Origin of the sequence: Tahibacter harae, assembly GCF_024437735.1 — a bacterium.
In the GTDB taxonomy this organism is placed as follows: Bacteria; Pseudomonadota; Gammaproteobacteria; order Xanthomonadales; family Rhodanobacteraceae; genus Tahibacter; species Tahibacter harae.
The window spans coordinates 1-57,413 of the sequence record NZ_JANFQO010000016.1 but is presented as its reverse complement, the minus strand read 5'-3'; the positions used below and the strand labels follow the sequence as shown (position 1 = coordinate 57,413).

Below are 57,413 nucleotides of genomic sequence, written 5' to 3'. Positions count from 1 at the left end.
ATACGGCAGTGCCGGCCAGAGACACGGCCGGTTCAGCAAGCCCGGCCGCAACGCCAGCCGGCGGCCGAATTCGGGCTGGCGCAAGTCGCGCATCACAGTGCGCTGCTCCGCTGCCGTCCCGCGGCGCGCTGGCAGGAACCGCTATTCAGGGCCGACTTTCGCGCGCAGCGATGCCAGCGGATCGGCGAGCCAGCTGATAAGCCGCCGGCGCTCGCCGATGATATCGGCCTGCAGCAGCATTCCCGGCGTGAGCGGCTCCGCCTGGCCGTGCACGTCGATGGATTGCCGCGCCAGCGCCACGCTGACGCGGTAGCGCTGCTCTCCCGCTGCCGGGATTCCGCTCAGCGCCGCCTGCTCGTTCGCGCCCAGGGCACTGCGGCTCACCGCACGGACCTTGCCCGTTGCATAACCGAATTGCTGGTACGGATATGCGTCGTAGCGCAGCAGCACCTCCGCTCCGGGCTTGATCGGTCCGATTGCGCGGCTGGGAACCAGCAGCTGCGCTTCCAGCGCGCCATCGCCCGGCACGACGGTAAACAGCACCTGCCCAGGCTGGACCGCCTGGCCCAGCTTGGCCAGTTGCGTGGCGACAACGCCGGCGACCGGCGTGGTGATGACCAGCTCGCGCTGAATCCGGGCCTGCAGGCGTTCCTGTTCCAGTGCCGCGAGATTGCCCTCCAGCGTCGCGTCGGCCATCAGGCCCTGCCCGCGCGCCTCTTCCAGGGATTGCTCCAGCTGCGCGATCGTGCGGCGCGTCGCCGTCGCATCCCGCTCCAGCACCTGTACTTCGGCCACTTTCTCCAGGGCAAGGTCCTCCTGCTGCCTGACCTGCAGATCGCTGACGTGCTTCTCGCGCTGGAGCTGGCGCCAGCGCGCCAGCGTTTCACGCGCCAGTCGCACCTGTTCGGCGCGGGTCGCGCTCAAGCGCTCGATTTCCGACAGCTCTTTCTTCGCAATCGCCAGCTGCCGCGCCGTCCCCTCGGCCTTGGCCTGCAGCGTTGCGCGCTCCGCCTGCCGCGCGGAACGCAGCCCGGCCGCGCGCTCGGCGAGCCGGCCTTCCAGTGCGCTGCCGGTGTCCTCGCTCAGCAGCGTCGCGCCCGGAGCGGCGACGACAGCCAGCACCGTGCCCGAGCCTACGCCGGCGCCTTCCTGCACATCGACGCGGGTCAGCACGCCCGCGATGGGCGCGGACACCGCGACCAGTCCGTTCACCGGCACCAGTTGTCCTTCCACGCGCCAGCGCCGCGTGTACGTACCGAAGACCAGCAGCAGCACGATCGCCGCCGCGGCCAGGATGGCTGCGATGGACAGCAGCGCCGGCCGCAGCGGCTGGGTGAGCGCAATTTCGCCGAGACTGCTCCCACGCTGCGCATCCAGCGCTTCCCTGCGGAACAATTCCTGCGCCGTCGTCCTGTCTGACACTGTCTGTCCTCCCCTCGTCCGACACCTTGGCCGCGCCGGCATGCGATGCCTGCGGCGTCCCGCCTGCCCCGCATCCCGCGACAGCCGCGCTAGATCAGCCGCGCTGCCTGCACGCCCAACAGTTCGCGCACAAGCTGCGCTTCCAGGCGCCCGTGCTTGCTCAATCCGCGCGCCGCCGCAGTGGGCACGCCGGGTTCTAGCTGCCGGGCCGCGCGGTCGACGTACTTCAGGCTGAGCTGGATGCGGATGCCGGCATCGTGAAAACCGCGGTGGATATCCGCCTGCCTGAACACCGCCGCGTCGCCGACCGTCGGGTTTTCCATGCGCCGCAGCACCAGGTCGTCCCAGGACAGGAACAGCGCCTGCGGCGAGCCGCGGCGAATCAGGATCAGATCGGTCCGGGCGTCCGCGCCGAGTTGGGCGAAAAGATCCGGCGCGCCGGCACGCACAAGGATATCCAGCGGCAGCCGCGGATCGCCCAGGCACTGGTACAGCTCGGCATTGTCCGCTGCAGCCACGACTTCCACGCCGGTCCCGGCCGCGCTGCTGTACAAGGGCAGCCACAGGTTGTAGCAGTCACCGTCGACCTGGCTGCAGGCGCTGTCCACATGCCAGCCCCGGCCCGGATTGCTGCTGACCGTCTCCAGCGTGGTGTCCGCCACCAGGAACAGGAACGCCGCGAAGAAGCCCAGCGGCCGGCCGACGATCGTTTCCAGCTGTGCGCCGAGTTGCGCCACGACGGGACTCTGCCCCAGGTCGAGCGCGTTGCGCGGCGGATCGTAGGCGGCCAGGACATCGGCGATGAGCGATCGCATCGTTGCCGGCGGAACGAAGTCTTTCAGTATGTGCACCGTCGCGCTCCTGCCGTTGTCCTGTGTCTACTGCGTCCTGACGGTTCAGGCGCCGCGCCCGGCAGCCAGACGTGCGGCGGCCGGCTTTTCCGGCACGATGGAACCCTGTTCCAGCACGACGACCCGCCCGGCGCTCGCAATGGTTTCCGGGCGATGGGCGACGATGACCTTGGTCAGGCTGAGGCCGCGCACCGCCTCGTTGACGCAGCGTTCGCCGGCGAGATCGAGATGGCTGGTAGCCTCGTCGAGGAACAGCAGCGAAGGTTCGCGATACAGCGCCCGGGCCAGGATGACGCGCTGCTTCTGCCCGCCCGAGAGCGCGCTGCCCATGTCGCCGATGAGGCTCTGGTAGCTCATGGGCATCGCGGCGATCTCCGCGTGAATGGCCGCCTTGCGAGCGGCGGCCTCGACCCGGGCCATGTCCACGTCGGGATCGAACAGGCTGATGTTGTCGGCGATATTGCCCGCGAACAGCTGATCCTCCTGCATCACGGCACCGATCCGCGTTCTCACGCTGCGCGCAGCGGGGCCATGCACATCCAGTCCGCCCAGGGTTATCGAACCTTCCTGGGGGCGCAGCAGGCCCAGCATGAGCTTGACCAGCGTGGTCTTGCCGCAGCCGGATGCGCCGGTGAGCGCGACCGACTCGCCGGGCTCGATCACCAGATTGCAGTGGCGCAGTATCCACGGCTCGCCATCGGAGTAGCGGAACGAGACATTGTTCAGCACGATGCGCGTGTCTCCCGGCCCGACATCGGCGGCGGCCCCGGTGTGTTCGGGTTCGGCCAGGACGATGTCTGCCAGGCGTTCCGCATGTACGCGCAGCATGCGGAACTCCACCGCCTTGTCGATCAGCGAACCGACCCGTGCGGTGAACTGCTCCTTGTACGACAGGTACGCAATCAGCATTCCCACGGAAAAGACGTTGTCGAGCGCGAGCGCCGCGCCGAGCCAGATGACGGCGATGCGCTCGGCGCCGAACACGAGCTGGCCCGCATTGCCGAACAGCAGGGACAGCCTGGCCAGGCGCGCATCCTGGTTGGCCACTTCGACGCTGAGATTGCGGAATGCCGCAGCGCGCAGCGGCTCCAGTCCCGCGATCTTGAGGCTCTGCACGCCGCGCAGCGATTCCAGCAGATGCGTCTGCTGCCGGGCGCCCGCCGCGAGCTGGCGTTCGACCCGCTGCCGCATTTGCTGCGAGCCCACCAGGCGTATCGCCAGATAGCAGGCCGCGGCAATGATGGTGACCAGCGCCAGCGTCCGGCTGTAGACCAGCATCAGCGCCAGGGTCAGCAGCGCCATCAACCCATCGATGACTGCCTCGACAAAGCTGGTCGTCAGCGTCTTCTGTATGACCTGCACCGAACCGAGGCGGGAATTGATATCGCCCAGGTGCCGCTTCTCGAAGAAATCCAGCGGCAGGCGCAGCAAATGGGCAAACACGTTCGAGATCCATTGCACGCCAAGCTGGGCGGACAGATGGATCACCGACCATCCACGCAGCACGGACACGCCGGTCTGGAGCAGCAGCAGCAGGCCGAAGCCCATGCCCAGTACGACGAGCAGATCCCGCTCGGCCGATACCAGCACCTGGTCGACCACCAGTTGCAGGTAGAACGGCGCCAGCGTGACGAAACACTGCAGGGCGAGCGAGGCGAGCAGGATCTGCGCGACAGCCTGCCCCCAGCGCCGCACCGGCCCGATCAACTGCCGCAGGCTGATGCCCGGCGCAGCGCGGCGCGGCGCGAATTCCGCGCCGGGCGACAATTCCACGGCGATGCCGGTGAAATGGCGCGACAGCTCGCTCCAGCCCAGCCTGCGCTCGCCCACGGCCGGATCCTGGATCACGCAGCACTTCGCACCGGCGCGCTCCAGCACCACGAAGTGATTCAGGTCCCAATGCAGGATGCAGGGCAGCCGCAGCTGGCGCAGGCCATCCAGCTCCACGCGGACCGGACGCGATTCCAGGCCGATCTGGTGGGCGATATGGATGACCTGGTTCAGGCGCGCGCCGCGCAGCGAAAGCGGGAAACGCTGGCGCAGCTCGGCAAGGCCGATATGCTGGCCGTGCGCCGCCGCCACGATGGCGATGCAGGCCAGCCCGCACTCGGCGGCTTCCGCCTGGATGCGGCTCATTGCAGCGGCTCCGGTGCTGTCCCTGCGGTTGCGGCGGCGTCGAAGACCGCCCGCATCTGCTCGTCCGACAGCAGGCAGCGGCGGCCGGCGGCCGGTGCGGTCAGTACCTGATGAGGCGTCACAGGGAACGGCGTCCATTCCGGTGCATACAGCGCAATGCGCGAGCACAGGGCTGCGCTGGGCGGCAGGCTTCCGGCCAGTTCCTTGTGGACGAGCGCGGCCATCAGCACGCTGGCCGCAAGGCCGGGATGGCTGCCATCGGCGTGCAGCCAGGGCAATGCGGGCTGCTGTCCGCGCGCCGCGCGCAGGCGCTCGCTGAGCGGGATGTGGCGCGCGCCCATGCGGTACGCCAGCTCACGCTCGGCATTCACCAGCGCCTGCGACGCTTCCGGCACGAACTGATAGGTGCCCAGATACAGCACACGGACATTGTGCGCGCGCGCTGCCTCGGCCAGACGGACATGACTTGCGATCAGCCGCTGGCAGGCCGCGGACGCGCGCTCCTGCGTATCCAGCACGCACAGGTCGCTGCCGCCTTTCTCCTGGAGAACCAGCGCGGAATAGGTGCCGCTTGCCAGCTGTCGCGCAATGTCTTCTTCGAGTTCGGACAAGGTCGCGCCGCCGCGCGCAATCAGGTCGGCCCGGCAGGCGCCGCCGCCATCCTGCGCTGCGGCGAGTTCCACGAAGATCGCGGGAAGGTTGTTGGTATAGATCACGCTGTTGCCGGCGAACAGCACCTGCCCGCAGGCGGCGTGTGCCGGCCGCGGCGCGCCGTGCGCACAGGCGGCCAGCACAGCGGCGAACAGCGCTGCGGAAATGCCGCGAACCCGCGCGCGCAGGCGCACAGCCGCGGCCGGGCGCGTCCGCGCACGCACGCTCATGCGGAACGGCCGACGCCGATCAGGTGGTCGACACTGTGCAGCCGTACGAAGCCGCAGCGGCCGCACACCAGGGCCGCCAGCGCCACCGAGATTCCGCCCGCGAGACGCCGCAGCGCAAACTCCATGACGCGCTGGTTTTCGAGGTTTTCGGGTTCCTCGATGAACAGGTTCCAGGAGGTGGTGCCGCAGCAGGGACAGTCCAGCCGTGCGCCAAGCGCCTCCAGCCGGTCCAGCAATTCGTGCTTTTCGAGACGCATGGGATTTCCCGCCCGGGCGAAACAGAACAAGACAGCTGCCCGGTATTGACCGGGCAGCTGCAGCGGAACGCATCAGGGCGCGGAAGGACCCGTGGAGTCCTGATAGTCGCCGCACTGATCGAGGTCGCAGGAGCTGTTGTCCGACGCCGAGCAGGTCGACTTGGTGCAGGATCCGCCGCCCGAAACCAGCGCGAGTTCATCGGCGGTGAGTTCGCGCGCCAGCGAGCGGGCGAGGATGCGGGTGTTGCCGTTGTTCGTTTCCATGAAACTCTCCTTTGCGTAATGGAGGCGTGAGGTGCCTCCTTCCCCGATGCCGGCCCTGCGGGGCCGGCAATTCACAATTTCATTCGGTGAGTTCGAAGGGACTTGTCAGGTCGGCGCCGGCCATATGCGCGTCGTAGCGCCGGTGGAAATCGGCTGCGTCGGCGGAGTTCTCGAAATCCGCCAGCTTCAGGCCGGTCGGGAATTCGTAGCGGAAGGCGGCATCGCCGCTGGAGAGGAACTGGCAGAAGGCATCGAGCATCGGCAGCTCCGGCGCCTCGTTTTCCAGGAAGAGGAACTGGCCGGCCTCATTGGCTTCGAGGAATACGTAATCGCCCTGGACGGTCTTGACGATATCGAAAGCCGCATAGCTCAGTCGCATGCGGGCCATGTATTCGCGGCACAGCGCCCGGACCGGAGCCTCCAGTACGGCGGCCTGCTTGCGCGCCGGTTCGTAGCGGATATCGACAAAGCCGCTGGCGGCCGGCGCTGCGGTACGAATCTGCTCCAGCGCGAAATCGCTATGGCCGAAGGCGATGACGCGCAGCTCGCTTTCTACGTCAAGCATTTCCTGGTACAGCATGGGGCAGGCGCTCAGCGCCTCATCGCTGGAAAGATGTTCCTCGGCCAGCGCCGACGTGCCCGTGACCAGCAGCTTGCCCGCCTGGGTACGCCAGGCGAAGGGTATGTGGTGCTTGGCGACCACGCGCCCGCCGCGCTGCGCGAAGAACTGGCGTATGGCCTGGGGATCGTTGGACAGCAAGGTGTCGGGAACCCTGAATCCCGCGGCGCGCGCGACGTTCAGCTGGTGCAGCTTGGTATTGGCAGCCTTGGCGGCGTCGAAGGCATTGACGATCAGCGCGTGCGGATTGGCGTCGGCGAGCACGCTGGCCAGTCCCGCCAGGCAATACGTCGATTCGTTGCGCGCGACCACGCGGTCGGTCCTTTCCAGCGCGGCGCTCACTTGCGGTACCTGGCCGCGCCGGTTCCAGATCGTGCGATAGCGGCCGGGCGAGGCGCTGACCGATGCGGAGGACACCTGCAGGCGGACACGCTCGTTGGAAACCCAGGCGGCAATCTGCTGGTCGCGGGGAAATTCGGTGCGGTCCCACCACTCCAGCGGGATGCCCTGCTGGCGCAGGGCCCAGCGCACCGCAACACCGTGGTAGTCCAGCTGCTCCGAAAGAATGAGTATGGGTCGGATATGGTCCATGGCTTGGCCGGCAATAACGTTCAGGGAAAGGCAGGCAGCGGCAACCCGCCGCCTGCCGTCAATCGCGCGTCGAGGTACGGTCAACGGCGGGATGCCGCGTGGGCGTGGCCGCAGCGGACTGGCGGACGTGGTCGCGGAGCCCAGTGCGGGAAGCGGCGGTGTTCATGCCGTCCACCCGGATCGCCTGCGGCGCTGGAAAGACCGGCGGAAGCGGCGGCAACGGGGACATTGCCAGTGGCCGTGGACGCAGCGGGTGGACACGCCGCCGCAGGCTGCATGCCGAAGGCATGGCGCAACTTCCACCTGTGGATCTTGCGACGAAACAGCCGGCGGACTTGCGCCGTGCGGCGCCGGACTTCCGTGTACCGGATTGCATTCCATGCGATATCGCTCCTGTCCTCGACGAAACCAGACCCGCGGTTTCAGTCTAGGACGCCCGCGGCGCAGCGCAGCCGCCCCTGGGACGAATGACTCGTTTGGAGCTATGAACAGCTCAGATCAGCGTAGTGGCGTCGGGACGACCGCAAAGACGCAACGCGAAAGGCATCGTGCGCGCGCGAGGCGCTTTTTACTGCTTTTTAACTGCGCCGGCGAAAGCGGCCGCAGCCGTTCCGCGCGGCGGACAGGAATGCCGCTGACAAGCGCCTGCCAATAAATACTTACAAAGTGGAAAATAGCTATTTCGTGAATAATGGCAATGACTGCAGGCCCGCAGCTCAAAGCCCCGCCGTTGTCCGCGCACAATGCCGCGGACCAGGCCGCGAGGAAGTCCCCGGCCGGCTCACCGCCCCAGCCACCACACCATCGCCTGCTCCAGCACGGCCTCGGGCAGTTCGTGCCCGCCATCGAAGGTGTCGAAGGTGACGTCGAATCCCGTCGCACTCAGCGACGGCGCAAGCCAGTCGCGCGCGGTGGCGATCGGCAGCACGCTGTCCTTTTTCCCGTGCGCAAAGAACACGCGGCCGGGCGGACCGCTCCAGTCCGGCACCATGCCGCCGGCGGAAAAGGCCAGCGTTGCCGGAAACAGGGCCGTGTTGCGCGAACCCAGCGACAGCGCCATGGTGGCGCCGTCGGAGAATCCCGCCACCGCGGCGCGCTGCGGATCGGCCCGCACACGCGCGAAGGCTTCGGTGAGTACCGCATCGATGCGCCGCACATCCCTGCCGAAGCTGGGCGATGCATGGCGGTTCGCCATTATCGCCAGCACCACGTCCCAGGTGCGCTCGGCCGAATCGGGCGCAAGCAGGATGATGCCGCGCGCATCGGCCTGGGCCTTGAAGCGGCGGATCATGTCGTCGCCGCGGCCGCCGGCGCCGTGGAGCAGCAACAGGAACGGTGCGGCTGTCCCGGGCGGGATCGTTTCCGGCACATAGAGTATTCCCGCCCTGAGTCTATGCCGGCCCGCAACCGGCTGGACGTCCGCCGCAACCGCGGGCCGCGCCGACAGCAGGCCGCCGGTCTGCTTTGCCGCCGGCGCATCGGCGTACGTGGCCGCGACGATCACGAATGCCGCCAGCAAGGAGCGCAGCGGGCTCATGGCGCAGCAGCGCCGCGATTCGTCGCATCGGCAGTAGCTGTCATCTCGTCTTTCCAGTACGGCACCAAACGGCATCAGATTTGCGGCCGTGCCAGGCCCGGCTCCGCGGCTTCAACTGGCCGCATCGGGCCTGACCGGACGCCGGCCCCAGGCACCGCACGATAGTGCGTGCCGCGGCACGCACTGCGCCAGGCACCGATGGTGCACTAATGCGGAATTCGCCTTGGTGCAGGCGATCCAGTGCCGCACTGGAGCGGCTGCGCGCATCGCCGTGAGATACAGGGAGGCCGCCGCCGATCGCGCCTCAGGCCGCCTCGGCCGGCGGCACCGCGGTCTTGCGCGTCTTGATCCAGGAGACCACCACGCCGCCAGCGATAAGGCCGATGGTCACGCTCAGCGACACCCAGGCCGGGAACTTGCCAACGATATTGACCAGGAAAATCTTGGAGCCGATGAAGACCAGCACCAGCGCCAGCGCGTACTTGAGGTAGTGGAAGCGGTCGATCATCGCCGACAGGGCGAAATACAGCGCGCGCAGGCCGAGCACGGCGAAGATATTGGAGGTGTAGACGATGAAGGGATCCTGCGTGATGACGAAGATCGCCGGCACCGAATCGACCGCGAAGATCAGGTCCGCCGTCTCTATCATCACCAGGGCCAGGAACAGCGGCGTCGCATAGCGGCGCAGCTGGCCGGCGGAATCCGCCTGCTTTGCGAAGAAGCGGTCGCCGTGCAGTCCGTCGGTTACGCGCAGGCGGCGGCGCAGCCACTGCAACAGGCGGTTGGAGGACAGGTCGGCCGGCTCGGACGAAGTGAACAGCATCTTCACGCCGGTGAGCAGCAGGAAGGCGCCGAACAGATACAGCACCCAGCTGAACTGGCTGACCAGGGCGGCGCCCACACCGATCATGATGGCGCGCATCACAATCACACCGAGGATGCCCCAGAACAGCACGCGGTGCTGGTAGGCACGCGGAATGGCCAGGTAGGAAAAGATCATCGCGATGACGAAGACGTTGTCCATCGACAGCGATTTCTCCACCAGATAGCCGGTGAAATAGTCCGCGGCCGGATCGGCGCCGAGGTGGCGCCATATCCACACGCCATAGGCCAGCCCCATCGCGATGTAGCCCGCCGACAGCAGCAGGCTTTCGGAAACCGGGATCTCGCGCTGCTTGCGGTGCAGCACGCCCAGGTCGAACGCGAGCAGGGCCGCGACCAGGGCGAGGAAGCTCAGCCACAGCCAGGCCGGCTGGCCGAGGAAAGGAGCGTTGAACAGCGTCGAAAAATCCATGGATTCGTGCCTGGGCAGAAGTGTTCTGGAATCGCGGGCAAGGCTGGGCCGCGGTGGATGGCAAGCGGCTGGTCGGCCTGTGCGCATACGCTGCCGCACGCGCCGGGCCGCGGCGGAACAGGAACGGCGACCAGGGTGCGGCCGTCGGAGTCATCGATCAATCTGCTAGATTGGAAGCATTACTTCGGAAAAACCGAACCATGAATCTCAAGCACCTGCGCTACTTCTGGGCCGTGGCGCGCTTCGGCGGCCTGGCCCGGGCGGCGGAAAAACTGGATCTGTCGCCGCAGACCCTGAGCGGCCAGATTGCCGATCTGCAGCTGGCCCTGGGCACCGAACTGCTCAAGCAGGTGGGCCGGCGCCTGGAACTGACCGACGCCGGGCGCATGGCGTATTCGTACGCCGACGAGATCTTCGGGCTGGCCGACGAACTCTCCGTGCAGGTGCGTTCGCTTTCGAAAAGCCGCACGCGCCTGTGGCGCGTCGGCATGACCGATGCAATACCGCGCTCGGTGGCCTACCGCCTGCTCTCGCCGCTGGTGGCCGACCGCTCGCTGCGCCTGACGGCCAGCCACGAGCGGCTGGACGTACTGCTGGCCGATCTGGCCCTGCACCGGCTGGACCTGGTCATCGCCGACCGTCCCGTTCCGCCCGGCAGCGCGGTCAAGGCGTTCAACCACGCCCTGGGCGGCAGCGCGATCGGCCTGTTCGCCGAACCCGCGCTGGCGCGGCGCCTGAAACCGCGCTTCCCGGCTGCACTGGAAGGCGCGCCGCTGCTGATGCCGGGCCGCGACAACGCGCTGCACGAAGACCTGCGCGTCTGGCTGGAAACACGCCGGCTGGGCGTGCGCGTGGTCGGCGAATTCGACGACGGCGGACTGATGAAGACCTTCGGCACCGCCGGCGCCGGCGCGTTCCCTGCGCCGCTGGCCCTGCGCGGCGAGATCGAGCGCCTGTACGGCGTCGACTTCGTAGGCCCGCTGGACGGCCTGAGCGAACGCTACTACGCCATCTCGACCGAACGCCGCGCGACCGATCCGCAGGTGCGCAAGATCCTGGCGCTGGCCGAGGACCTGCTGCCCGGCGCCGAGCGCAAGCCAGCCGGCGTTGCGAAGGCCGCGCTGCCGGCGAAGAAAAAGCCGCGGGGCCGCGGCTGAGCGGCATTGCCGCTGTACGTGTCCGCGCGCATTGCAGAGCCCGCATTCACGTCCACCCTACCCGCCGCTTTCTAGGGTAACGGCATCGCCGGTCCCTACAGGAAGCACTATGTCCACTACGCCGCAGGAACTCGAAAGGAAATTCTGGAAATCGCTCAAATCCGACATGACCCTGATGCTGGGCCTGGACGGAGCCGAAGACGGCCATACCCGTCCGATGACCGCCCAGCTCGACGGCGATGAGCGCGGCCCCATCTGGTTCTTCACCTCGACCGACAGCGTGATCGCGCAGCAGCTCGCTGGCGCGGACAGCCGCCGCGCCACTGCCGCCTTCGCCGCCAAGGGCCATGATCTGTTCGCCAGCATCCAGGGCAGCCTGCGCGTGGATAACAACCGCGCCGTCGTCGACCGCCTGTGGAACCCGTTCATTGCCGCATGGTTCGAGGGCGGCAAGGACGATCCCAAGCTGGCACTGCTGCGTTTCGACGCCGAGCATGCGGAAATCTGGCTCAATGCCTCCAGCCTGCTCTCGGGGGTCAAGCTGCTGCTGGGCGTGGATCCGAAGAAGGACTACAAGGACAAGGTGGCGCAGGTCGATCTGCGCTGAGCGCCGCCGCAGCGCGGCGGACCGGCCTGAAGCCATGCGGGCTTCGCCGCTGCCGCGGTGCAATCCAAACTGCACTTGCGCGCCAGTCATGCCCGCAGTTGCACGGTCATGCCCCTGCGTCCTCGCCATCCGGACGCGGCAATCGCCGCGACGTACGAGCGGACAGGCGGCCACATGTGCCGCCATGACAGTTGCGCACCGCCAAATCCGCTAACTCCGCCACCTGCCCGCTGCGGAGAACAGCATGCGCCCCCTCTTCACCTCCGTCGCCTGCCGCGTCGGCGGCGTTCTGCTTTGCCTGGTGCACTCGCTGGGCCTGGCCGCGGCAACTGCGGCGGAGTTCCGTCGCGGTCCCGATCTGTCGGCGCCGCGTTCCGGCCATGCCGCGGCGCTGCTGCAGGACGGGCGCGTGCTGGTCGCGGGCAGTACCGCGCAGGCCGCGGCCTGGTCGAGCGAGCTGTATGACCCGGTGCAGCACCGCTGGCAGCCGGGGCCGGGGCTGGCCCAGGCGGAAGCCGGGGCCTCGCTGACGGTATTGCCTACGGGCAAGGTGCTGCTGGCGGGACAAGGGCGCCAGCTGTTCGATCCTGCGACGAACACCTGGTCGGCCTCGACCCAGGGACTCCTGCAGCGCCGCCGGCACAGCGCCGTCCTGATGGCGGACGGACAGGTGCTGCTGGCCGGCGGCGAAGCGCGCTTCGGCGGCGAGATCGACACGCTGGAAGGCTACGATGCCATCGGCAACAGCTGGAATTACTGGGGCCGCCTGAACCAGCCGCGCCAGGCGCATGCGGCCGTGCGGCTGGTTTCCGGCAAAGTGCTGGTTGCGGGCGGGCGCGCCGGCGGGGCCGAGCTGTCCAGCGCCGAAACATTCGAACTGCAGCACTATCTGGTCGAGACCACGGCCAGCATGCTGGCTGCGCGCAGCGACTTCAGCCTCACCCTGCTGCCGGACGGGCGCGTGCTGGCGGCCGGCGGCAGCAGCAATGGCGTCAGCCAGAGCAGCTGTGAAATCTACGATCCGGCCAGCGGCACGTGGCAATGGGCTGCCGGCATGCTCCATCCGCGCAGCGGCCACGCAGCGAGCCTGCTGCCCAATGGCCGCTTGCTGGTCAGCGGCGGAAATGTGGCCGCGGGCACGGCCCAGGCGACGGCGGAAATCTACGACCCGGTCACGAACCAGTGGTCCGCCGCCAGCGAGTTGGCCGTGGCGCGCGCCGGACATACGGCCGTGCTGCTGCCCAGCGGATCGGTGCTGCTGGCCGGCGGCAGCGGCGCCGCGGCGGCGCTGAGTTCGGAATGGTTCGATCCCGCACTCACGTCCACACAGTTCGCCACTGTGCCGCAAACGCTGCGCCGCGGTGCGATCACGACCTTGCTGCCGCCGGACAAGGTGCTGCTCGGCGGCGGCAGCGGCCTGCCCGGCGACGACAGCAGCGCGGCGGAAGTGTTCGATACCGGCGCGGGCACCTGGTCCTGGCTGGGGCTGGTCGCGGGACGCACGCGGCATACGCAGACCCTGCTCGGCAACGGCAAGGTGCTGCTCGCCGGCGGTCTGTATTCCGGCGCGCCCACGGCGCACTGCGAACTGGCCGACGGCCTGACCGCAACCAGCGCGGCCACGGCTTTCCTGCTCACGCCGCGCTACGCGCATAGCGCCACCTTGCTGGCCGACGGCGGCGTGCTCGCGGCCGGTGGCTATGCCAGCGGCGCGGCGCCGACGGCGGCGGTGGAGTACTACCGCAGCGGTGCGGGCGCCTGGCTGCCGCGCGCGGCGCTGAACACAGCGCGGGCCGGTCACACGGCGACCCTGCTCGGTGACGGCCGCGTACTGGTTAGCGGCGGCCGCGGCGCGGGCGGGCAACTGCTGGACAGCGCGGAAATCTACGACCCTGCAGCGGACAGCTGGACAGCCGCCGCCGCGCCCGGCATCGCGCGCGAAAGCGCCACGGCCACGCTGCTGCGCTCGGGCGAAGTGTTCGTACTGGGCGGCGTGGACAGCGCGGACCAGCCGCTGGCGCGCGCCGATCTGTACGACCCGCGCACCGGCAGCTGGCGCCAGGCCGCAACACCGCTGCGGGGCCGGGTGCAACATACGATGACCGTGCTGCCCGGCGGCCAGGTGCTGGTCGCCGGCGGCCGTACCGGTGCCAGCGGCGGATCGGACGCGGTTGAAATCTACACACCGGAATTCAACAACTGGAGCAGCGCGGCGCCGCTGATGTCGCCGCGCGCCGGTCATGTGGCCATACCGCTGCCGTCGGGCCAGCTGGTGTTCGCCCAGGGCTATGCCGACAACTGGGCGCCGCTCGTGGAGCGCTACGAAACGGGTATTGCGCCGGATCCAGCCCGCCAGCCGCGGCTGTACTCGGCCAGTCTGCCCGCCGGCGGCCAGGGCAGTCTGCACGTCCGCGGCAGCGGCTTCCGCCCGGCCGCCAGCGCCGACGGCGGCGGCGGCGCCGGTGCGTCCAGCAATCTGCCGGTGCTGCAGGTGCAGCGCGTGGACAACGGCCAGACCCGCTTCGTCGCGGCCGACCCGGCGAGTATCTTCACCGACAATCTTTTCAGCGGCAGGGCGGCGGACCTGGCGGATTTTCCGGCCGGGCCGGTGCAGCTGCGCATCTGGGTCAACGGCATTCCCGGCACGCCGCTGCTGGCCACGCTCGCCAGCGTCCCGGCGATGGCCGCGGCGCCCGTGGCGCAAGGCGGCGTGCTGCGCGCCGCGGCCACGTTCGCGCCGGCCACCGACGACGGCGGCGCGCCCATCAGCGGCTACCGCGTGACGGCGGCACCCGGCGGCGCGGTGCGCAGCTGCCTGGCGCCTTGCAGCCAGGTGGAATTCGAGGCCCTGCCGCCGGGCAGCTACAGCTTCCGCGTCAGCGCCGTGAACGCGGCCGGGGCGGCGGCGCCCTCGCCGCCCAGCAACAGCGTCACGGTGCAGGCACGCAGCAGTGTCGCTCTGGGCAGCAGCGCCAATCCCAGCCGCTTCGCCGCCGCAGTCACCTTCACCGCCGCGGTCAGCGGACTGGCGCCGGGCGGCACGGCGACCTTCCGGGCGGACGGCAGCGCCTTGTGCAGCGCTGTCGCCCTGACCACGGGCATCGCCGAATGCACGACGGCGGCGCTGGGTGGCGGCCTGCACGCGATCGACGTGAACTATTCCGGCGATGCGGGAAACACCGCGGCGCAATCGGCCACGCTGTATCAGCAGGTGGACAGCGCAGCGTCGCAGGCGGCGCTTGCCAGTTCGGCCAATCCCGCCACCTATGGCGAGCGCGTGGTGCTGACGGCAACGATCACCACCACGCGGCTTGCCGGCGAAGTGGATTTCCACGACGGCACGGCGCCGCTGTGCCTGGACGTGCCCCTCAGCGGCGGCACGGCCGTATGCGAAGTGGACAATTTCAGCGTAGGCACGCATGCCGTCACCGCACGCTACGGCGGCGATGGCGATACTGGCGCTTCGGTATCGTTCGCCCTGGCGCAGCAGGTGCTGGCGCTGCCGACAACGACCAGCGTGACCACGTCCTGCCAGCGCCGCTTCACCGCCAACCAGCCTTTCACGCTGAGCGCCGCGATCAGCGCGCAAGCCCTGGGCGGAATCCCCGGCGGCGGCGTGGATTTCGTCACCGAGAGCGGCATCACGCTGTGCCAGGCCGTGCCGCTGAACTCCGCCACGGCGAGCTGCACGAGTACGGGACTGGCGCCGCCGGCCGGACAGGGCGAGGGCGTGGTCGCGATCAGCGCGCGCTACAGCGGCGACGCCGTCAATGCCGGAGGCAGTTCGCCGGAGCTGCAAGTCACCGTATTCGATGCCGCCGATGTGATCCTGCGCAATGGATTCGAAGCGGCGGTGCCGGGGTGTCCGGCGCACTAGCAGCGCACAGCCCCCCTGAAACCGGCAAAAAACCAGCACACCGGCCCGGTGATCCTCGTGCGGCGGCCGGGCAGGCCGCCGCGAAACGCCGCGCTGCACTGCGGCGCTACGACCGCGGTTCCGGCTTCGGCCGCTCGGGCAAACGGTCGTAGCAATGCCAGAAAGCTGCCGCAAGCACCGCCGCCAGCGCCCCGGCCAGGATCATGGCGAGCAGGGTGCGGTTGAAGTAATCGTAGCCGCAGAGCATGGCGCCCGGACGGAAGCTGCGCGCCTGCGCCAGCGCCTGCAGATAGGCTATGCGCATATAGCCCCAGGCCAGTACGACGCCCGTGGCCTGCGCCAGCAGCAGCGACATTACTTGCAGGAAATTCCGGCTCATGCGGCATCCTCGTCGTCCCGGCATTCCGACCGTCGCAGCGGCCGGAAGGTGCCGCTGGTCCTGCCGCGTGGCGGATCTGCCGGCTGCGTCGCAGCAGCAGGCGGAGCGCATCCCTAGCATGCCGCGCCTTCGCCCTGGAGGAAGTCCGCATGTCCCTGCCCGCCCTGCTGGTGCGCCTGTCCCTGCTGGCCGCGCTGTGCATCGCCTTGCCTGCGGCCGCCTTCGACACGATCTGGCGCAACGGCTTCGACTACCCGGCCAACCGCAATTCGCCGCTGGGGACCAATCTCGACGGCGTGGTGGACTATTCCACCAGCTACAACTTCACCGACGCGATGAAACAGTCGCGCAGCTGGATCACCGCCGATACCAGCGGCGCCGGCGTGTTCGATACCGATGACCGCGCCTGCCTGGATCTGGACGAGAACGGCTACGTGCGCTCGCTGACACCGCAGACCGGCAATCCGGGCTGTTCAACGCCCAGCTACAACGCGGTTTCCACGCTGTTCTTCTTCGGCGATTTTCCCGGCCACTACCCCAGCGGGCGCTATATCGTCACCTACGAAGGCCAGGGCGATATCAGCTATCACTTCGCCGCGGTCAGGAATGCGGCGCTGTCCGCGCCGGGCCGCGACGTGCTCGACGTCAACGCCAATGCCGGCGGCTGGATGCTGCGCATAAACGCCATCGCCGCCGGCAATCACCCGCGCAATATCCACGTGTGGATGCCGGGCTTCGACGAACACAGCGGCCCATCGCAACTGTTCCATCCCGATTTCCTCGCCCTGATCCGGCGCAACAAGGTGCTGCGCTTCATGGACTGGATGGGCACGAACAATTCCAGCCAGCAGGAATACGCCGGCCGGCCGCAGCTCGCCGACGTGCGCTGGAGCGAAGGCAACATGCCGCTGGAAGTGATGGTGGAACTGGCCAGCCGCAGCGACGCGCATCCCTGGTTCACCCTGCCGCACCGCGCCAGCGACGACTACATGACGCGCTTCGCCCAGGACGTGAAGCGGCTGCTGCGGCCGGACCTGCGCGTCTATGTCGAATATTCCAACGAAGTGTGGAACGGCCAGTTCTCCCAGGGCGCCTATGTGGAAGCGCAGGGCGACGCGGCCTACGGCAACCAGGGCTCGGGCTTCGACCGGCGCCTGAACTGGTACGGCCAGCGCTCGGCGCAATTATGTGATTTATGGAAAAGCGCATTCGGCGCCCAGGCCGGGCGCGTGGTCTGCGTGCTGGGCGCCCAGGCGGCCAATGCCTATACGCTGACCCAGGCCGCCGACTGTCCGCTATGGACCGCGGGCCGGCCCTGTTCCGCCCACGGCTTCAGCGCCGCGGCGATCGCACCGTATTTCGGCGGCTATCTCGGCCATCCCAATCATGCAGCGACCGTGCAGACCTGGACGCCGACCCAGCTCTTCGCCGAAATCAACGGCGGCGGCTTGGCCGGCGGCCCCGCCGGCGGCAGCCTGACCGAAGTACAAGGCTGGATCACGGCGCATCGCGCCGCGGCACAGCAGCGCAGCCTGCAGCTGGTCACCTACGAAGGCGGCCAGCACCTGGCCGGTGTGCTGGGCAATGAGAACAACGATGCCATCACCAGCCTGTTCACCGGCGCCAACCGCGATGCGCGCATGGGCACGGCCTATACCCAGCACCTGAACTTCTGGAAATCCGCCGGCGGCGGACTGTTCATGCATTTCACCGCATCCAGCGGCTACGGCAAGTTCGGCAGCTGGGGCGCGGTGGAATACTTGGACCAGACCGGCACGCCCAAGCACAGCGCGCTGATGCAGTTCATCGACGACAATCCGTGCTGGTGGGCCGATTGCGAAGACTAGCCGCCTGCGGGATTTGCCCCGCGCACGCGGGGCGATAGCCGCAACGGCTCGGTCGCAGGCGAAGCCGGCCCTGAAGATCGTGTCGATGGGATAGCCCAGGTCCTTCAGCACGGCGCGGTCGGGCATAGTGATGGAACCATCACCGCCGGCCGGCAGCGGGCAGCGCGGTTGCGGTGCCTCGCCGCGTCCGCCGCCCTTTCTCGACGCACCTGGCGTCTTGCCTCCCGCTACCATTCCGTCATGCCCGCCACGCCCAGCCGCTTTCTTCTTGGCGCCGCCGCGCTCAATGCCGCGGCCGCCCTGCTCCATCTGGGCTGCATCGTCTTCGGTGCGCCCTGGTACCGCGCGCTGGGTGCCGGCGATGCCATGGTGCGGCTGGCTGCGGCCGGCCATCCGCGCCCTGCCTTGTTCGCGCTGGCTGTCGCCAGTGTGCTGCTGGTATGGGCCTGCTACGCGCTGTCGGGCGCGGGCGCGATCCGCCGCCTGCCGCTGCTCAAGCCGGTGCTATGCGCGATCACGGCGATCTACCTGCTGCGCGGGCTGGGCTTCGCCGTGCTGATGCCGTATTTCGCCGGCAATTCGCTGGCGTTCTGGCTGGCCAGCTCGGGCATCTGCCTGCTGTTCGGCCTGGTCCACCTGCTCGGGCTACGGCAGCGCTGGCGCCGGATGTAGTCCGCGGCAACCGCGCCCCCGCGGCAACACCTACCCACCCGACGTGAAAGCCCGCGCCGCCGTCATGACATGCCCGCCCGCGCTTTCACGCTACACACCTGCGTGTCCCGGGCGCCGACGCTGAATTACATGCGTAGCGGTACGGCGCTATAGTGCCCGGGGGACACTGTAGTTTTGCCGCCACGCCGGAAGCGCGGGCCGCCGCCCGCCTGCCGTCATGCCATCTGGGGAATCGTCGATGTCTGTATCCGCTCTGCCGCGCCTGCTCGGCGCCTGGCTGCTGGCCAGCCTGCTGTATTGCCTGTCGTCGGCGCCGGGCCTGGCCCAATGCGTCAGCCTGACCACGCTGGGGTCGGCCTCAACGCAGAATTTCGATACGCTGTCCAACACCGCCGGCTCGACCACCAACAACCTGACCATCCCCGGCTGGTTCATGACCGAGGCCGGCGGCGGCGCGCGCGACAACGAGCAGTACGCCGTGGATACCGGCGCATCCAACACCGGCGACACCTTCAGCTACGGCGCGGCCGGGGCGACGGAACGCGCGCTGGGCCAGCTGCGCAGCGGCACGCTGATCTCCACCATCGGCGCCTGCTTCACCAACAACACCGGCATGACGATCAACCGCCTGGACGTGGCCTACACCGGCGAGCAATGGCGCCTGGGCACGGCCGGACGTACGGACCAGACCAATTTTGAATACAGCACCAACGCGACCGACCTGACCAACGGCACCTGGACCAACGTCACGGCGCTGAACTTCGTCTCGCCGAATACCACGACCGCCGGCGCCCTCAACGGCAATGCCGCCGGCAACCGCACCGCCCTGTCGTCGGCGATCACCGGCCTGAGCATCGCCAACGGCGCGACCTTCTGGATCCGCTGGAGCGATGTCGACGCCAGCAGCACCGACGACGGCCTGGCGACCGATGATTTCTCGCTGACGCCGCAGTTCGTAGTGCCGCTCAACCTCAGCATCAACGACGTCACGCTCAACGAGGGCGCCGCCGGCACCACGACGTTCACCTTCACGGTCAGCCTGTCGGCGCCCGCCGGCCCCGGCGGCGTAACCTTCGATATCGCCACCGCCGACGGCACGGCCGCCGCGCCGGGCGACTACACCGCCAAATCGCTGACCAGCCAGACCATCCCGGCCGGCAGCAGCACCTACGCCTTCAGCGTGCTGGTCAACGGCGACACCGCGCCGGAGACCAACGAGACCTTCTTCGTCAACATCACCAATGTCACCGGCGCCACGGTGACGGACGGCCAGGGCCAGGGCACCATCGTCAACGACGATGCCGCGCCCAACCTCACGATCAACGACGTCTCCCTCAACGAGGGCAGTGCCGGCACCACCGCGTTCACCTTCACCGTCAGCCTGTCGGCACCGGCCGCCGCCGGCGGCGTGACCTTCGATATCGCCACCGCCAACGGCACGGCCGCAGCGCCGGGCGACTACGCGGCGCAATCGCTGAGCGCCCAGACAATTCCCGCCGGCAGCAGCACCTACGCCTTCACGGTGCAGGTCAACGGCGACATCACGCCCGAAAGCGACGAGACCTTTTTCGTCGACGTCACCAACGTCGTCAATGCGATTGCCACGGACAGCCAGGGCCTGGGCAACATCGTCAACGACGATCTGAGCCGCATCCACGACGTGCAGGGCAACGGCGCGGCCACGCCGATTCCGGGCGCGACGGTGCTGGTCGAAGGCGTGGTCACGGCGAACTTCCAGGGCGCCAGCCGCCTGCAGGGCTTTTTCCTGCAGGAGGAAGACGCCGATGCGGATGCCGATCCGAACACTTCCGAGGGCATTTTCGTGTTCTGCGCCAGCTGCCCCACGCCCGTGGCCGAAGGCCAGCGCGTGCGCGCCGGCGGCACGGTGTCGGAATTCAACGGACAGACCCAGATCACCGCCACCACCGTGACGGTGACCGATGCCGGCAACAGCCTGGCCGAGGTCACGCCGGTGCCGGTCGACCTGCCGGTGGTCGGCGATATCGACATGTTCTACGAGGCGCGCGAAAGCATGCGCGTCACCTTCGTCGATACGCTGACCGTCAGCGATTATTTCGAGCTGGGCCGCTACGGCCAGATCGTGCTGATGGAAGGCGGCCGGCCGCGTGCGTTCACCGAATTCTCGACGCCCAGCGTCGCCGGCTACAGCGCCTACCAGGACAACCTGGCGCGCCGCCGCGTACTGCTGGATGACGACAACAACGCGGAACAGTCCTTCCTGGGCGTGGCCAACGGCTCGCAGTTCGTGTTTCACCCGCGCGCCAACGGCGGCTTCTCCGTCGGCACCCAGGGCGTCGACTTCTTCCGCGGCGGCGACGTGGTCAACGGCCTCGGCGGCGTGCTCGATTTCTCCAGCCCCGGCGGCGCCGCGGCGGCGAGCTGGCGCCTGCGGCCGACGGCGTCAGCGCCGGCAAACTTCACCGTGGCCAATCCGCGCCCGGCCACACCGCCTGCCGTCGGCGGCGCCATCAAGGTCGCCGGCGGCAATCTGCTGAACTACTTCACCACCATCGACACCACGGCGAGCAACAACAGCGGTACCTGCGGCCCGGGCGGTACGCTGGACTGCCGCGGCGCCGACAGCGTGGCCGAACTCAACCGCCAGCGCGAACGCATCTCGGTGGTGACCTGCACGCTGAACGCCGACATCTTCGCCTTCATGGAGCTGGAGAACACCACGCCCAGCACCACCATCACCGACCTGCTCGGCGCGATCAACGCACGCTGCGGCGGCGCCCATCCGTATGCCTTCGCCAACACCGGGGGCACGCTGGGCACGGATGCGATCCGCGTGCAGCTGATCTATCGCAGCGGCGTGGTGTCGCCGGTGGGCGCGCCGCTGTCGGACCTGGATCCGGTACACAACCGCCCGCCGACGGCGCAGACCTTCGACGTGGTCGACGCCACCAACCCGGCCTTCGGCCAGCGCTTCACCGTCATCGCCAATCACCTGCGCGCCAAGGGCTGCGGCGGCGCCAGCGGCGCCGACGCGGACGCGGGCGACGGCCAGAGCTGCTACAACGCCACGCGCGTGGCCCAGGCCAACCGTCTGCTGAGCTGGATCAATACCACGGTGCTGCCGGCCGCGGGCGACCCGGATGTGCTGCTGCTCGGCGATTTCAATGCCTACGCGCAGGAAGACCCGATCACCACGCTCGCCGCCGCCGGCTATACCGACCTGGAAACCACGTTCAACGGCGCGAATGCCTATTCCTACGTGTTCGGCGGCACCATCGGCCACCTCGACTATGCGCTGGCCTCGGCTTCGCTGCTGGGCCAGGTGATCGACGCCGGCGCCTGGCATATCAATGCCGACGAAGTGCCGCTGCTGGATTACAACGACGAAATCGCCGACACCGGCGAGGCCGCGTTCGAGGAAAAACCCGACGGTTCCGCCCTGGTGCCGCCGCGCGTGGTGTTCCAGCCGGCCTCGCCCTACCGCGCCGCCGACCATGATCCGGTGCTGGTCGGCCTGTTCGCGGCTTCCGATCTCGGCGCGACCATCACGGATTCGCCGGACCCGGTCGCCGCGGGCAGCAACCTCACCTACACGATCAACGTGAACAACAATGGCCCCGACGCCGCGGCGAACGCGAGCTGGACGCTGACGCTGCCCGGCGGCACCACCTTCGTCGCGCTGCCGGCCGTCGCCGGCTGGTCCTGCACCACGCCGGCCGTGGGCGCCGGCGGCACGATCAGCTGCAGCAATCCGGGCCTGGCCGTGGGCAGTGCGGTGTTCACCCTCGTAGTGGCGATCGATCCGTCGGTCGCCGACGGCACGGTGCTGAGCAGCACGGTGACTGCAAGCAGTACCAGCGGCGATCCCACGCCCGGCAACAACAGCGCAACGGCGACGACCACGGTCGCCGCGTCGGCCGACCTCGGCGTGAACACCAGTGCCGCGCCGGCCAGCGCCGTCGCGGGTGCGGCGATCACCTATACCATCAGCGTCAGCAATGCCGGTCCCAGCAACGCGGCCAACGCATCGCTGAGCAGCGCCATCCCGGCCGACACCACCTTCGCTTCGCTGGTTTCGCCGGCAGGCTGGTCCTGCACTACGCCTGCGGTGGGCGCCAGCGGCAACGTGAACTGCACCCGGTCCAGCCTGGCTGCGGGTACGGCGGTGTTCACCCTGGCCGTGAACGTCGACGCGGGCGCGACGGCGGCGACGATCAGCAGCACGGCCACGGTAGCCTCCTCCACGACCGACCCGAATCCGGGCAACGAATCGGCGACGGCGACCACGCCGCTGTCGGCCAGTGCCGATCTGGGGGTCAGCAACGCCGCGCCGGCCAGTGTGGTCGCCGGCCAGAATCTGAGCTACACGATCAGTGTGACCAATGCCGGTCCCAGCGCCGCCGCCGCGGTCAGCCTGAACACGGCAATCCCGGCCTCGACGACATTCACTTCGCTGAGTTCACCGGGTGGCTGGAGCTGCACCACCCCGGCGGCAGGCGCCAGCGGCACCGTGTCCTGCAGCAATGCGCAGCTCGTGCCGGGTTCGGCGGTGTTCACCCTGGTCGTCACGGTTGCGCCCGATGCCAGCGGCAGCATCAGCAGCACGGCGAACGTGGCGTCCAGCACCAGCGATCCGGTCACGGGCAACGAATCCGCCACTGCAACCACGCTGGTGACCGCCGCGGCCGACCTGGCTCTGAGCAACACGCCGTCTTCGTCCAGCGTGATCAATGGCCAGCCCATCACCTATACGCTGGCGCTGCGCAACTTTGGTCCCAGCGCGGCGGCGAACGTGGTGCTGAGCAATCCCATACCGGCCAATACCACCTTCACCGCGCTGAACGCGCCGCCGGGCTGGAGCTGCAGCACGCCGGCGGTGGGCGCCACCGGCACCGTCAGCTGCAGTACCGCCAGCCTGTCGCCGGGAACGGTGAACTTCATCCTGATAGTGACGGTGGATGCGGGCGCGCCGGTGACCGTGATCGTCGACACGGCCAGCGTCACGTCCAGCACCGCGGATCCGTCGCCGGGCAACGAGACGGCTATGGCCAGCACGTCCACGCCGGTGTCGCTGCAGTCGTTTGAAGTGGATTGAGCAAGCGCGGCGCGGAGGGCCTGTGGCACAGGCCCTCCGCGCACACGGATCCAGACTCGCTGCGCCTGGGCGCGGCGCATGCAACGCCCGCGCGGCTATCCCGCGGCGCAGGCCCCGGCACCGTCGACCCGCACGAATTCCGCATCCGACTGCGGCCTCCAGCTGCCATCCGGCTGCCGCGCCTCCGTGAGGGCGCGGTAGCTGTTCTTGCCGGGCGTCCAGGTCGCGCGCACCTCGTGTGTTCCGTCGGCGTCCACATAGGTGCCGGAGAAGCGCAGTGCGTCGGATGCCGGCTCCAGCCGGCCGTCCATGACCAGTCCCGCCGACGAGAGATAGCGCCAGGCGACGGTCTTGCCGTCCGGCGTAGGCCAATACGTGGTCTCTCCCGCATAGACACGCTTGCCGCCGGCGCAGACCACATGGCTGTCGCGCAGGAAATGCGGCGGATACAGCCGCGCGAAGCAATGCGTATCGGTGGAATTGCCGTCCGCCGGCGCGGCGCGCCAGCAGTGGCCGGCGAGAAACTCCAGCGCGGCCAACGGCGCATCCGGCGGCGTGGACACGGCGGCGCCCAACAGCCCGGCAAGACCCAGCGCAAGCATGCTCCTCTCCCCGCAAAAAAGATGGCCGGGCGATGGTGGCCGGAAGGCGCGATGCGGTAAAGATCCGGTCCGGCACAAAGTACCGTTCCGCGCGACCGCGCCCGCTGCCGCGAACGGGCCAAGGCCGGCGTGCAGTGATCGCCGGCCGCCTCATTTGTCGCTTGTGCTGCACAGTACAACTCGCCAAAGTTGCCCTACTCCTGCCTGCGAGCACGCCATGGCCAAGCTGCGCCTGATCCTGCTGAACAAGTCCGGCACGCCGGGCAACATGGTTGTCTACCAGCGCAGCGACAAGGACACGCTGATGCCGCTGGCCTGGCTGTCGCAGCCGACATGGCCGGGCGCCATGGTGCAGATGGACTGGGACGACAGGGACTGGGCCTTCGTCTGGGCCGGCGTTTCCCATATCCAGCCCGGCACCGTGTTCCTCGCCGCCCAGGTCACGCCGGCCACGCCGACCGAAGGCAACCAGATCGAATTTCTCGCCGGCCCGGGCGGCATGTACGAATTCGCCAACCAGAAGAACGGCGCCATACCCGAGTATTTCGTGCTGATAGAAACGCCCAGCGTGCCGCTGAACAGCGTGTCGGTGGGGCTGGGCATGAACGGCAAGGCCACCTTCGCCGCCCTGGCGCGGCCCAACCGCCGCACCCTGTTCGGCGCGCGCACCAGCTACTGGGTCACTTTCGGCGATATTGCCGAGGGCGAATTCCTGTTCGACGTACCCACCCTGCCCAGCGCACGGGTCGAGTTCCCGCCCGGCGTGACCACCATGGTCGCCCAGCTGAATGCGGATTTTTCCTGGACCATCAGCCAGCCCTCGCTGGCGGAAGCCGAAGCGGACGCGGATCCCGCCGCATCCTGAGGCAGCGCCGCGGCCCGCCGCTTGCGGACGCCTGTCGCTGCGGGCGGTTTGCGCTACGCTAGGCCGGCCAACCTGCCGGCCCGGACGTGGGATTGCCTTCTGTGCACGCCGCTCGCAACACCGCCGGACACGGCATGCGCCGCAGCGGCGGCGCCGGATCTGCGGCGTGCCCGCTACCGCCGCGTCCCGTACCCGGCGGCCGGCGCCGCACCGCACGCCACCCGTTGCCAACCGCCACTCATGCACCGCCTTCGCACGGAGCCTTCACCATGCGCAAGCCGTTCGTCCTGCTGCTGACACTGCTGCTGGTACTGCTCGCCGGCTGCAGCGAGCCGCTGCCGCCGGACAAATCCGCCTACGCCGGCCTGTGGCGCGCGGAGAACACCACCATCCTCATCACCGAGGCCGGCCGGGTCGAATACGTGACCCGGCGCGACAACGGCATGCACAAATCCATCAAGGCGCCGCTGCAGCGCTTCGAGGGCGATAATTTCATCGTCGGCGTGGGACCGTTCAAGACCACCTTCATCGTCAGCCGTCCGCCGCATGCAGAGGATGGCGAATGGAAGATGACGGTGGACGGCGTCGAGCTAACCCGCAGCCGCTGAACCCTGCGCAACCATTCCCGCCACCGCGCGCCATCCGGCCATGACCGATCCCCTGGAAACCGTCGAAATAAAAGCCTTCGTGCCGGCGAGCGACTTCGAGCGCTCGCTGCAGTTCTATCGTGACCTCGGCTTCAGCGTGCCGTGGCAATCGGACGATCTGGCCTACCTGCACGCCGGCCAATGCAGCTTCCTGCTGCAGCGCTTCCACGTGAAGGAACACAGCGAAAACTTCATGATGCATATGCTGGTGCGCGACGTGGAAGCCTGGTGGCGGCGCGTGCAGGAACAGGACCTGGCCGGCCGCTACGGCGTGCGCGCGCTGCCGCCGGAGGACCAGCCGTGGATGATCCGCGACTTCTGCCTGAACGATCCCAGCGGCGTGCTCTGGCGCATAGGCCAGAACATCGACGGCGACGGCACGGTGCCGGCATGAGCACGCTGGAACGCGCCATAGAAATCGCCGCGCGCGCTCATGCCGGCCAGGTCGACAAGGCCGGCGCGCCCTACATCCTGCACCCGCTGCGGCTGATGCTGACCCTGCAAGGCGCACACGAACGCATGGCCGCGGTGCTGCACGACGTGGTCGAGGACACGCCGCTCACCTTCGAGGATCTGCAGCGCGAAGGCTTCCCGCCCGCCGTCGTCGACGCCGTGCGCGCCCTGACCAAGCTGCCCGGCGAAGGCCGCATCGCCGCCGCCCACCGCGCCGCGGCCAATCCCATCGCACGCGCGGTCAAGCTGGCCGACGTCGGCGACAACATGGACCTGCGCCGCATTCCCGCACCGACGGAGAAGGATTTCGCACGGCTGAAGGAATATGAGCAGGTCCGCGCCATTCTGCTTGCGGCCGCGCCCAGTACAAGCGAACCCTGAGACGGGAGCATTTCCCCCTGCCCACGCTCGCACAGAAACTCTGCCTGGCTGCTGCCGAACACTTTATGCAAGCAGGAAAAATCGTGCGAAGGATTCCATAATGGAAACAAACACGACTTTTCCTCCGTCCAGGCGTCCGGTCTACCGCCATCCGCACCCGAGCTACTGGAGCCGTTTTTCCTACTGGCTGGCGCTGGTACAGCTGCCTGGCGTCGCCGTGGCTGGGTGGTTTTCCGATATGCCCGGCCACCCGCCCGGCATAATCGTGGCCATGGCACTGGTCTGGCTGGTCATGCTGCTTTCGTTCATAGGCCTGGTGCTGGGCATGATTGCCCTGTGCAGGCCGCCGCCGCATTGGCGCGCCTGGGTGGGTCTGGGCCTGAATCTGTCGTTCCTCGGGCTGGGCATCGCCGTTGTCACCTAGACTCCTGGCAACGCGGCAGCGGGCAGCCTGCCGCGCTGCAAATCCCGGAACGCGCACCGATTCCGCAAGGCACACACCGCCAGATAGCATCGCCATGCCAGTATCCCTTGGCAGAGAACTTTCCCGGAGGACAACCCGCATGAAACGTGTAACCGGCATAGGCGGCATCTTCATCAAGGCCAGGGATCCCGAAACGCTGCGCGCGTGGTACCGCGATCACCTGGGCATCGCGGTAGAGGACTGGGGCGGCACGGCCTTTCGCTGGAACGGCCCCGAAAATCCCGCCGGCGCCGGCACCACGGTATGGAGCATCTTCGCCGCGGACTCGGATTACTTCGCGCCGAGCACCGCACCGTTCATGGTGAACTACCGCGTGGACGATCTCGACGCCCTGCTCGCCGCGCTGCGCGCCGAAGGCTGCAATGTGGACGACAAGGTGCAGGACTACGAATACGGCAAGTTCGGCTGGGTCACCGACCCCGAGGGCAACAAGATCGAGCTGTGGCAGCCGCCCGAGGGGCAGTGAGCCGAACGGCCGAGATCGGGGGTGACGGGATCCGGGATTCGTAAAAGCAATGCGGGACCGCTCTCACGAATCCCGAATTCCGAATTCCGAATCAAATCCCTTCGGGCCAATGCCGGGTTACTTCCAGCGGCTCGCCGGTCTCCAGCAGGCTTTTCACGCTGGCCAGCAGATGCGGCCAGCCCTGGGACAGGCTATCCAGCAGCGGCGATCGGGCCAGTTCGGTCTCGTGTTCCAGCATCAGCCGGACCGAGGCGCCGACCGGCTCCAGCGTGATCGTGCAGCGCGTCGCCGGCTCGTCGCGCAGGCCGGGCAGGAACACGTTCTTCCAGCGCAGCACCAGGCGGCGCGGCGGATCTATCTCCAGCACTTCGCCCGCATCGCCGATGCGGCCGTCGGGAATCATCAGCTTCCAGCCGCCGCCTTCGCGCCAGTCCGCGTCGAACCAGCAGCCGGCCCAGTATTGGCGGGTGAATTCCGGCGCAGTCAGCGCCTGCCAGAGTTTTTCCGGCGTGGTGCGGATATAGGTGACATAGACAAAACGGTTCGCGGACATGGTCACTCCTCCGTGCCGCCCTCGGCGGCTTCCAGTCGTTGCTTCAGCTGCGCCAGCAGGCGCAGGCGATGGCGTTCGTACTTGCCCAGCCAGCGTTCGGCGATCTCGTGGATGGGTACGGGATTGAGGAAATGCAGCTTCTCGCGGCCGCGCCACAGCACTGCGACCAGATTGGCCTGCTCCAGTACGGCCAGGTGCTTGGCCACGGCCTGACGGGTCAGCTGCAGGCCGGCGCAGAGTTCGCTCAGGCTCTGCCCGTTGCGCGCGTGCAGGCTGTCCAGCAGGGCGCGGCGCGAGGCATCGGCCAGGGCTTTGAATACCTCGTCCATGGCGCCATGTTAGGCAACCAATTGGTTGCATGTAAAGCCGCCCTGCGCGACCCGCCGCCGCGCCCGCCTGGGCACACGCACGAAAAAATAATCCCGGACCTGTCGAAATCGCGCCCGCGGCTACGACTCAGCTGCAACAGGCCCCGACCCGGGCGCCTCGACACGGAGAGCGATCATGAAATACATGCTGCTGATGCAATTTCCCCTGTCCAGCTGGAGAACCGACCTCATCACTCTGTGGCCGCAGGAAGACGCGGCGCGGCATATGGACTACCTGGCGCGCATGCGCGCCGATCTGGAGCAGGCCGGCGAACTGGTCGATACCCAGGGCCTGACCGGGCCGGAAGCCGCGACCGAAGTGCGCGCCGGCGCCGACGGTTCGCCCGCGGTCACCGACGGGCCGTTCGCCGAGTCCAAGGAATTCCTCGCCGGCTACCTGATCGTCGATGTGGAAAATGTGCAGCGCGCGCACGAGATCGCGGCGCGCTGGTCGCACGGTCCCGGCCGCGGCGGCAAGCCCGGCAACTGGCCGGTGCAGGTGCGGCAGATGCTGGGCTTCAGGCACGGCGACGACGCATGAAGGAAACACTGCCGCCGCAGATCGAACGCCTGCTGCGCGAACTCGCGCCGCAGGTAGTCGCCATCGTCACGCGCCGCTGCGGCGATTTCGCCGCAGCGGAGGATGCGGTGCAGGAAGCCCTGCTCGCCGCCGCGGCGCAGTGGCCGGAGCAGGGCCTGCCGGCGCATCCGCGCGCCTGGCTGGTGCAGGTCGCGCTGCGCCGCTGCACCGACCAGTTGCGCAGCGAAACCGCGCGGCGCCAGCGCGAATACGGGTTGCACGCCAGCGAACCGGTCGCGCCGGCCATCCAATACAGCGACGAAACGGAACAGGACGACACCCTCGCCCTGCTCTACCTGTGCTGCCATCCGGCCCTGACCACGCCCAGCGCGATCGCGCTGACCCTGCGCGCGGTTGGCGGCCTGAGCACGGCCGAGATCGCCCATGCCTTCCTCGTGCCCGAGGCGACCATGGCCCAGCGCATCAGCCGCGCCAAGCGCAGCATCCGCGAATCCGGCCTGGGCTTCGAGACACCGACGGCACAGGAACGCGAAGCGCGCCTGGCAGCCGTGCTGCATGTGCTGTACCTGATCTTCAACGAAGGCTATGCCGCCAGCGGCGGCGATGCGCTGCAGCGCGAGGACCTGGCCGCCGAGGCGATACGCCTGACCCGGCTGCTGCTGGCGCGCCTGCCGGCCCATGCGGAAAGCGCCGGCCTGCTCGCCCTGATGCTGCTCACCGACGCACGCCGCCGCGCCCGCAGCGGCAGCCGCGGCGAACTGATCCCGCTGGCCGGGCAGGACCGCCGCCTGTGGGACCGGAACGCCATCGCCGAAGGCGTGGCCCTGGTCAGCCGCGCGCTGACCCGCGGCGCGGTCGGCCCTTACCAGTTGCAGGCGGCCATCGCCGCCCTGCACGACGAAGCCGCCGACGCGGCGCAGACCGACTGGCCGCAGATCCTGGCCCTGTACGGCCTGCTCGCGCGCATGGACGACAATCCCATGGTGCGGCTCAATCAGGCCATCGCCGCGGCCATGGTGCACGGCCCGCAGCACGGGCTGGAGCAACTGCGGCAGCTGGCGCTGGATCCGCGCCTGGCGAGCCATCACCGCCTGGCCGCGGCCCGCGCCCATCTGCACGCGCTGGCCGGCGAACACGGCGCCGCGGCCGCGCTGTTCCGCGATGCCGCCGCACGTACGGGCAACCAGGCGGAGCGGGATTACCTGCTGGGCAAGGCCGCGGAAGCGGCGCGGCACGCAGGCTGAGCATTGCTGCGCGAAAAGGGCTGGGCCGACACCGGCCGGCGCACAGGCGTCCCCCGGCCTGGCACCCCGGCCTGCGGCGCGAAGCAGCGCATCCGCCGGCCCGGACGCCGCCCGTCCCACCGTCCGCACAGCAGAAATTTCCAGTATTTTTTCAAACACCGGATCCGCGCCCGCCGGCGCCCAGGCCGCGGCAGAACGCCGCCAGGCCCGTCTGCCGGCGTGTGCAGACCGCTTCCCTCTCCGCCCTGGCGCCGCGCTCCGCGACCGCCGCCCGGTGCCCGTCCGCGACAGCGATCATGCAGGGGTGGTGCGGATTGCCGCCGCTGTCCTTGCCGGTGCTGACACAGGGCGCAGGGCTGGCGCACGGATCCGAGCGCACGCCGCCGCGGCCCGGCTGGCCCTGAACGGCGCCGGCCTCCTACACTGCGCCGTCCCCACTGCGCACAGCCATCGCCATGCCTCCCACCGCCAGCGCCGGCCTGCGCCAGAACTACGACGGCATCGCCCTGGTCCTGCAGGGCGGCGGCGCGCTCGGCGCCTACCAGGCCGGCGTCTATGCGGAACTGCACAAGACCGAGTACCAGCCGGACTGGATCGCCGGCGTATCCATAGGCGCGATCAACGCGGCACTGATCGCCGGCAATCCGCCCGGGCGCCGCCTGCGGGCGCTGGGCGATTTCTGGGATCAGGTGTCTTCCCATCTGCAGCACGGCCCGCAACGCAGCTGGCCGCAGCAATGGCTGGGTGAACTGTGGCCCGGGCCGCGCTCGGGCTTCAACCAGTTCAGCGCGCTGTGGTCGGCCATGCTGGGCGTGCCCGGTTTCTACGAACCGCGCCTGCCGCCGCCGTGGCTGCGCCCCGACGGCGATCCCGCCGCGCTGTCGCTGTACGATGCCGCGCCGCTGCGCCGCACGCTGGAGCAGCATGTCGACTTCGATCTGATCAACAGCCGGCGCGTGCGACTGTCGGTGGGCGCGGTCAATGTGCGCAGCGGCAATTCGGTGTATTTCGACAACCACCACTGCCGGCTGGGACCGCAGCACATCCTCGCTTCCGGCGCGCTGCCGCCGGCATTCGCACCGGTGGAGATCGACGGCGAGTTCTACTGGGACGGCGGCATCGTCTCCAACACGCCGCTGCAATACCTGCTCGATGCCCGCGCCGGGCGCAGCCAGCTGGTGCTGCAGGTGGATCTGTTCCCGGCCCGCGGCGCGCTGCCGCGCAATCTGGCAGAAGTGGCACAGAGGCAGAAAGACATCCTGTATTCCAGCCGCACGCGCTACAACAGCAACATGGCGGCGCAGATTGCCAACACGCGCCAGGCTGCGCGCGACCTGCTCGCGCGGCTGCCGGAATCGCTGCGCGGCGATCCGCAGGTCGAGGCCCTGCGCGCCGCCCTGCACCAGGGCCGCGTCGACATCGTGCAGCTGATCTACCGGCACAAGCCGTACGAACTGGAATCCAAGGACTACGAGTTCTCGCGCGCCTCGGTGCACGAACACTGGGAAGCCGGGCGGCGCGACATGTGCGATACCTTGCAGCACCCGGAATGGCTGCGCTCTTCGGGCCTGGAGGACGGCGTAACCCAGTACGACCTGGCGCACCGGCCGGAGTGAGCCGCAGCGCGGCGCGAGCGGCCACTGTGCCGGAAAAGGCGGAATATCACGCCGCCGTATCCGGCAATGCTGGCACGGCGCTCACATCCGCGATACGAAGCGACAGCGGCGCAACGCTGGCTACACACGTTGAAAAATCGCCTGCAGGAACACGCATTTCGCCACGCCGCACACCAACACCGGGGCGACCCGCGCGATCCATCGGGGATCGCGCGGGTCCTGACCTTATCCCGCAGCACGCCCGCGCAGCCGCCATCCGGCGCCCAGCAGCAGGCCCAGGGCCAGCAGCAGCAGCGCCGGCAGTCCCGGCCCCGGCACGGGCGCGATCACGCTGAAGCGCGCCGGCTGGTCGGTGCCGGCGATCTGCGGATCGTCGCTGAGTGCGGTGCTTTCGTTGCTGCCATCGCCATCGGCGTCGTAATACACAGTGGCCTGGTTGCTGATTACGCCGCTGGCATCGGCGCTGACCACGACATCCAGCTCTACCGCCACCGCGCTGTAGGGCGGCACCACGCCATTCCAGCTCAGCCGGCGCGTCGCCGCGTCGTAGGCGACCACGCCCGCGGTCGCGCGCGCGGCGACGAAATCCAGACCGCGCGGCAGGATATCGACCATCTCGTCGCCGGGATTGTCCGGCTGCGCGATCGAACCCGCGTTGTCCAGGCGGATCAGGTAAGGCAGGCGCTTGCCGCGCGGATGACGGTCGCCGTAGACGGCCTTGGTCGAGGTCACGCGCGTGGGCACGGCGACCACATTGATGACGGCGGGATCGTTGGCGCCGGGCTGGGAAGGATCGTCGGTCAGGATGACCGTGTCGTTCGTGCCGTCGCCGTTGCTGTCGTAATTCACGCTGGCCTGGTTGCTGACCGCTCCCAGCGTGGTCAGGTCGATATCCGCGGCGATGATGAAACTGACGACGCCATGGGCCGGAATGGCGCCATTCCAGCGCACGGTGTTGGTGGCGCGGTCGATGGCGGCCGTGCCGACATTCGCCTGCACGGCGTCCACCCGCAGGCCGGCCGGCAGCACGTCGACGAACTCGTCGCCGGGATTGTCGGCCTGGGCGTTGCCGCTGTTGTCGATCCGCACGAGGTAGTAGACGTCGCCGCCCTGCACATAGCCCGTGCCGAAATTGTAGGCGTTCATTTTCGCCGTGAGCCGGGTCGGAACATTGACCACGAAGGTGGTCGGATCCTGGCTGCCCGGCTGCGAAGGATCGTCGGTGAGCACTTGGCGGTTGTTGGTGCCGTTGGCGTCGCTGTCGTAATAGATCAGGCCGATATTGGCCACGGTGCCCAGCGCGCCGGGACCGATGATCGCGTTGATGGTGAGGGTGACGCTGGCGCCGGCCGCGATCGCGCCGTTCCAGCTGACCTGGCCCAGCGCGGGATTGACTGTGGCGCTGCCGCTGCTGGCGCTGGCTGAAACCAGCTGCAGGTTCGGCTCCAGCCAGTCGACGAATTCATCGCCGGGATTGTTGCCCTGAGGGCCGGTGCCGTTATTGCTGATGACGACGGTATAGGTGACGGTGCTGCCGATGGTGTAGTTGCCGCTGACGGTCTTGGTCGCGCTCAGGTTGGCCACGCCCAGGATATCGGTGGTGTCCGTCGCGCTGTTGTTGGCGGGATCCAGGTCCAGCACGCCGGGCGGCAGGGTCGCGGTCGCCGTGTTCGTGAGGGTGCCCGGCGCGGCATTGGCCGGAATGGTGCAGCGGGCGAGGAATGTGGCGAAACTGCCCACGGGCAGGTTTACCGCCGCAGTGAGATCGCCCGTGCCCGAGGCCGGACAGACTGCGCCGCCGACACCGGTGCAGGTCCAGCTGTCAGGCAGGCAGTTCGGCGGGAAGGTATCGCTCACGCTGACGCCGTTGACGCCGGTCTGGCCCTGGTTGAGCACGCGGATGGTGTAGACCAGCTGCGCGCCCGGCGCGGCAGTGCTGCGGTTGTCCGAATTGACCACCATCACATCGGCCATTTCGCCCAGCAGATCGGTGTCGGTGGCGCTGTTGTTGCCCGGGTTGGGGTCGACCGTGCCGGCTTCGGGCGCGATGGTGGCGGTATTGCTGATCTGCCCCGGCGTCACTGCGCCTACGCCGCAGTCGGCGTTGTAGGTCACGCTGGCACCGGCGGGCAGGCTGACGATCTCGTTGATCGGGCTGCTGCCCAGCGGCGCGCAGATACCGCCGCCGCTGCCGCTGCAGGTGTAGTTCGCCGATATGCACTGTGCCGGGAACTGGTCGAACACCCGCGCCGCGGCCGCGCCGGGGCCGGCATTGGAAGCGACGATGGTATAGCGCGAGGTGCTGTTGGGCAGCACCTGGTTCACGCCGTTGCTCTTGGTGATGGACAGGTCGGCCTGGGCCTGTCCGCGTTCGGCGGCCTGGGCGCCGCACGCCCCCACGAGCAACAGCGCGGCCGCAATACGGCCGGGCGAAAGACCTTTCATGGATTCCCCCCCTGAGGAACGGCATGGTGGTGCTGGAATTGTCACGGTCGCACCGCTGTCCGCCGCGCGGGCGCGGTGGACAGCGGTTGTCCGGGTATCAAAGCGAAAAACGGGCCAGCGGGCAATCAGGCCGCGCGCAGGCGGGGGAACGCGGCAGATTAAATACAATTAAACTTGTACAAAGTATCGCGAAACCGCTGCAGCACGATACCAGGCCGGTTGCGAAGCGCGTGCACCGCCGCACACTTCGGACCACACGCTGACCGATGCCACGAACCGCCCACGCACACGCCGGCCGGCCCGGCGGACGGCCGGCGCGGGACAGCGGCTGTCTGCGCCGCTCAGTCGGTGCTGGACCCGGCGATGCCGACGATGCGGCGCGTGCCGTGCGGGTACACGGTCCAGAAATACGTGCCCCACCACTCGCGGCCGGCATCGAAGTAATTGGAGCTGGCCGCGCTCCAGCGCCGGATCACGTAGTCGCCGCGCCGGCCGCCGATCAGATGGTCCAGCAACTCGAAGAACAGGCCGTTGCGCACGGCGTTGTCGGCATGCAGGTTGTAGGGCGGGTACAGGTAGGCATAGGCCAGGCCGCCGTCGCCGCGAAGTTCCGGCGCGCGCACGCGGTTGGCGGCGATTTCCGCGTCGCCGTACCAATACAGGTCGTCGCGGCCGGGATTCTCCTCGCCGCGCAGCAGCAGCGCGCCGCGCGCGAGGTCGCACAAGGGGCCGAGGAATTCGGCCGTGTCCAGCAATTCCCCGACGCCCAGCGCGGCGGCGTCCACATGCATGCGGAAGAATTCCTCGCGCCGGCGCGCGGCGTATTCGGGCCGCCGCAGCAGGCGCTCGAAATAGGCGTCGCTGTCGCGCTGCAGCGTGCGCAGCGTGTGCAGCGCCGCCGCGCGATGGGTGGCGGCGTCAGCACCGTCTTCGCCGTCTAGGGCGAATACGCTGAAGTCGAGCACGCAGCCGATTTCCTGCAATTGCTGCCGCAGCGCGGTGCAATCCTTGAGTTCCTGCATGGGCGCTTTCGCCGCGGCCGCACGGTTGCCGCTTACGGCCCCATGATGCCATGCGCGCCGGCGCCGTCCACGCCGCTGCGCTCAGATGAAGATGCCGCCGGAGGCCTCGATGCGCTGGGCGTTGATCCAGCCGTTCTCGGGCGCCAGCAGCGAGGCGACGGCGCCGCCGATGTCATCGGGCAGGCCGACCCGGCCCAGCGCGGTGAGGCCGGCGATCTGCGCATTGAGCGCGGCGTTGTCGCGCACGGCGCCGCCGCCGAAATCGGTTTCTATCGCGCCCGGTGCCAGCGTATTCACGGCGATGCCGCGCGCGCCCAGCTCGCGCGCGAGGTAGCGCGTGAGCACTTCCAGCGCGCCCTTCATTGCGGCATAGGCCGCATAGCCCGGCAGGGCGAAGCGGGTCAGGCCGGAGGAAATATTGACGATGCGGCCGCCGTCGCGCAGCAGCGGCAGCAGGGCCTGGGTCAGGAAGAAGGTACCCTTGAGGTGGACATTCATCAGCGCGTCGAACTGGGCCTCGCTGGTGTCGGCGAAGGCGGCATGGGCGCCCATGCCGGCGTTGTTGACCAGGAAGTCGAAATCCTCGCGCTGCCACTGCCGCGCCAGCAGGCTGCGCAGCTCGGCGGCGAAGGCGGCAAAGCTGGCGCTGTTGGCGAGATCCAGCGCCAGCGCCGCGGCCTGGCCGCCGGCCGCCTGGATCGCGGCGACGGCGCTGTCGGCCTCGTCGCGGCGGTCGCGGTAGGTCAGCACCACGTCCACGCCTCTGGCGGCCAGCTTGAGCGCGGCATTGCGGCCCAGGCCGCGGCTGCCGCCGGTGATGAGAGCGATCTTGCGATTCATGGATGACTCCGGGTGACTGCGGCGGAACTGCCGTGTCACACAGTTTATTGATCGCCGGATACGGATAAACCAGGATGATTTGATTAGACTGTTCGGAATCTACGAATAGCCGGAACACCCATGGACCTGGTCGAAAGCCTGCAGATCTTCCGCCGCGTGGCCGAACTGGCCAGCTTCACCCAGGCCGCCGAGCGCCTGGGCCTGCCCAAGGCCAGCGTGTCCAGCGCGGTGCAGCAGCTGGAGAACCAGCTGGGCACGCGCTTGCTGCACCGGACCACGCGGCGGGTGCAGCTGACCCAGGACGGCCAGGTGTTCTACGAGCGCTGCCAGGATGTGCTGGCGGATCTTGAGGAAATGCAGGCCATGTTCCAGCTCGGCGAGGCCGCCTATACCGGCCGCCTGCGCGTGGACATGCCAGTAGGCGTGGCGCGCCATCTGGTGGTGCCGCAGCTGCCGCGCTTCCTGGCCGGGCATCCCGGCATACAGCTGGAAGTGGGCAGCACCGACCGCCGCGTGGATCTGGTGCGTGAAGGCTTCGACTGCGTGGTGCGGGTCGGCCAGTTGGCCGAGTCCAGCCTGGTGGCGCGGCCGCTGGGCCATTTCCGCACGGTCAGCGTGGCCAGCCCGGCCTATCTGCAGCGCTACGGCCTGCCGCGCTCGCTGGAAGACCTGCAACAGCACCGCCTGATCGGCTACGCCCCGCTGCTGGGCAGCAAGCCGGAAGGTTTTGAATACGTCGATGCCGCCGGCCAGGCCCAGCTGATCGACATGCCGCTGTCGCTGGTGGTGAACAATTCCGAGGCCTATCGCAGCGCCTGCCTGGCGGGCCTGGGCCTGATCCAGGTGCCGGATGTGGGCCTGCGCGAAGATCTGGAACGCGGCAACCTGGTCGAGGTACTGCCGCAATGGCGGCCCGAGCCCATGCCGGTTTCCATCCTGTACGCCAACCGGCGCCACCTGCCCAAGCGGGTACAGGTGTTCATGCAGTGGCTGGCCGAAGTGCTGCAGCCCTATCTGCTGGCGCCGGCCGCTTGAGCGGGCGGCACCGGGCTTCGGGATCGGTGATCAGGGATCCGTAGAAGCGGGCGAGGCCACTTTCAATCCCGATTCCCGAATCACCAATCCCGTCGCGCGCCGCCGGAACGCAGGGCCAAAGCCGCTGCGTTCCGGCACGCAAATCACTCGCCGCCGACCGCAATCTGGCCGAGCTTGAAGAACACATCCGTGTTGTCGAAGGTGCCGGTGAAGTGGCTGGAACCGCGGCCGAACGCCGACAGCGGGATGTCGGTGCCGGTGTGCGCGGCCTGGTCGCCGGCGATCTGGCCGGTAATCAGCACGCCGTTGTCCTTGTTGCGCACGCTCGGGTTGGCCGGGGACTGGGCCGGCGGGAACGGCTGCTGCGAGTCGCGCGTCGGAAACGCGCTGGGCAGCCAGTTCTCATAGCGGTCCGCATTGGCGCCGTAGCCGATCAGCATTTTGTGGTCGATGTGCGTGGTGACCGGATAGCCGTCGGCGGCCAGGGTGTAGCGCGGGAACCGGGCGGCCTCGTAGATGCCGACCACGTTCTTGCCCTGCAGGCGGTCGGCTTCGAGCTGGGCCGCCGTGACGGTGGCGGCGCCGATGATGGCCGCGCCCGAACATTCATGGTCGGCGGTGACGATGACCAGGGTGTCCGGATTGCGCTCGGCGAACTGGCGCGCCACGGCGACGGCGCGGTCGAACTCCATCACATCGTGGATCCAGCGGTCGGTGTCCATCAGGTGGGCCTGCTTGTCGATGGACGCGCCTTCGATCATCGCGACGAAGCCGTTGCGATTGCGCGACAGCACCTGCAGCGCCTTGTCGGTCATCTCGTCCAGCATGGGCTGGTCGGGGAAGCCGAAGGCATCGACCACTTCGCGGTTGCCGCGGCGCGCGGCGATCTTGTCGTAGGACACATTCATGTTGGAGTAGGCGAACAGGCCCAGCAGCTTGTCCGGCACGCCGCGGCTGAACGCGGTGTTGAGCGCGGTGTTGTCCGGCGCGTAGGCGAAGCCGGCGCCGACGAAATCGGCAATCAGGTCGCGCTCCGGATCCAGCTTGCCCGGCGCCACGCCCCAGCCGGCGATGATGTCGGCGGGCAGCACATAGTCGGTGCTGGCGCGGCGCTGCGAGCCGTTGGCCGGCTGCGGGCTGGTGCTGTTGGACGGATTGGGCAGGAACCACTTGCGGCCGCCGCCGAGCAGCACGGTCAGGCCGGTCTTGTCGCTCTCGTCGAGGAACTGGTCGACGATGCCGGTGCCGTTGCCGCGCAGCGCGGTATGCACGGCGTTGGCCGCCGGGGTGGCGTCGAACACGTCGGAGGTGGTGACTATGCCCAGCGACTTGCCCTGCAGCATGTGCAGGTACTGCGACAGGTATTCGATGCGCGGATTGTCGAACGCGGCCAGGGTGTCGTCCGGCCACACGCCTTCTTCGTTGTTGTTGGCCTTGTTGCCGGAGACGTAGTTCGCCATGCCCGGCGCCGAGTCGGTGACGATGGAGTTGAGCGAGGCCGTCATCACCTGGCCGGTGTAGGGAAAGGTGTCCATGGCCAGCTTGCCGCGCGCCTTGCCCTGGGCATAGCCCTTGGCCATGATGCGCGCCGCCGTGCGGTGCGAGGCGCCCATGCCGTCGCCGAGCAGGATGATGATGTTCTTCGCCGGCTTGCCGCCTTCGGCGATGCCCACCACCTCAAAATTTCCGGTTGCGCTGAGGGTGCGGCCGGTGCTGGTGCGCGCGTTGACCTTGAACTCGTGCACGCCCGGCTCGTAATTGCTGTAGCCGCGGAAGCTGACTACGGCCGAGCCGGCGGCGAGGCCGGCGACCAGCGAACAGCCGGCCGCGCCGGTGGTCTTGCCGTTGGCGATGCAGGCGGCCGGGCCGGTCTCCCGCACCAGGCCATTGCGCAGCAGGCGCGGATCGCTGGCGCCCCCGCCGCCGATCGGCGTCGGGCCGTTGACGACCTTGCCGTCGACCAGGAAGCGGAAGCTTTCGATGGTCTCGCCGGCATCCGGCTGCACCGTGGCCTGCAGGTCGAAGCGCTGGCCGGGCAGGAAGCGCGAGATCACCGGATCCGAGGTGCCGGAGGCGAACAGTTCGCTGGGCGGGGTCAGGCGCGAGACCGTGGCGGCCTGGACCGGCGCGGCGAACAGGCCCAGCGCCAGGGCGGTGCCCAGGGCGAGGCGGGAAAGCATCAGGATGCGCATGGCAGTTCCTTGCAATGGATGGAGAGTGGAGAGCAAAGCGCGGCGCCGCGGCACCTGCGCAAAATTGTTCACTTGTTGTTTTTTGCGATCAGCTTCTGGAGCTTCTCGTCCAGCTCCAGCGCGGCCGGGAACACGCGGCCGGGCAGCGCGGCAGATTCGGTCCGGCCCACGCGCAGGCGGCCGGTGAGCTGGATCAGGCCGGCCATGTGATCCGGACGCAGCGCCGCCTGGGCCGGCATCTGCACCAGCAGGGCGCTGGGCGGCAGGTCGTCGGCGAGGCCTTCGTCGGCATCGCCCAGGGTCAGCGGCAGCGGGCTGAGCACGAACGCGCCGGCGCCGCCTTCGGCCTGGCGCACCATGTAGCCGACTACGCGCACGCGCTTGCCGTCCAGGCTGAGCAGGCGCCCGGTCGGCTCCAGGCCGTAGGCGCCGACCGGGTTCTTGAACACGTCGCGGAAGCGCAGCTCTTCCACGCCGCGCGGCGGCGGCGGCAGGGCCTTTTCCACCAGCAGTTGCTGCGGCGCCGGGCGCGTGGGCACGGCCTGGTGGGACTGGTGCGCCACGGCGTGCGCGGCGCAGGCGCCCAGGACCAGGGCGGCGATGAGGCGGCGGAACATGCGAGGTCTCCCGGCGGTCGTGCGGTGCGGCCGTGCAAATCGGCGGGGACAGTAGTGCGGGTTTGTGAAATGGCGGTTACGCCGCGGCGTCGCGCAGGCGGCAGCCGCATGACGGGTGCGCCGCGCCCAGGCCTGCGCCGCACGCGCGGCGCACCCGTGCAAACAGGCGTGCCGGCGGATTTTTGCCGCGCCGGCGCGGGCGCGACTGCGGTATGATCGCGCGCATTTTGGGGCCCCGTTCGCCCCCACCCATCCACACGCCCACGGATTCGGCCGCGCCACTGCGCCGAACGACCGTGGCCGCGTCCAGAGCCTGAAGGACTGCCATGCCCAGCGAGATCAAATACAAACGCATCCTGCTCAAGCTCAGCGGCGAAGCCCTCATGGGCGAAGCCGACTACGGCATCGACCCCAAGGTGCTCAATCGCCTGGCACGGGAAATCATCGAGATCCAGCGCGCGGGCGTGCAGGTCGGCGTGGTCATCGGCGGCGGCAACATCTTCCGCGGCGAAGGCCTGGCCAAGGCCGGCATGGACCGCGTCACCGGCGACAACATGGGCATGCTGGCCACGGTGATGAACGCCCTGGCGATGCAGGATGCGCTGGAGAAGCTCGGCGCCTACGCCCGCGTGATGAGCGCCATCAAGATCAACGAAGTGTGCGAGGACTTCATCCGCCGCCGCGCCATACGCCACCTGGAAAAGGGCCGCATCGCCCTGTTCGCCGCGGGCACCGGCAACCCCTTCTTCACCACCGACTCGGCCGCCGCCCTGCGCGCCATCGAGGTCGGCGCCGACCTGCTGCTCAAGGCGACCAAGGTCGACGGCATCTACAGCGCCGACCCGAAGAAGGACCCCAGCGCCGAGCGCTACGACAAGCTCACCTATACCGAGGTGATCCAGCGCAACCTGCAGGTGATGGACACCACCGCCATCGCCCTGTGCCGCGACAACAAGATCCCGCTGCGCGTCTACGACATGGGCGTGGCCGGGAACCTGCTGCGCATCGCCAAGGGCGAGCCGGTGGGCACGCTGGTGACCTGAGGGCGGGGATTGGGGATTGGAGGCGGATCACGGCTCCAATCCCTTGAAAGCGGGGATTCGGGATGGAAAGCGGGCTCCTGCCCCGATCCCGAATCCCGACTATCCAATCCCGGCTCTGCTCCCTACTCCGTCACGTCCGCGTTGGAATACACGTTCTGCACGTCGTCCATGTCCTCAAGCATATTGATCAGCTTGAGCACGGCCTGGGCGGTTTCGCCGGAGACGGCGATGTCGTTGTCGGCGCGCAGGCTGACTTCGGCGTGTTCGGGCTTGAGGCCGGCGGCTTCCATGGCCTGCTTGACCGTCTCGAAGCTGTCGGGGCTGGTGAGTACGTCGATGGACTTGTCATCGGGATAGACCACGATGTCGTCGGCGCCGGCCTCGATCGCGGCGGATTCGATGGCATCCTGGTCGCTGCCGGGCAGATAGCTCAGCACGCCCAGCTTGCGGAACATGAAGGACACCGAGCCGTCGGTGCCCAGGTTGCCGCCGCACTTGGAGAAGGCATGGCGCACGTCGGCCACGGTGCGGACCTTGTTGTCGGTCATGCAGTCCACGATCACCGCGACGCCGCCGGGGGCATAGCCCTCGTAGCGGATTTCCTCGTAGCTGACGCCTTCCAGCTCGCCGGTGGCCTTCTTGATCGCCCGTTCCATCGCATCGCGCGGCATGTTCACGGCCAGGCCGCGGTCCATGGCCAGGCGCAGGCGCGGATTGGCCTTGGGGTCACTGCCGCCGGCGCGGGCGGCGACGGTGAGTTCGCGCACCACCTTGGTGAAGATCTTGCCGCGCCGCGCGTCCTGGGCGTTCTTGCGCCCTTCAATGGCCATCAATCTGCCCATTGCGAATACCTGCCGTACCGGAAAATTGGGGGCGGATTGTAGTTGCTGGCCGCGGCAACTGGGTAGGACCGGCACCGCTGCCGGCGGCGCAATGCCCCGGCCTGCACGGATCCCCGCTCCCGAACCGCCCATTCCGGCCCCGCCCGCCCCAACCCGCGCCGCGCCCGGGAACGCTATACTCCGGCCGCTTTGTTCCGGCCTAAGGATTTCGCCGCCATGATCAACGACATCAAGCAAGACGCCCAGACCCGCATGGCCAAGAGCGTCGAAGCGCTGCGCCACGACCTGCAGCGCCTGCGCACCGGCCGCGCCACGACGGCGCTGGTCGACCACCTGAAAGTGAACTACTACGGCACCGACACGCCGCTGTCCCAGGTCGCCACCGTGGCCGTGCAGGACGCCCGCTCGATCACCATTACGCCGTGGGAAAAGACCATGGTGCAGCCGATCGAGAAAGCCATCATCAGCTCCGACCTGGGCCTGAACCCGACCACCGCCGGCATGGTCATCCGCATCAACCTGCCCCCGCTCACCGAGGAACGCCGCAAGGCCCTGTCCAAGCAGGTGCACAGCGAGGGCGAGGACGCCAAGGTCGCCGTGCGCAACGTGCGCCGCGACGCCATGCAGCACGTCAAGGAGCTGCTCAAGGAAAAGAAGGTCACCGAGGACGAAGAGCGCAAGGCCGAGGAAGACATCCAGAAACTCACCGACAAGGCGATCAAGGATGTCGATGCGGTGGTCAAGGCCAAGGAAGACGAACTGATGGCGCTCTGAGCGGAGCACGCACCTGGATCCGCTCGCCAGCCCGCCCGCGCCGGGCAGCACAGACCCGCGCCTGCCGCGCCATGTCGCCATCGTCATGGACGGCAACGGCCGCTGGGCGCGCAAGCGCCTGCGCCCGCGCACCTTCGGCCACCACGCCGGGCAGAAAGCCGTGCGCGGCGCGGTCGAGTTCTGCCTGCGCCGCGGCATCGCCGCGCTGACCCTGTTCGCCTTTTCCAGCGAGAACTGGCAGCGGCCGCAGGACGAGGTCAGCGCGCTGATGGAACTGTTCCTCAAGGCGCTGGACCGCGAGGTCGAGGAACTGCACGGCCACGGCGTGCGCATACGCTTCGTCGGCGACCTCGGCGCCTTCGCCCCGGCCCTGGCCGGCCGCATGCAGGCCGCCATGGAACGCACCGCCGCCAACCGCCAGCTCGCCCTGAACGTGGCGGTGAACTACGGCGGGCGCTGGGATATGGCCCAGGCCGCGCGCGCCGCGGCGCGGGCGGTCCAGGCCGGCACGCTGGACCCCGAACGCATCGACGAACATAGCCTGGCGCCCTACCTGTGCCTGGCCGACCAGCCGCCGGTGGACCTGTTCATCCGCACCGGCGGCGAACAGCGGGTGAGCAATTTCCTGCTGTGGCAGATTGCCTACGCCGAGATCTACTTCACCTCGACGCTATGGCCGGACTTCGACACTGCGGCCTTCGAGGCCGCACTGGCCGACTATGCCGGCCGCGAGCGCCGTTTCGGCAAGACCAGCGCCCAGGTCGCCGCGGCGGCCCAGCCATGACTTTCCCCTTTCAGCCTGGAGCAGCGTGATCCCGTGGCATCTCCGATGAAAACGCGCACGTTGACGGCGCTGGTGCTGGCGCCCCTGGCGATAGCGCTGATCCTTTTCGTGCCCACGGTGATCTTCGCCGCGATAACCGGCGGCGTCTTCCTCTACGCCCTGTGGGAATGGACCCGCCTGCTCGGCCTGCGCCAGACGCCCGCGCGCAGCAGCGTGGTCGCCCTGCACGGCCTGGCCATGTCCGCCCTGTGGCTGGAGCGCGGCGGCACGGCCTGGTGGGCGGTGATCGGCGCCGGCCTGGCCTGGTGGCTGGCGGCCGCGCTGTGGCTGCGCCATTTCAGCTTCGCCGTCGCGCCGACGCGGGAGAACACCGCGCTCAAGCTGGCGGCCGGCTTCCTCATCGTCGTGCCGGCCTGGTGCGGCCTGCTGCAGGTGCACGGCGCGGCCGATCACGGCCCCTGGTGGACCCTGTTCGGCCTGATGCTGGTCTGGGTCGCCGACAGCGGCGCCTACCTGGCCGGCAGCCGCTGGGGCCGCACCAAGCTCGCGCCGCGCATCAGCCCGGGCAAGACCTGGGCCGGCGTCTACGGCGCGGTGGCCAGTTCCGCCGTGGTCGGCGTGGCCGGCGCCTGGCTGCTGGGTATGCGCGGCATGGCCCTGGCCGGCATCTTCCTGCTGGCCATGCTCACCGTGCTGGCGTCCATCGTCGGCGATCTGTACGAAAGCCTGATCAAGCGCCACGCCAACATGAAGGACTCCGGCGACCTGTTCCCCGGCCACGGCGGCATGTTCGACCGCCTGGACAGCGTGTTCGCCGCGCTGCCGGTGTGGGCAGCCGGGCTGGCCCTGCTGCGCGCATGAGAAAAGTCGCCGTCCTCGGTGCCACCGGCTCCATCGGCACCAGCGCCCTGGACGTGATCGCGCGTCATCCGCAGCGCTTCCGCGCCAGCGTGCTCGCGGCGCATCGCAGCGTCGATGCCCTGGCGGAGCTGTGCCTGCGCTTTGAACCGGACCTGGCCGTGATCGCCGATCCGGCACTGGAAGCCGAACTGGCCCGGCGCCTGCGCCAGGCCGGCCTCAAGACCCTCGCCGCCAGCGGCAGCGAGGCGCTGAACCAGGCCGCCGCGGGCGAACTCTGCGATACGGTCGTGGCCGCCATCGTCGGCGCGGCGGGGCTGGAATCGACCCTGGCCGCGGCCCGCGCCGGCAAGCGCCTGCTGCTGGCCAACAAGGAAGCCATCGTCATGGCCGGGCCGCTGCTGCTGGCGGCGCTGGAAACCGGCGGCGGCGAGCTGCTGCCGGTGGATTCCGAACACAATGCCCTGTTCCAGGCCCTGCCGCCCGCCGCCGCCAGCCGCCGCGGCGGGCTGGACGCGGCCGGCGTGAACCGGCTGATCCTGACCGCCTCGGGCGGGCCGTTCCGCGGCCGCAGCCGCGCCGAACTCGGCGCCATCACGCCGGAACAGGCCGTGGCCCATCCCAACTGGAGCATGGGCCGCAAGATCTCGGTGGATTCGGCCAGCCTGATGAACAAGGGGCTGGAAGTGATCGAGGCGCACTTCCTGTTCGGCGCGCCGGCGGAACGCATCGACGTAGTCGTGCATCCGCAGAGCATCGTGCATTCCCTGGTCGAATACGCCGACGGCTCGGTGCTGGCCCAGCTCGGCAACCCCGACATGCGCACCGCCCTGGCCTACGGCCTGGCCTGGCCGCAGCGGCTGGACGCCGGCGTGAAGCCGCTGGACCTCATCGCCCTGGGGCGCCTGGACTTCCAGCCGCCGGACCTGGACACCTTCCGCTGCCTGGGCCTGGCCTACGCCGCGCTGCGCGCCGGCGGCACCGCGCCGACCGTGCTGAACGCGGCCAACGAGGTCGCCGTGGCCGCCTTCCTCGATGGCCAGCTGCCTTTCCTCGCCATCAGCGAGGTGATCGAGGCCTGCCTGGACGAAATCCCGCCTGAACCCGTCGCCAACCTGGCCCAGCTCATTCAGACGGACTTAACCGCCCGCGCCACCGCGCAACGTATGATGCGCCGCCTGCACTGTTGAGCCCCGAATGAGCAATTTCTTCTCGTCAATCTGGTGGTTGGCCGTGACCCTGGGGCTGCTCGTGACTTTCCACGAGTTCGGCCACTACTGGGTGGCGCGCCGTTTCGGGGTCAAGGTGCTGCGCTTCTCCATCGGCTTCGGCAAGCCGCTGTGGACCCGCATCGGCAAGGACGGCACCGAATACTGCATCGCCGCCATCCCGCTGGGCGGCTACGTCAAGTTCCTGGATTCGCGCGAATACGACGTCGGCCCGGCCGAACGCAGCGGCGACTTCACCGCCAAGCCGATCTGGCAGCGCATGCTCATCGTCATCGCCGGGCCGGCATTCAACCTCATCTTCACCATCTTCGCCCTGTGGGCCATGTTCGTGGTCGGCAAGCCCGACTACCAGCCCCTGGTCGGCCGCGCCGACGGCATCGCCGCCACGGCCGGCTTCGCCGCCGGCGACCGCATCGACAGCATCGCCGGCGAGCCGGTCAGCAACTGGACCGACGCCAGCCTGGTGCTGCTGGGCCACGCCCTGGACCGGCGCGACATCGCCGTCGCCGTGACCGCCGCCGACGGCAGCAGGCACAGCCGCCAGCTCGACCTCAGCCGCATCGACGCCGGCAAGGACGACATGGCCGCCCTGCGCGCGATCGGCCTGGTACCGAAATTCGCGCTGTACGGCACGCCCGGCGTGGGCGAGGTGGCCGCCGGCAGCCCGGCGGAAGCCGCCGGCATCAAGGTGGGCGACCGCGTCATCAGCCTGAACGGCAAGCCGGTGGCGGACTGGGACAGCCTGGTCAGCACCGTCCAGGCCGAGGCCCAGCCCGGCACTGCCCTGAAACTGAGCGTACTGCGCGAGGACAAGCCGCTGGAGCTGGCCGTGACGCCCCGGCAGGAAACCAACGAACAGGGCAAGCAGGTCTGGCGCGTGGGCATAGGCCAGCGCACCGGCGAGCGGGCGCCCTACGACGCCCTGCTGCGCTACGGCCCGCTGGAGGCCGTCCCGGCCGCCCTGCGCGAGACCGCCAACCTCACCGGCAAGACCCTGGCCATGCTCAAGCGCATGCTGGTCGGCACGGCCTCGCTGCAGAACCTGTCCGGCCCGGTCACCATCGCCCAGGTCGCCAATGCCTCGGCGCAGGAAGGCAGCGCCCACTTTTTCCAGTTCCTCGCCCTGATCTCGCTGAGCCTGTGCATCATGAACCTGCTGCCCATACCGATCTTGGACGGCGGTCACCTCGTGTATTACCTTATCGAGTCCATCAAGGGCAGCCCGCTCAGCGAGAAAGCGCTGATCGCCGGCCAGTACGCCGGACTGGTACTGCTGGCCGCACTGATGGGGCTGGCCTTCTACAACGACATCGTGCACCGGATCCTGTCCTGACCGACAGCGCCGCCGGCGCACCTCGACAAGCCGCGGCAGGCACCTGCCGCCAATAAGAAAACTCCTGACGGATTGACGATGAAGCGTATCGCCGCCCTGCTCCTGCTTGCCTGCCTCGCCGCCGAGGCCCACGCGTTCGAGTCCTTCGTCGTCTCGGAAATCCGCATCGATGGCCTGCAGCGCATCGCGCCCGGCACGGTGTTCACCTACCTGCCGGTGGAAAAAGGCGACCGCATGACCGCCGACGCGGCGGAAAAAGCCATCCGCGCCCTGTTCAAGACCGGCTTCTTCAACGACGTGCAGCTCTCGCGCCAGGGCGACATCCTCGTCGTCACGGTGCAGGAACGCCCGGCCATCTCCAAGATCACCCTCAAGGGCAACAAGGAACTCAAGGAAGAGGAGCTGCGCAAGGGCCTCAAGGGCATAGGCCTGGAAGAAGGCGAGACCTTCGACCGCCTGCAGCTGGACCGGGTGCAGCAGGAACTGGTGCGCCAGTACCACAACCGCGGCAAGTACAACGTCACGATCACGCCCAAGGTGACGCCGCTGGACCGCAACCGCGTCGACATCAACATCAACATCGCCGAGGGCAAGGCGTCCAAGATCAAGCACATCAACGTCGTCGGCAACACGGTCTTCAGCGACAAGGAGATCCGCGACGAGTTCGAGTCGCACACCACCAACTGGACGTCCTGGTATTCCAAGAACGACCAGTACTCGCGCGAGAAGCTCTCCGGCGACCTGGAGAAGCTGGCCTCCTACTACCTCGACCGCGGCTACGCCGACTTCGACATCGAATCGACCGAAGTCTCCATCAGCCCGGACAAGCGCAACATCTACGTCAGCGCCAATGTGCACGAAGGTGACTTGTACACCATCAAGGACATCAAGCTGCTCGGCGACCTGGTGCTGCCCGAGGAAAGCCTGCGCGCCCTGCTCAAGACCAAGCCTGGCGAGCAGTTCTCCCGGCGCAAGCTGGAGCAGTCGGCCAAGGCCATGAGTTCGGTGCTGTCCAACATCGGCTACGCCTTCGCCGAAGTGACCCCGGTGCCCAAGACCGACAAGGACAACCGCACCGTCGAGGTGACCTTCTTCATCGAGCCGGGCAAGCGCGTCTACGTCAACCGCATCACCTTCAAGGGCAATGTGCGCACCGAGGACGAGGTGCTGCGCCGCGAGCTGCGCCAGCTGGAAGGGTCCTGGTATTCCCAGGCCGCGATCGACCGCTCCAAGGTGCGCCTGCAGCGCCTGGGCTATTTCAAGACCGTCGACATACAGACGCCCAAGGTCGCCGGCAGCGAAGACCAGGTCGACATGCTGGTGACGGTGGAGGAACAGCCCTCCGGCAGCCTGCTGTTCGGCCTGGGCTATTCGCAGGTGCAGAAGCTGATCGCCTCGGTGTCGGTGTCGCAGAACAACTTCCTCGGCACCGGCGACCGCGTCGCCATGACGGTGCAGAAGAGTTCCTACCTCAAGCGCTACGACCTGAGCTACGCCCAGCCGTATCTCAACGACACCGGCATCAGCGTCGGCTACAACGCCAGCGTGCGCAACCTCGACCAGAGCGAGGCCAACATCGCCAATTACTCGACCGACACGGCCGCGTTCTCCACCTTCGTGGGCGTGCCCATCGGCGAGACCGACGGCGTGCAGTTCCAGCTCGGCGTCAACCGCACCCAGATCAACGTGTTCGACGGCTATACCCCGCCGAGCATCATCGACTACATCACCAACCTCGACCGCCGCACCATCAACACCTGGAACCTGACGGCGTCCTGGTCGCACGACACGCGCAACAAGTACTTCACCCCGACCCGCGGCGGCCTGCAGTCGATCTCGGCCGAGATCGCCCTGCCCGGCTCCACGCTGGAGTACTACAAGCTCTACTACCAGGGCGCGCATTACTTCCCGCTCAGCGACAAGTTCACCTTCCTGGTCTCGGGCAACCTCGGCTACGGCGACAGCTACAAGGACGCGATCGGCCGCTACCATCCGAACAGTCCGGAGAAGGTGCGCATGCGCATCGGCGGCCTGCCCTTCTTCGAGAACTTCTACGCCGGCGGCGTGCGCGACGTGCGCGGCTTCGAGGACAACACCCTGGGCCCGTGCGAGAAGGTCAGCGTCTTCAGCGACTACTGCCAGCCGCTGGGCGGCGCGTTCAAGGTGCTGGGCTCGGCCGAGCTGATCCTGCCCACGCCGTTCGCCAAGGACAGCGATTCGGTGCGCATCTCCGCCTTCCTCGACGTGGGCAACGTGTACAAGAGCTTCGGCGACTTCGACGCCGGCGAGCTGCGCGCGTCCACCGGCCTGGCCCTGCAGTGGCAGGCGCCGGTGGGCCCCATCACCATCAACCTGGCCCGTCCCATCCGCAAGAAGGACGGCGACAAGACCGAATCCATCCAGTTCTCCTTCGGCACCCAGTTCTGATCGAAACTGGCATCATCACGGGGGCGACGACGGACGCGGCCTGCGCGTCCGTCCCGCCGACCTGACCAGGAGAAAGGCGTGGGCCAGCACGCATTCGCAACATGGACATTCGCGGCGGCGCTGGTGCTGCTGCCGCTGACCGCGCTGGCCCAGTCCAAACTGGGCTACGTGGACATGAAGCGGCTGCTGGACAACGCGCCCCAGGTCCAGGCCGGGCGCGAGCGCCTGCAGCGCGAATTCGCCGCCCGCGACACCAGCCTCAAGCAGGACGAAGCCCGCCTGGCCGAACTGCGGCGCAGCTTCGACAGCGAGGGCGCCCAGCTGGACAAGCCCACTGCCGACACGCGCAAGCGCGAAATCGACGCGCTGGAGCGCAACGTCAAGCGCACCCGCGAAGAACTGCGCGCCGAACTCAAGAGCCGCAGCGACCAGGAACTCGACAAGAGCTGGCAGGAGATCAACAACACCGTGGTCGACTACGCACGCGAACAGGGGCTGGACCTGGTGGTGCCCAGTCCGGTGGTCTACGCCGATCCGCGCATCGACATCACCGACCGGGTGCTGGAACGCCTGCGCCGCGAATTCCAGAAACGCCAGGCCACGCCATGAGCGCCGCCATCGCATGGCGCGCCGGCGCGCTGGCCGAGCGCTTCGGCCTGGAATTGCGCGGCGACGCCGCAACCCAGGTCGAAGGCGTGGCCACGCTGGCCCTGGCCGGCCCCGGCCAGCTCAGCTTTTTGTCCAACCCGCGCTACCGCGCACAGATGCAGGCCAGCGCCGCCGGCGTGGTCGTGCTGCGCGCCGACGACGCGCCATTGCGCCAGGGCACGGCGCTGATCGCGCGCGATCCCTACGTCGCCTATGCCCATATCGCCGCCCTGTTCGAGCGCAGCACCGCCGCGCCGTCGGGCATCCATCCCAGCGCCGTCGTGGATCCGCAGGCCCAGGTCGCCGCCAGCGCCAGCATAGGTCCGCACTGCGTGATCGAGGCCGGCGCGGTGATCGAGGACGGCGCCGTGCTGGGCCCGGCCTGCTTGGTCGGCCCGGACTGCCGCGTAGGCCCGCAGGCGCGCCTGGTGGCCCGGGTCACCCTGGTGACGCGGGTGCGCCTGGGCGCGCGCGTGCTGGTGCATCCGGGCACCGTGATCGGCGCCGACGGCTTCGGCCTGGCCTTCGAGCGCGACCACTGGATCAAGGTGCCGCAGCTCGGCGGTGTGCGCATCGGCGACGACTGCGAGATCGGCGCCAACTGCACCATAGACCGCGGCGCGCTGGAGGACACGGTGCTGGAGGAGGACGTGCGCCTGGACAACCAGATCCAGATTGCCCACAACGTCCACATCGGCGCCCATACCGCCATGGCCGGCTGTTCCGCGGTCGCCGGCAGCGCCCGCATCGGCCGCTACTGTCAGATTGGCGGCGCGGCCGGTATCCTAGGCCACTTGACCATCGCCGACCGGGTCGTCGTGACCGCGATGAGCCTGGTCACCAGTTCCATCCCTGCCGCTGGCGAGTACTCCTCGGGCATGCCCGCCCTGGACAAGGCCCAGTGGCGCCGCAACGCCGCGCGATTCCGCCAGCTGGACGAACTGGCGCGTCGACTGAGTGCCCTAGAAAAGGATTCCGCTGTATGAATGGTTCAAACGCCAGCACTGTCCTGCCGCTGGACGTCGGTCGCATCTTCGACCTGCTGCCCCACCGCTACCCGTTCCTGCTGGTGGACCGCGTCACCCAGTTCGAAGCCGGCAAGCGCCTGACCGCGCTGAAGAACGTCACCATCAACGAGCCGTTCTTCCAGGGCCATTTCCCGGGCCATCCGGTGATGCCGGGCGTGCTCATCATCGAGGCGCTGGCGCAGGCTTCGGGCCTGCTGGTACAGCTGACCAACGCCGAATCGCCCAGCCACAGCTCGCTGTTCTACCTGGTCAAGGTGGACAAGGCGCGCTTCTCCAGCATCGTAGGCCCGGGCGACCAGCTGGTGCTGGAAGTGGAGCAGAAGCGCATGATCCGCCGCATGGGCCAGTTCTGGTGCCAGGCCCTGGTGGCCGGCAAGGTGGTGGCCGAGGCCGAACTGTTGTGCGCGGAGCGTAACGACTGATGATCCACCCCAGCGCAGTTATCGACCCGGCGGCCCGCCTGGGGAACAACGTCAGCGTCGGCGCCTATTCGGTGATCGGCGCCGACGTGGAGATCGGCGACGACACCTGGATAGGCCCCCACGTCGTCATCGAAGGGCCGACCCGCATCGGCCGCGAGAACAAGATCTGGCAGTTCGCCTCCATCGGCGCCGCGCCGCAGGACAAGAAATTCCACGGCGAAAGCTCGCGCCTGGAAATCGGCGACCGCAACGTCATCCGCGAATTCGTCACCTTCAACCGCGGCACCGAGGACGGCGGCGGGGTCACCCGCATCGGCAACGACAACTGGCTGATGGCCTACGTACACCTGGCCCACGACTGCATCGTCGGCAACAACGTCATCTTCGCCAACGCCGCCTCGCTGGCCGGCCATGTCACGGTGGACGACTGGGTCATCCTCGGCGGCTTCACCCTGGTACACCAGTTCTGCCAGGTCGGCGCGCACGCCTTCACCTCGATGGGCTCCATCATCAACCGCGACGTGCCGCCCTACGTCACCGTCGCCGGCAGCTTCGCCGAGCCCAAGGGCATCAACAGCGAAGGCCTCAAGCGGCGCGGCTTCGACAGCGAACGCATCCTGTCCATACGCCGCGCCTACAAGACCCTGTACAAGTCCGGCCTGCCCCTGGCCGAGGCGCGCGAGGAACTGGCCCGAGCCTCCTCCGAGGCGCCCGACGTCAAGCTGATGCTGGATTTCATCGACCGCAGCCAGCGTTCGCTGGTGCGCTGAGCCGCGCCATGACCCGGCACGGCAGCGAAGACCTCGCCGCCGCCCCCGGCGCGGCGCCGACGATTGCGCTGATCGCCGGCGAGGCCTCGGGCGACCTGCTCGGCGCCGGCCTGATCGCCGCCCTGCGCCAGCGCTTTCCGCAGGCGCGCTTCGTCGGCATAGGCGGACCGCAGATGGTCGCCGCCGGCCTGGAAGCCTGGTATCCGGCGGAAAAGCTCTCCGTCATGGGCCTGGTCGAAGTGCTGCGCCACGTGCCCGAATTGCTGCGCATCCGCGGTGACATGCGCCAGCGCCTGCTCGCCCTGCGCCCGGATGTGTTCATCGGCATAGACGCCCCCGATTTCAACCTGCGCCTGGAACGCCAGCTCAAGGCCGCCGGCATCCGCACCGTGCACTACGTCAGCCCCTCGGTCTGGGCGTGGAAGGAAAAGCGCGCGCAGAAGATGGGCCGCAGCGCCGATCTGGTGCTGTGCCTGTTCCCGATGGAACCGCCCATCTACGCCCGCTACGGCGTCAACGCGCGCTTCGTCGGCCATCCCCTGGCCGATCGTTTCCCGCTGCTGGCCGAGCGCGGGCCGGCGCGCGCTACCCTGGGCCTGTCCGCCGACGCGCCGGTGCTGGCCCTGCTGCCCGGCAGCCGTCTCGGCGAGATCCGCCGCCTGGGCGCGGATTTCCTGCTCGCCGCGCGCCGCTGCCAGCAGGCCATACCCGGCCTGCAGGTGGTCGCGCCCATGGCCACGCCCGCCTGCCGCGCGGCGCTGGAGCAGATCGCCGACGGCCTGGGGCTGGATCTCAAGACCAGCCTGCACCTGATCGACGGCCAGGCCCACGCAGCCTTGCTCGCCGCCGACCTGGTACTGGTCGCCTCCGGCACCGCGGCACTGGAAACCATGCTGGCCAAGCGGCCGATGGTGGTGGCCTACAAGGTCGCCCCGCTGACCTACAGGATCGTCACCTGGTTCAAGCTGATGCGCACCACGCGCTACTCGCTGCCCAATGTGCTGGCGGGGCGCGACCTGGTGCCGGAAATCCTGCAGGATGCCTGCACCCCGCAGGCGCTGGCCGATGCCCTGCTCGCGCTCTACGCCGACAGCGCCGGCCGCGTCGCCCTGGTCGCCGAATTCGAGCGCCTGCACCGCCAGCTGATCGGCGATGCGGACCACGGCGCCGCCGCGGCCGTGGCCGGGCTGATCGGCGGCAACGCCGGCTGACGCCGCGCCCGGCGCGACCATTGACCTCGCCCCTGCCCCACCGCACCATGCGCGCCACTTCCGCCCGTATATGCCGGTGATGCGACTCCTACCTCCGCTCGACCGCCGCGGCCTGCTGCTGCACCTGCTGGCGGTACTGGCCTATGCGGCGATGCTGCTCTATGGGCCGCTCAGCGAAGGCACGCACGAGGAACGCATCTACACCAGTGTGCTCAGCGGCGGCTTCTGCCTGCTGCTGATCTGCCTCAGCCGCCGCGTCGCCTTCAGCCTGATCGCCACCGCTGCGCTGTTTTCGCTGCTGCTGGCTGCCAGCGTGCTGAAGATGATCTACATGACCACGCCGCTGCTCGCGCCGGACCTGGTCTACTTTGCCAACGCCGACACCGTGGAAGTGGTGCTGCGCTATCCGCTGCTGCTGATCGCGAGCTTCATCGGCCTGGTGCTGCTGCCGGTCAGCCTCGTCGGCATCTGGCGCATAGACAAGCCGCAGCTGCTGGCCGCCTGGCGGCCGCGCTGGCGCCACCTGCTGCTGGGCGTGGTCGCCGCCGCCAGCCTGTTCGCGCTGGTGCGGGCGATGTCGCCGCAAGGGCCGTTCGCCGCCGTTTATGCCAAGGGCATGTGGGCGGCGATGAACGACAAGAGCTACCTCACCGATTTCTTCATCTCGTTCTATTCCACCCAGATCCAGCCGCCGGTGCTGGTGGAAGGCGCCGCGGAGCGCCAGGTCTGGAACGAACAGGTGGCCACGGTCGGCGATCCGCGCCAGCGCCCGGATATCTTCGTGGTGCTGGAGGAAAGCACCTTCGACCCGACCATGCTCGCGGTATGCAAGCTGCCGCTGTGCAAGCGCAAGCTGTTCCAGGACGACAAGCGCACCCGCGCCCACGGCTACCTGCAGGTGCATACCTGGGGCGGCGGCACCTGGACCAGCGAATTCGCCTTCCTCACCAGCATGGCCCACGTGCTGTTCGGCAATGCCGGCCTGTACGCGCCGTTCAACCTGGCCCCGCGCGTGGCCTTCAGCCTGCCCAAGGTGATGAAGGAAAACGGCTACCGCACCCTGGTGATCTATCCCATGTCGGGCAGCTTCATCAACGCGCGCAATGCCTACAGCTACTACGGCTTCGACGAGTTCTACGACGGCAGCGAGAACGGCCTGGGCTGGGAATCCACCGACTTCGACCTGCTCAAGGTGTTCGACAAGGTCATCGCCCAGGAACGCAAGGAATTCCCCGACACGCCGCTGTTCGTCTTCATGCTGACCCTGCACCAGCACGGCCCGCACATGACGCCGCTGGGCCAGTTGCCCTCGCCGTACAACAAGCCGCTGTTCCCGAACAAGCTCGACGCCTGGCTCAACCTCAACATGAGCAATTACCTGTCGCGCCTGGAGCAGTCCGAGCAGGCCATGTCCGAGCTGGAGCAGAAGCTGTTCGCCGGCACCCGCCGTACCGTGCTGATGCACTTCGGCGATCACCAGCCCTCCTTCGACGGCGCCATCAACGCGATGGAAAAGCGCGTGCCCAAGGGCGTCACCGATCCGACCAAGATCACCTACTACATGCTCAAGTCCAACTTTCCCCTGCGCAAGAAAGTCGACTTCGAGCTGCTCGACATCATCTACCTGGGCTCGCTGCTGCTGGACGTGGCCGACCTGCGCAAGGACGACTTCTACGAAGCCAACACCTTGCTGCGCGACCGCTGCCAGGGACGCTATTTCGACTGCGCCGATCCGAAAATGCTGGAGTCCTACCACGACTATGTCTACGGCCGGCTCGGCGCGCTGAAGGATTGAAACCATGCGCCGGCGCCGCACCGTCACCGACCTGGAACCCGGCACCCTGGTCGCCGGCGTGGACGAAGCCGGCCGCGGCCCGCTGGCCGGCCCGGTCGTCGTCGCCGCGGTGATACTCGACCCGGCCCGGCCCATCCGCGGCCTGGACGATTCCAAATACCTCAGCGAACAGCGCCGCAACGTGCTGGAGCCGCGCATCCGCGAACGCGCCCTGGCCTTCGCCGTGATCGAGATCGGCGTTGCCGAGATCGACCGCCTCAATATCTTCCAGGCCACGATGCAGGGCATGAGCCGCGCCCTGGCCGCGCTGGCCGTAGTGCCGCAGCTGGCCCTGATCGACGGCAACCGCCTGCCGAAACAACTGGCCTGCCCCGGCCGCGCCGTGGTCGGCGGCGACGCGAGCGAACCGGCCATCAGCGCGGCCTCGATCCTGGCCAAGGTCGCCCGCGACCGCCTGATGACCGCGCTGGACGCCGTCCACCCCGGCTACGGCTTCGCCCAGCACAAGGGCTATCCCACGCCCGAGCACCTGGCCTCACTGGCCCGCCTGGGTCCCTGCGAGCACCATCGGCGCAGTTTTGCCCCCGTGCGGGCGCTGCTGGAACCTGAGCTTTTCTGACAGTCGTTGTCGCTGCATCGGGGCGGGGACCGGAGAGCACGACCGCGGTGTTGCACGCCGCCCGATCCGCGCCAGGGCTGAACGCCCGCCCGCGCCGACCGCCATGCAATGCCGAAACTGCGCCGCCACGCGGCCCGGCGCGCGGCAACGCCGCCGTTTTCCGGCATCCCGTAGCCCCTGGCCGGCGGCCGCTGACACACCGCCTTCGCCGGATTGCGACCAATTGTTACCTGGGGCATGTCCCTTGCTTGCATCCGGGCCGACTACAATCCCGGGTCGCCACTCCTCCCCTGCCGGTCCCTGCCCATGCTGTACCACCTGCACGAGCTGCAACGCTCCCTGATGAGCCCGCTGGTCCACTTCGCCGAGGCCGGCGCCAAGACCTGGAGCGACAAGAGCACCCTGCTGTCCCAGGTTCCCGGCGCGCCGCGCATCGCCGCGGGCTTCGAGCTGCTGTACCGGCTGGGCAAGGACTACGAGAAGCCGCCGTTCGACATCCGCAGCGTCATCGCCCACGGCCATGAAGTGCCCATCGTCGAATACAAGGCGCTGCAGAAATCCTTCTGCAACCTGATCCGCTTCAAGCGCTTCACCGACGACGCCGCCACCGTCGACGACCTCAAGGACGACCCCGTCGTGCTGGTCGTGGCGCCGCTGTCCGGCCATCACGCCACCCTGCTGCGCGACACCGTGCGCACCCTGCTGCAGGATCACAAGGTCTACATCACCGACTGGATAGACGCGCGCATGGTGCCGCGCGAGGCCGGCGCCTTCCATCTGCATGACTACGTCGCCTACGTGCAGGAATTCATCCGCCATATCGGCGCGAAGAACCTGCACGTGGTCTCGGTCTGCCAGCCCACGGTGCCGGTGCTCGCGGCAATCTCGCTGATGGCCAGCAACGGCGAGACCACGCCGCGCACAATGACCATGATGGGCGGCCCCATCGACACCCGCCGCAGTCCCACCCAGGTCAACGACCTGGCCACGACCAAGCCGCTGTCCTGGTTCCAGAACACCGTCATCCACGACGTGCCAGCCAACTATCCCGGCCACGGCCGCCGCGTCTATCCGGGCTTCCTGCAGCACGCCGGCTTCATCGCCATGAACCCGGGCCGGCATCTGAGTTCGCACTGGGATTTCTACGAGGACCTGCTCAAGGGCGACCTGGAAGATGCCCAGTCCCACCGCAAGTTCTACGACGAATACAACGCCGTGCTCGACATGCCGGCCGAGTATTACCTGGACACCATCACCACCGTATTCCAGCAGCACCTGCTGCCGCGCGGCCTGTGGGACGTGAACGGCCAGCGCGTGCGCCCCGAAGACATCAAGACCACCGCCCTGTTCACCATCGAAGGCGAACTCGACGATATCTCCGGCCTGGGCCAGACCGAAGCCGCCCACACCCTGTGCAGCGGCATCGCCGCGCAGAACAAGCGCCATCTCACCGTGAAAGGCGCCGGCCACTACGGCATCTTCAGCGGCCGGCGCTGGCGCGATGTGGTTTATCCGGATGTGCGCGAGTTCATTCGCAAGCACGGGTGAGGCAGGATTCGGGATTCGGGATTCGGGATTCGCAGGGAGTGCGCGGCGGAATCCGGAGTTTCTGGCGAGTGAAATTTGCCGGATTTCTTCAAGAAAAAACGGAAAGCTCCCTCTCCCCAAGCTCGCTTGGGGGAGAGCAACTGTCTTGCCCCTCACGCCGAAACAAGCGTTTAGACGGCCGCCAGCGCAGATAGCTCGTCGCGCACACGCGCATTGAGAATGATCAATAGCTTTCGCATGCAGGCC

At 68.3% G+C, this 57,413-nt stretch carries 49 protein-coding genes and 1 pseudogene; 31 read left to right on the top strand and 19 right to left on the bottom strand.

The features are described from left to right. Positions 1-141: 141 nt before the first annotated feature. The 9 genes from NM961_RS16665 to NM961_RS16625 all read right to left on the bottom strand — a co-directional run bounded on the left by NM961_RS16665 (position 142) and on the right by NM961_RS16625 (position 9,852). Positions 142-1,422: an HlyD family secretion protein gene (locus NM961_RS16665; protein WP_255915543.1), complete on the bottom strand. Its 1,281-nt coding sequence runs from the start codon at positions 1,420-1,422 to the stop codon at positions 142-144. Between the two features lie 89 nt (positions 1,423-1,511). After that, positions 1,512-2,273, bottom strand: coding sequence for a hypothetical protein (locus NM961_RS16660; RefSeq protein ID WP_255915542.1), 762 nt, complete (start codon positions 2,271-2,273; stop codon positions 1,512-1,514). Between the two features lie 45 nt (positions 2,274-2,318). Beyond that, entirely contained in the window at positions 2,319-4,409 is a 2,091-nt protein-coding gene (locus NM961_RS16655) for a peptidase domain-containing ABC transporter (protein WP_255915541.1), read from the bottom strand. Continuing rightward, on the bottom strand, positions 4,406-5,290 hold the full coding sequence (locus NM961_RS16650; RefSeq protein ID WP_255915540.1) for an SGNH/GDSL hydrolase family protein: 885 nt from the start codon (positions 5,288-5,290) through the stop codon (positions 4,406-4,408). Before NM961_RS16650 ends, NM961_RS16655 begins: the two co-directional genes overlap by 4 nt. Beyond that, a complete protein-coding gene (locus tag NM961_RS16645) occupies positions 5,287-5,547 on the bottom strand; it encodes a hypothetical protein (protein WP_255915539.1) in 261 nt (86 codons plus the stop codon). Before NM961_RS16645 ends, NM961_RS16650 begins: the two co-directional genes overlap by 4 nt. Before the next feature lie 72 nt (positions 5,548-5,619). After that, entirely contained in the window at positions 5,620-5,811 is a 192-nt protein-coding gene (locus tag NM961_RS16640) for a hypothetical protein (protein ID WP_255915538.1), read from the bottom strand. A gap of 79 nt (positions 5,812-5,890) precedes the next feature. Next, complete coding sequence (locus NM961_RS16635) at positions 5,891-7,021, bottom strand: MvdC/MvdD family ATP grasp protein (RefSeq protein ID WP_255915537.1); 1,131 nt, start codon at positions 7,019-7,021, stop codon at positions 5,891-5,893. A gap of 781 nt (positions 7,022-7,802) precedes the next feature. Further along, positions 7,803-8,558: an alpha/beta hydrolase gene (locus NM961_RS16630; RefSeq protein ID WP_255915536.1), complete on the bottom strand. Its 756-nt coding sequence runs from the start codon at positions 8,556-8,558 to the stop codon at positions 7,803-7,805. A 304-nt stretch (positions 8,559-8,862) separates the two neighbouring features. Beyond that, the gene (locus NM961_RS16625; RefSeq protein ID WP_255915535.1) at positions 8,863-9,852 is read right to left on the bottom strand and encodes a TerC family protein; all 990 of its coding nucleotides are present in this window, start codon (positions 9,850-9,852) and stop codon (positions 8,863-8,865) included. A 200-nt stretch (positions 9,853-10,052) separates the two neighbouring features. Between NM961_RS16625 and NM961_RS16620 the strand changes: the two genes are divergently transcribed. The 3 genes from NM961_RS16620 to NM961_RS16610 all read left to right on the top strand — a co-directional run bounded on the left by NM961_RS16620 (position 10,053) and on the right by NM961_RS16610 (position 15,493). Beyond that, positions 10,053-11,009 carry a LysR family transcriptional regulator gene (locus NM961_RS16620; RefSeq protein ID WP_255915534.1) on the top strand — a complete coding sequence of 319 codons (957 nt, stop codon included), beginning with the start codon at positions 10,053-10,055 and terminating at the stop codon, positions 11,007-11,009. Between the two features lie 109 nt (positions 11,010-11,118). Beyond that, complete coding sequence (locus NM961_RS16615; RefSeq protein ID WP_255915533.1) at positions 11,119-11,616, top strand: pyridoxamine 5'-phosphate oxidase family protein; 498 nt, start codon at positions 11,119-11,121, stop codon at positions 11,614-11,616. A 244-nt stretch (positions 11,617-11,860) separates the two neighbouring features. Then, the gene (locus NM961_RS16610; protein ID WP_255915532.1) at positions 11,861-15,493 is read left to right on the top strand and encodes an Ig-like domain repeat protein; all 3,633 of its coding nucleotides are present in this window, start codon (positions 11,861-11,863) and stop codon (positions 15,491-15,493) included. Positions 15,494-15,599: 106 nt separating this feature from the next. On the opposite strand, the gene NM961_RS16605 is transcribed toward NM961_RS16610, so the two are convergent. After that, entirely contained in the window at positions 15,600-15,872 is a 273-nt protein-coding gene (locus NM961_RS16605) for a hypothetical protein (protein WP_255915531.1), read from the bottom strand. A 149-nt stretch (positions 15,873-16,021) separates the two neighbouring features. Here NM961_RS16605 and NM961_RS16600 point away from each other — a divergent pair, with 149 nt between their 5' ends. The 3 genes and pseudogenes from NM961_RS16600 to NM961_RS16590 all read left to right on the top strand — a co-directional run. Then, complete coding sequence (locus NM961_RS16600) at positions 16,022-17,719, top strand: hypothetical protein (RefSeq protein ID WP_255915530.1); 1,698 nt, start codon at positions 16,022-16,024, stop codon at positions 17,717-17,719. A gap of 240 nt (positions 17,720-17,959) precedes the next feature. Next, the gene (locus tag NM961_RS16595) at positions 17,960-18,391 is read left to right on the top strand and encodes a hypothetical protein (protein ID WP_255915529.1); all 432 of its coding nucleotides are present in this window, start codon (positions 17,960-17,962) and stop codon (positions 18,389-18,391) included. 970 nt (positions 18,392-19,361) lie between these two features. After that, positions 19,362-23,411, top strand: a pseudogene (locus tag NM961_RS16590) (ExeM/NucH family extracellular endonuclease); the annotation flags it as partial. Between the two features lie 149 nt (positions 23,412-23,560). Here NM961_RS16590 and NM961_RS16585 read toward each other — a convergent pair. Further along, entirely contained in the window at positions 23,561-24,067 is a 507-nt protein-coding gene (locus NM961_RS16585) for a hypothetical protein (protein WP_255915527.1), read from the bottom strand. 217 nt (positions 24,068-24,284) lie between these two features. Between NM961_RS16585 and NM961_RS16580 the strand changes: the two genes are divergently transcribed. From NM961_RS16580 to NM961_RS16555, 6 genes are all read left to right on the top strand, one after another. Beyond that, complete coding sequence (locus tag NM961_RS16580; RefSeq protein ID WP_255915526.1) at positions 24,285-24,932, top strand: RhiA family protein; 648 nt, start codon at positions 24,285-24,287, stop codon at positions 24,930-24,932. Positions 24,933-25,201: 269 nt separating this feature from the next. Continuing rightward, on the top strand, positions 25,202-25,540 hold the full coding sequence (locus NM961_RS16575) for a hypothetical protein (protein WP_255915525.1): 339 nt from the start codon (positions 25,202-25,204) through the stop codon (positions 25,538-25,540). Positions 25,541-25,580: 40 nt separating this feature from the next. Further along, a complete protein-coding gene (locus tag NM961_RS16570) occupies positions 25,581-25,973 on the top strand; it encodes a VOC family protein (protein WP_255915524.1) in 393 nt (130 codons plus the stop codon). Next, positions 25,970-26,413, top strand: a complete 444-nt coding sequence (locus NM961_RS16565) for an HD domain-containing protein (protein ID WP_255915523.1) — start codon at positions 25,970-25,972, stop codon at positions 26,411-26,413. Before NM961_RS16570 ends, NM961_RS16565 begins: the two co-directional genes overlap by 4 nt. A 100-nt stretch (positions 26,414-26,513) precedes the next feature. Then, positions 26,514-26,837: a hypothetical protein gene (locus NM961_RS16560; protein WP_255915522.1), complete on the top strand. Its 324-nt coding sequence runs from the start codon at positions 26,514-26,516 to the stop codon at positions 26,835-26,837. A 139-nt stretch (positions 26,838-26,976) separates the two neighbouring features. Further along, positions 26,977-27,363 (top strand): VOC family protein, encoded by a 387-nt coding sequence (locus NM961_RS16555; RefSeq protein ID WP_255915521.1) that lies wholly within the window; start codon positions 26,977-26,979, stop codon positions 27,361-27,363. 91 nt (positions 27,364-27,454) lie between these two features. On the opposite strand, the gene NM961_RS16550 is transcribed toward NM961_RS16555, so the two are convergent. Beyond that, complete coding sequence (locus NM961_RS16550) at positions 27,455-27,916, bottom strand: SRPBCC family protein (protein ID WP_255915520.1); 462 nt, start codon at positions 27,914-27,916, stop codon at positions 27,455-27,457. A gap of 2 nt (positions 27,917-27,918) precedes the next feature. Beyond that, positions 27,919-28,245, bottom strand: a complete 327-nt coding sequence (locus NM961_RS16545) for an ArsR/SmtB family transcription factor (protein WP_255915519.1) — start codon at positions 28,243-28,245, stop codon at positions 27,919-27,921. A 175-nt stretch (positions 28,246-28,420) separates the two neighbouring features. Here NM961_RS16545 and NM961_RS16540 point away from each other — a divergent pair, with 175 nt between their 5' ends. From NM961_RS16540 to NM961_RS16530, 3 genes are all read left to right on the top strand, one after another. Then, entirely contained in the window at positions 28,421-28,825 is a 405-nt protein-coding gene (locus NM961_RS16540) for a YciI family protein (RefSeq protein WP_255915518.1), read from the top strand. Beyond that, positions 28,822-30,069: an RNA polymerase sigma factor gene (locus NM961_RS16535; RefSeq protein ID WP_255915517.1), complete on the top strand. Its 1,248-nt coding sequence runs from the start codon at positions 28,822-28,824 to the stop codon at positions 30,067-30,069. Before NM961_RS16540 ends, NM961_RS16535 begins: the two co-directional genes overlap by 4 nt. A 455-nt stretch (positions 30,070-30,524) precedes the next feature. Continuing rightward, positions 30,525-31,685: a patatin-like phospholipase family protein gene (locus NM961_RS16530; protein ID WP_255915516.1), complete on the top strand. Its 1,161-nt coding sequence runs from the start codon at positions 30,525-30,527 to the stop codon at positions 31,683-31,685. A gap of 225 nt (positions 31,686-31,910) precedes the next feature. On the opposite strand, the gene NM961_RS16525 is transcribed toward NM961_RS16530, so the two are convergent. The 3 genes from NM961_RS16525 to NM961_RS16515 all read right to left on the bottom strand — a co-directional run bounded on the left by NM961_RS16525 (position 31,911) and on the right by NM961_RS16515 (position 35,992). After that, positions 31,911-34,130 (bottom strand): DUF11 domain-containing protein, encoded by a 2,220-nt coding sequence (locus tag NM961_RS16525; protein WP_255915515.1) that lies wholly within the window; start codon positions 34,128-34,130, stop codon positions 31,911-31,913. A 341-nt stretch (positions 34,131-34,471) separates the two neighbouring features. After that, positions 34,472-35,152 (bottom strand): hypothetical protein, encoded by a 681-nt coding sequence (locus NM961_RS16520; protein WP_255915514.1) that lies wholly within the window; start codon positions 35,150-35,152, stop codon positions 34,472-34,474. 81 nt (positions 35,153-35,233) lie between these two features. Continuing rightward, the gene (locus NM961_RS16515) at positions 35,234-35,992 is read right to left on the bottom strand and encodes an SDR family NAD(P)-dependent oxidoreductase (RefSeq protein ID WP_255915513.1); all 759 of its coding nucleotides are present in this window, start codon (positions 35,990-35,992) and stop codon (positions 35,234-35,236) included. A gap of 120 nt (positions 35,993-36,112) precedes the next feature. On the opposite strand from NM961_RS16515, the gene NM961_RS16510 reads away from it, so the two are divergent. After that, positions 36,113-37,027, top strand: a complete 915-nt coding sequence (locus NM961_RS16510) for a LysR family transcriptional regulator (RefSeq protein WP_255915512.1) — start codon at positions 36,113-36,115, stop codon at positions 37,025-37,027. A gap of 143 nt (positions 37,028-37,170) precedes the next feature. On the opposite strand, the gene NM961_RS16505 is transcribed toward NM961_RS16510, so the two are convergent. Together NM961_RS16505 and NM961_RS16500 are read right to left on the bottom strand one after the other, a co-directional pair. Then, entirely contained in the window at positions 37,171-39,219 is a 2,049-nt protein-coding gene (locus tag NM961_RS16505; RefSeq protein ID WP_255915511.1) for an alkaline phosphatase, read from the bottom strand. A 68-nt stretch (positions 39,220-39,287) separates the two neighbouring features. After that, complete coding sequence (locus tag NM961_RS16500; protein ID WP_255915510.1) at positions 39,288-39,836, bottom strand: hypothetical protein; 549 nt, start codon at positions 39,834-39,836, stop codon at positions 39,288-39,290. A 326-nt stretch (positions 39,837-40,162) separates the two neighbouring features. Here NM961_RS16500 and pyrH point away from each other — a divergent pair, with 326 nt between their 5' ends. Continuing rightward, positions 40,163-40,879 carry a UMP kinase gene (pyrH, locus tag NM961_RS16495; RefSeq protein WP_255915509.1) on the top strand — a complete coding sequence of 239 codons (717 nt, stop codon included), beginning with the start codon at positions 40,163-40,165 and terminating at the stop codon, positions 40,877-40,879. A 122-nt stretch (positions 40,880-41,001) separates the two neighbouring features. Here the strand turns inward: pyrH and NM961_RS16490 are convergent, their stop codons facing one another. Beyond that, positions 41,002-41,721: a YebC/PmpR family DNA-binding transcriptional regulator gene (locus NM961_RS16490; RefSeq protein WP_255915508.1), complete on the bottom strand. Its 720-nt coding sequence runs from the start codon at positions 41,719-41,721 to the stop codon at positions 41,002-41,004. Between the two features lie 216 nt (positions 41,722-41,937). Here NM961_RS16490 and frr point away from each other — a divergent pair, with 216 nt between their 5' ends. The 14 genes from frr (at position 41,938) to NM961_RS16420 (ending at position 57,167) form a co-directional block, all read left to right on the top strand. Further along, positions 41,938-42,495: a ribosome recycling factor gene (gene frr, locus NM961_RS16485; RefSeq protein ID WP_255915507.1), complete on the top strand. Its 558-nt coding sequence runs from the start codon at positions 41,938-41,940 to the stop codon at positions 42,493-42,495. Positions 42,496-42,556: 61 nt separating this feature from the next. Next, positions 42,557-43,279 (top strand): polyprenyl diphosphate synthase, encoded by a 723-nt coding sequence (uppS, locus tag NM961_RS16480; RefSeq protein ID WP_255915598.1) that lies wholly within the window; start codon positions 42,557-42,559, stop codon positions 43,277-43,279. A gap of 45 nt (positions 43,280-43,324) precedes the next feature. Beyond that, positions 43,325-44,140: a phosphatidate cytidylyltransferase gene (locus tag NM961_RS16475; RefSeq protein WP_255915506.1), complete on the top strand. Its 816-nt coding sequence runs from the start codon at positions 43,325-43,327 to the stop codon at positions 44,138-44,140. After that, on the top strand, positions 44,137-45,327 hold the full coding sequence (locus NM961_RS16470; protein ID WP_255915505.1) for a 1-deoxy-D-xylulose-5-phosphate reductoisomerase: 1,191 nt from the start codon (positions 44,137-44,139) through the stop codon (positions 45,325-45,327). Before NM961_RS16475 ends, NM961_RS16470 begins: the two co-directional genes overlap by 4 nt. A gap of 7 nt (positions 45,328-45,334) precedes the next feature. Beyond that, positions 45,335-46,699, top strand: coding sequence for an RIP metalloprotease RseP (gene rseP, locus NM961_RS16465; protein WP_255915504.1), 1,365 nt, complete (start codon positions 45,335-45,337; stop codon positions 46,697-46,699). Positions 46,700-46,777: 78 nt separating this feature from the next. Then, the gene (gene bamA / locus NM961_RS16460; RefSeq protein WP_255915503.1) at positions 46,778-49,126 is read left to right on the top strand and encodes an outer membrane protein assembly factor BamA; all 2,349 of its coding nucleotides are present in this window, start codon (positions 46,778-46,780) and stop codon (positions 49,124-49,126) included. A gap of 78 nt (positions 49,127-49,204) precedes the next feature. Beyond that, complete coding sequence (locus tag NM961_RS16455; protein WP_255915502.1) at positions 49,205-49,735, top strand: OmpH/Skp family outer membrane protein; 531 nt, start codon at positions 49,205-49,207, stop codon at positions 49,733-49,735. Beyond that, positions 49,732-50,760, top strand: coding sequence for a UDP-3-O-(3-hydroxymyristoyl)glucosamine N-acyltransferase (gene lpxD, locus NM961_RS16450; protein ID WP_255915501.1), 1,029 nt, complete (start codon positions 49,732-49,734; stop codon positions 50,758-50,760). The genes NM961_RS16455 and lpxD overlap by 4 nt, the downstream gene beginning before the upstream one ends. After that, positions 50,757-51,224, top strand: a complete 468-nt coding sequence (fabZ, locus tag NM961_RS16445) for a 3-hydroxyacyl-ACP dehydratase FabZ (protein ID WP_255915500.1) — start codon at positions 50,757-50,759, stop codon at positions 51,222-51,224. The genes lpxD and fabZ overlap by 4 nt, the downstream gene beginning before the upstream one ends. Then, complete coding sequence (lpxA, locus tag NM961_RS16440) at positions 51,224-51,994, top strand: acyl-ACP--UDP-N-acetylglucosamine O-acyltransferase (RefSeq protein WP_255915499.1); 771 nt, start codon at positions 51,224-51,226, stop codon at positions 51,992-51,994. Before fabZ ends, lpxA begins: the two co-directional genes overlap by 1 nt. Before the next feature lie 8 nt (positions 51,995-52,002). After that, entirely contained in the window at positions 52,003-53,205 is a 1,203-nt protein-coding gene (gene lpxB, locus NM961_RS16435; RefSeq protein WP_255915498.1) for a lipid-A-disaccharide synthase, read from the top strand. Positions 53,206-53,284: 79 nt separating this feature from the next. Continuing rightward, the gene (locus NM961_RS16430) at positions 53,285-55,000 is read left to right on the top strand and encodes a sulfatase-like hydrolase/transferase (RefSeq protein ID WP_255915497.1); all 1,716 of its coding nucleotides are present in this window, start codon (positions 53,285-53,287) and stop codon (positions 54,998-55,000) included. Between the two features lie 4 nt (positions 55,001-55,004). Further along, a complete protein-coding gene (gene rnhB, locus NM961_RS16425; RefSeq protein WP_255915496.1) occupies positions 55,005-55,619 on the top strand; it encodes a ribonuclease HII in 615 nt (204 codons plus the stop codon). A gap of 306 nt (positions 55,620-55,925) precedes the next feature. Continuing rightward, positions 55,926-57,167 carry a polyhydroxyalkanoate depolymerase gene (locus NM961_RS16420; protein WP_255915495.1) on the top strand — a complete coding sequence of 414 codons (1,242 nt, stop codon included), beginning with the start codon at positions 55,926-55,928 and terminating at the stop codon, positions 57,165-57,167. Positions 57,168-57,413: the final 246 nt, after the last annotated feature.

Excerpts from the sequence above, each read along its gene's own strand:
- NM961_RS16655 (WP_255915541.1), bottom strand. The coding sequence starts at position 4,409 with ATGAGCCGCATCCAGGCGGAAGCCGCCGAGTGCGGGCTGGCCTGCATC.
- NM961_RS16650 (WP_255915540.1), bottom strand. The coding sequence starts at position 5,290 with ATGAGCGTGCGTGCGCGGACGCGCCCGGCCGCGGCTGTGCGCCTGCGC.
- NM961_RS16645 (WP_255915539.1), bottom strand. The coding sequence starts at position 5,547 with ATGCGTCTCGAAAAGCACGAATTGCTGGACCGGCTGGAGGCGCTTGGC.
- NM961_RS16640 (WP_255915538.1), bottom strand. The coding sequence starts at position 5,811 with ATGGAAACGAACAACGGCAACACCCGCATCCTCGCCCGCTCGCTGGCG.
- NM961_RS16635 (WP_255915537.1), bottom strand. The coding sequence starts at position 7,021 with ATGGACCATATCCGACCCATACTCATTCTTTCGGAGCAGCTGGACTAC.
- NM961_RS16630 (WP_255915536.1), bottom strand. The coding sequence starts at position 8,558 with ATGAGCCCGCTGCGCTCCTTGCTGGCGGCATTCGTGATCGTCGCGGCC.
- NM961_RS16625 (WP_255915535.1), bottom strand. The coding sequence starts at position 9,852 with ATGGATTTTTCGACGCTGTTCAACGCTCCTTTCCTCGGCCAGCCGGCC.
- NM961_RS16620 (WP_255915534.1), top strand. The coding sequence starts at position 10,053 with ATGAATCTCAAGCACCTGCGCTACTTCTGGGCCGTGGCGCGCTTCGGC.
- NM961_RS16615 (WP_255915533.1), top strand. The coding sequence starts at position 11,119 with ATGTCCACTACGCCGCAGGAACTCGAAAGGAAATTCTGGAAATCGCTC.
- NM961_RS16610 (WP_255915532.1), top strand. The coding sequence starts at position 11,861 with ATGCGCCCCCTCTTCACCTCCGTCGCCTGCCGCGTCGGCGGCGTTCTG.
- NM961_RS16605 (WP_255915531.1), bottom strand. The coding sequence starts at position 15,872 with ATGAGCCGGAATTTCCTGCAAGTAATGTCGCTGCTGCTGGCGCAGGCC.
- NM961_RS16600 (WP_255915530.1), top strand. The coding sequence starts at position 16,022 with ATGTCCCTGCCCGCCCTGCTGGTGCGCCTGTCCCTGCTGGCCGCGCTG.
- NM961_RS16595 (WP_255915529.1), top strand. The coding sequence starts at position 17,960 with ATGCCCGCCACGCCCAGCCGCTTTCTTCTTGGCGCCGCCGCGCTCAAT.
- NM961_RS16585 (WP_255915527.1), bottom strand. The coding sequence starts at position 24,067 with ATGCTTGCGCTGGGTCTTGCCGGGCTGTTGGGCGCCGCCGTGTCCACG.
- NM961_RS16580 (WP_255915526.1), top strand. The coding sequence starts at position 24,285 with ATGGCCAAGCTGCGCCTGATCCTGCTGAACAAGTCCGGCACGCCGGGC.
- NM961_RS16575 (WP_255915525.1), top strand. The coding sequence starts at position 25,202 with ATGCGCAAGCCGTTCGTCCTGCTGCTGACACTGCTGCTGGTACTGCTC.
- NM961_RS16570 (WP_255915524.1), top strand. The coding sequence starts at position 25,581 with ATGACCGATCCCCTGGAAACCGTCGAAATAAAAGCCTTCGTGCCGGCG.
- NM961_RS16565 (WP_255915523.1), top strand. The coding sequence starts at position 25,970 with ATGAGCACGCTGGAACGCGCCATAGAAATCGCCGCGCGCGCTCATGCC.
- NM961_RS16560 (WP_255915522.1), top strand. The coding sequence starts at position 26,514 with ATGGAAACAAACACGACTTTTCCTCCGTCCAGGCGTCCGGTCTACCGC.
- NM961_RS16555 (WP_255915521.1), top strand. The coding sequence starts at position 26,977 with ATGAAACGTGTAACCGGCATAGGCGGCATCTTCATCAAGGCCAGGGAT.
- NM961_RS16550 (WP_255915520.1), bottom strand. The coding sequence starts at position 27,916 with ATGTCCGCGAACCGTTTTGTCTATGTCACCTATATCCGCACCACGCCG.
- NM961_RS16545 (WP_255915519.1), bottom strand. The coding sequence starts at position 28,245 with ATGGACGAGGTATTCAAAGCCCTGGCCGATGCCTCGCGCCGCGCCCTG.
- NM961_RS16540 (WP_255915518.1), top strand. The coding sequence starts at position 28,421 with ATGAAATACATGCTGCTGATGCAATTTCCCCTGTCCAGCTGGAGAACC.
- NM961_RS16535 (WP_255915517.1), top strand. The coding sequence starts at position 28,822 with ATGAAGGAAACACTGCCGCCGCAGATCGAACGCCTGCTGCGCGAACTC.
- NM961_RS16530 (WP_255915516.1), top strand. The coding sequence starts at position 30,525 with ATGCCTCCCACCGCCAGCGCCGGCCTGCGCCAGAACTACGACGGCATC.
- NM961_RS16525 (WP_255915515.1), bottom strand. The coding sequence starts at position 34,130 with ATGAAAGGTCTTTCGCCCGGCCGTATTGCGGCCGCGCTGTTGCTCGTG.
- NM961_RS16520 (WP_255915514.1), bottom strand. The coding sequence starts at position 35,152 with ATGCAGGAACTCAAGGATTGCACCGCGCTGCGGCAGCAATTGCAGGAA.
- NM961_RS16515 (WP_255915513.1), bottom strand. The coding sequence starts at position 35,992 with ATGAATCGCAAGATCGCTCTCATCACCGGCGGCAGCCGCGGCCTGGGC.
- NM961_RS16510 (WP_255915512.1), top strand. The coding sequence starts at position 36,113 with ATGGACCTGGTCGAAAGCCTGCAGATCTTCCGCCGCGTGGCCGAACTG.
- NM961_RS16505 (WP_255915511.1), bottom strand. The coding sequence starts at position 39,219 with ATGCGCATCCTGATGCTTTCCCGCCTCGCCCTGGGCACCGCCCTGGCG.
- NM961_RS16500 (WP_255915510.1), bottom strand. The coding sequence starts at position 39,836 with ATGTTCCGCCGCCTCATCGCCGCCCTGGTCCTGGGCGCCTGCGCCGCG.
- pyrH (WP_255915509.1), top strand. The coding sequence starts at position 40,163 with ATGCCCAGCGAGATCAAATACAAACGCATCCTGCTCAAGCTCAGCGGC.
- NM961_RS16490 (WP_255915508.1), bottom strand. The coding sequence starts at position 41,721 with ATGGGCAGATTGATGGCCATTGAAGGGCGCAAGAACGCCCAGGACGCG.
- frr (WP_255915507.1), top strand. The coding sequence starts at position 41,938 with ATGATCAACGACATCAAGCAAGACGCCCAGACCCGCATGGCCAAGAGC.
- NM961_RS16475 (WP_255915506.1), top strand. The coding sequence starts at position 43,325 with ATGAAAACGCGCACGTTGACGGCGCTGGTGCTGGCGCCCCTGGCGATA.
- NM961_RS16470 (WP_255915505.1), top strand. The coding sequence starts at position 44,137 with ATGAGAAAAGTCGCCGTCCTCGGTGCCACCGGCTCCATCGGCACCAGC.
- rseP (WP_255915504.1), top strand. The coding sequence starts at position 45,335 with ATGAGCAATTTCTTCTCGTCAATCTGGTGGTTGGCCGTGACCCTGGGG.
- bamA (WP_255915503.1), top strand. The coding sequence starts at position 46,778 with ATGAAGCGTATCGCCGCCCTGCTCCTGCTTGCCTGCCTCGCCGCCGAG.
- lpxD (WP_255915501.1), top strand. The coding sequence starts at position 49,732 with ATGAGCGCCGCCATCGCATGGCGCGCCGGCGCGCTGGCCGAGCGCTTC.
- fabZ (WP_255915500.1), top strand. The coding sequence starts at position 50,757 with ATGAATGGTTCAAACGCCAGCACTGTCCTGCCGCTGGACGTCGGTCGC.
- lpxA (WP_255915499.1), top strand. The coding sequence starts at position 51,224 with ATGATCCACCCCAGCGCAGTTATCGACCCGGCGGCCCGCCTGGGGAAC.
- lpxB (WP_255915498.1), top strand. The coding sequence starts at position 52,003 with ATGACCCGGCACGGCAGCGAAGACCTCGCCGCCGCCCCCGGCGCGGCG.
- NM961_RS16430 (WP_255915497.1), top strand. The coding sequence starts at position 53,285 with ATGCGACTCCTACCTCCGCTCGACCGCCGCGGCCTGCTGCTGCACCTG.
- rnhB (WP_255915496.1), top strand. The coding sequence starts at position 55,005 with ATGCGCCGGCGCCGCACCGTCACCGACCTGGAACCCGGCACCCTGGTC.
- NM961_RS16420 (WP_255915495.1), top strand. The coding sequence starts at position 55,926 with ATGCTGTACCACCTGCACGAGCTGCAACGCTCCCTGATGAGCCCGCTG.